This is a genomic window from Balneolaceae bacterium (assembly GCA_034521495.1).
Classification (GTDB): Bacteria; Bacteroidota; Rhodothermia; order Balneolales; family Balneolaceae; genus Rhodohalobacter.
Genome location: JAXHMK010000021.1, coordinates 57672 through 115342 on the forward strand (window position 1 = coordinate 57672; position 57671 = coordinate 115342).

Consider the following 57671-nt stretch of genomic DNA (forward strand, 5'->3'; position numbering starts at 1 on the left):
ATATGACTGACGAGGAGAAAAATCGAGTTGCAGCAGAAGCCCGTTTTTTAAGGGGTCATTTCTATTTTAACTTGAAAAGGATGTTTAATATGGTTCCATGGATAGATGAGACTACAACTAATGTAAAACAACCTAATGATAAAGATATTTGGCCTTTCATTGAGGATGATTTTCAATTTGCAATGAACAATTTACCTGAGATCCAACCGAACATAGCTAAAGTAAATAAATGGGCAGCTGCATCTTATTTGGCTAAATCTTATGCCTATCGAGAAAAATGGCAAGAAGCAAAAAATCTTTTTGACAATATTATTACTCAGGGTGTTACTTTCAACAGGAATTTCATATGAACTAATGGATAAGTTTTCTGACAATTGGAGACCAGCTAAGGAAGCTGAAAATAGTGAAGCTGTATTTTCTATCCAACAGGTAGCAAATGATGCATCAGGAGGTGGATCGCTAGTTGCAAATGGCAGTTCAATGGGGCACTTCCCATCGCCAGGACCATTTTCATGTTGCAGTTATAATAACCCTACTTCAAGATTTAGTAAACTCCTATAGAACCGATGATAATGGCTTACCCTTTGTTGAATCATATAATAATGATCACGTTATAAATGATTTAACAGTAGGTGCGAATGAGCAATTTAATCCGTATTCCGGCACTTTCAGACCCCAAGGTTAGATTGGACTGTAGGTCGACGAGGTGTACAGTATCACGATTGGGGTCCTCATATGGGAGCAGCTTGGGTCCGTGATAATAGCTCGATGGGAGTTTATCGTACTAAAAAACAAATATTTTTTAAATCTGAAGAAGATGAGTACGGGGATTATAGCTAGTGGGGGCCATTGTCAGCAATTAATATTCCTGTTATTCGATTTTCTGATGTGCTTCTAATGGCTGCGGAAGCTGAAGTGGAAGTAGGTAATAGTGAAAAAGCACGTGATTATGTAAATAGAGTTCGTCGACGAGCTGCAAATTCTGAGGGTTGGGTTGATAATGACCTTAACAGAGCGTATGCATTTGATATTGTAGAAACCGAATCAGATTTGACAAACCTCAGTAAATGCTTCAGCTGATAACTGGGTCGTTGTCGAGGAGGATAATACTATCATGTTTTTCTGGGCGGTGATGCAAGCAATTTAGATAACTGGAATCGGTACAGATGAACCCAACTATAATATAGAGGAGTATTCTTCTTCAGGAATGGAATTCAATAGGTCCTATTGAAGCTATTCGCTTCGAAAGAAAACTTGAATTAGCAAATGAAGGTCATCGGTTTTTTGATTTAGTAAGATGGGGTATAGCAGAGGAAGTTCTGAATGATTTTTTTGAATATGCAGAATTTGCTATAAGTACTACACCACCAATAACAGGAAATATTAGAGTTGGCGGCCAATTTACTTCAGGAAAAATGAATATTATCCAATTCCCAAAGACAGATTGATTTAAGTACAGTAGATGGGGAACCTGTGTTGAAACAAAATCCTGGTTACTAATTTATCTTTCACAATAAAAGCACAATGTTAATTGATAAGTATCATGAGTTTCAATAATTGGATCATTACTCGACGGGATTTTCTGAAAGCAACTGCAGGGTTTTCAGCCAATCTTTTTTTATCCGGATTCTCAGAAATGGGAAAACGAGAACCTCTAGTTCGAATTGGGATTGTAACCGATCCGCATTATGCCCAAATTGACAGTTGGGGCAACCGGTATTACATCAATCACTGGATAAAATGAAAGAATGTGTTGAGTTCATGAACCGGGAAGAGGTTGATTTTCTTGTGGAACTGGGAGATTTTGTGAATGGGGCTGAAGAAGAAACCCTTGGGCACCTGCATGAAATTGAAAATCTCTATTCCACCTTCAGAGGTCCACGCTACCACGTACTCGGCAATCACGATTTGGACAGCTTGTCAAAAATGCAGTTTCAATCGGTAATAAGCAATACTGGTCTCGAAGAGAGTGCCACGTGGTACTCGTTTGACAGAGAGGTCTCCATGTGGTGGTGCTGGATGCAAATTTTACGTCCGATGGTGACGACTATGATTCCGGAAACTTCCACTGGGCCGATGCGAATATACCAAAGGAACAGTTGGATTGGCTAGATTCATGACCTAAGCCACAACTGGATTTACCGGTTCTCGTTTTCGTACACCAGCTTTTGGATGAGGATGAAGGCAGCCATTACATTAACAATGCGGCGGAGGTTCGACGGCACTTTGGAAAAGTTTCCAAATGTACTTGCTGTATTTCACGGTCATCGGCATGAAGGCCAGTACAGTCGCATTAACGGAATTCATTATTATACCTTCATTGCAATGGTTGAAGGATCGGGAGCTTCGCCAACAGTTCCTATTCCATTGCAGAGCGTATACGATAATGGGGATATCATCATAACGGGCTATCAAGGAGCGGAGAGCCAGCAAGCTTGCGATAGTCCAGGGTTGAAGTGTCCAGAATATATGTAGTTGACAATTTAGTTGGTACTTTAACAAACATCCTGAAAAACTGCTAGTTTAAAACGCCATACAAACAATGGCCAATTTGCAGTCGGGCAAATGCAGAAAGAGTGCTAATTTTAAACAAACAACTTACTAAATAGAGTTCAGTTTACTCTCTCAGTTAAAGAAATAGTCTCCAGTAGCTCACTATCTTGTTCTTCATAGAAAAGGCGACCTATATATAGATCCTCCAATGCTGAATTAAGAATTTTAAACCAAAAAGTTGTCAGACCTTTTTGGCCTCCGGGCCGACATTGAAACACAACGATGTATAAAGTTGATGTAAAGTAAGAAACCCGGATGGTTTCAATGCCGGGGTTAACCCCGACAACACATTGGTTCAAAATGAGTTGTCGGCCCTTAGGGTAAAATTGTCATTGGACCAATTATAATTTTAGGTTTAATTCTCATTCAAAACGTTTTCTAAGCTCCTCTTTTGCATCTGGCCAGCTCTATCAACGCGTACCCTTCCTGAACGTACACGTTCTTCTGTTTCATCGGAGCACTCCTTCAATGCCACTCAGGGCGATTTGATCTGTTTCTCATCTTTTACCAGGTTTTCCCAGAGTCTGTGCATGAGCTGTAATTTTTCTTCTTTGGAGAGTTTTTCTATGTCGATAGATGTTTGCATAACTGTAAATTTACTACAGAGTTATTATTTAACCTTATACTTACTAAATAACCGACTTATATTTAAAAAGTTTTGAAAAATGCAGTAATGTTCGGCGAAGTCTCAATACAATAGATGTCTTGTATTGCAAATGATCTATCCAAACAACGCTCGCATCAGGTGGATTTTAAAATCTATTGAGAGGGTGATATAGGTGACAAAAAAACCGCTTTCATCACTTCAAAAAATCATTTATAGTTAGTGTCGTAATAATAACCTCTTTGTTTACAAAAGCAGAATTTGCCAAACTGGTTATTGAAGGGCTCAATATTCCGCTTAGCATTACTGGTGAACACTTTAACGATGTTCCTCGAAATCATCCTCATTTTAAGTACATAGAAACATTATATGATTATTCGACGCAATCAAACGATGCTTTCTTCAATTATAAAATATTGAACACTTTGAATTATTGGTTCGGCAGTACCTCTTATCATGGTCCACCTGCCTATGCATATCCTGATCATGCAACTACAATTGAAATGGCAAGTGAAATTGTGTCGGGTATTGTCAATGTGATCTCATTTCTGTACTCTGATCATCCTGCAGCTAATTTAGCAAGTAATAGTGGCCTTGAAGATATCATTAAAAGAGGGTCTTGTCAGCAGATGAATCAATTGCTTGACAGCATTCATCGTACCGCCTCGTTGCGCTCAGACTGACGACCTAAAGATCGCGCGACGAAGTCTACCATATGTGCGGTGTTCAAAGAACGCTAAAACTTTCGCCAGATGGAAAAGATGGCATTCTGAGTCGTGGGGAAGCTGTCCGAATGATTACCAATTGCGCAAAAAAGTGAATTCTAAAATCGTTTATTTTGGTCCACAATTTCATCAACCTTATTAATATGAGAATGTTTTTTCAGCTTCCTTTAAAAAAGAATGGTTTTGAAATCTCCAGTCTTTCTATACTTTTTCTGAGTTTTTGCACACTTTTTATCTCTTGCACAAATTCAGAAAAAATAAATCTACAGGCTCCAAAAGGTTTAATAATCGAGTTATTGCGGGTTCCGGAAGAAGCTGTTATTACAGATCCTCAACCTGAATTTGGATGGATTGTGAATGACTCCCGCCGCGGAGCCATGCAGTCTGCCTGGCAAATATTGGTCAGTTCTGATAAAGAACGTATTCAGAATGATCAGGGAGATATGTGGAATTCAGGAAAAACCGACTCAGATCAGTCAACGGATATTTCCTATGCCGGTAAACCACTGGAGCCTAATACTGTCTATTGGTGGAAGGTACGTACATGGGATCAACATGGGGAGGTGAGCGCCTACAGCACCCCGCAAAAATTTAATACCGGTGATTTTAATAATGAAGAGAGAAGCTGGCCTGGTGAAAGCCACTGGGTGCAGCTGGATGTAAATGGTGAAACAAAACATGTCTTTGAAAACAGACACCCGATACGGTACCATGAGGTAAAACCGGTTTCAGTAGTCAGGAATTCTGCCGGCAATCACTTTATCCGATTTGAAAAGGCAGCTTTCGGAGCGCTTAAACTAACACTTGATGCTCCTGAAAATGCTGACACGCTTATTGTCCATTTAGGCGAAGATGATACTTCGGAAAATATGGTTAATAAGAATCCGGGCGGTTCAATTACCTATAATCAGGTGAAAGTTGCTCTTAAACCTGGTAAATCCGAATATATTGTTGAGATTCCCAGGTTTGTTTCAAACTATCCCAACAGCCAGGTACTCGCTGATCACATGCCAGAAGTAACCGCCTTTCGTTATGCAGAGATAGAAGGCTGGGAAGGTGATTTGCAGCCTGACCAGATACGCCAGCTTGCTTTGCTTTACCATTTTGATGATGAGGCATCTTATTTTCAATCATCAGACGATAATCTGAATCAGATTTGGGAACTTAGCAAGCATACGCTTAAAGTAACGCCTTTTATGGGTGTATATATTGATGGCGGTGCCAGGGAACGGATGCCCTATGAAGCTGATGCTTATGTTCAGCAGATCAGTCATTATAGCGTAGACCGTGAATTTGCCATACAGCGTTATACTACAAACTTTTTGATCTTTAATCCAAGCTGGCCTACGGAATGGCATCTGCATATTGTTCTCATGGCCTGGGCTGATTATATGGCAACCGGTAACTCTGAATTTCTTGAGAAATATTATGATGAGCTTAAAAAGAAAACACTGCTCGCCCTTGCCAGGGAAGACGGGCTTATAAGCACCCGCACAGGCCTTGTTACGAACGAATTTCTGGAGAGTATTCACTACCAGGGCGATAGTATCAGGGACATTGTGGATTGGCCGCAGGGAACGCCCGCTAACGAGACTGAACTCCGAAGTGGTCATGGCAGTGTCTCGTTAGCCGGAGAAACAGATCGTTATATTTTTTCTGATATCAATACCGTGGTAAATGCTTTTCACTATCGCAACCTGGTATTAATGGCAAAAATTGCCGGAGTACTTGATAAAACTGAAGATGAACAATTTTTCAATGAAAGGTCTGAACTTGTTAAGAAATCCATGAACGAAAAACTGCTGGATGAAGAAACCGGTTTGTACAGAGATGGCGAGGGAGTAGATCATCATGCGTTTCATGCCAGTATGTTTCCCGTGGCTTTTGGTATTGCTCCGGAGGAGAATTATCCTCAAATACGTGATTTTTTAATCTCTAAAGGCATGGCAAGCAGTCCATACGGAGCTCCCTATTTGTTTGACGCTCTCTACGAACTGGGGGCTGAAGATTATGCGTTCGAACTTCTGACCTCAGAGACGGACCGAAGCTGGATGAATATGATCCGGTTTGGTACCACGATCACTTCTGAAGCCTGGGACCTCAAATACAAACAGAACATGACCTGGAATCATGCCTGGGGTGCCTCTCCGGCATACATAATCACACGCGGGATATTTGGGATTCAAGCCCTTGAACCTGCTTACAAGACCGTACTCATAAAACCTCAACCGGGAGAATTGCAGAGTGCCGAAATAAAAAGTCCCACAATCAGAGGCCCTATTCATGCCAAATTCAACAGTGAACCGGAGGGAGTATTTAGTATGGAACTTGTCATTCCTGCCAATACCAATGCCAGGGTAATGCTGCCCAAGCCCGATAAAGAAGATTTTACTTTACAATTAAATGGAGATGAAGTCTCTTATACTATTGAAGAAGAGTCAGTTTTAATTGATGATTTGGAAGCGGGTAAGTACCGGCTGGAACTTCAATAATGTTTTTCAAAAGTTGGAATGATACGTTTTTAATCTAATACCCTTCGAAAAAAAATCTGATGATGAAATATATACATGTGCTAATTATTCTATTGGTTTTTAATAGTTTAAGCCTGGGCCAGGCTCAATTTTTGGAAATAAGGGACGAAGCTGTCAGTATAAATGATCCTCTATCGGCAGATATCCAAATGAACAGTTTGGATACTATTAGTGATGAAGATGTTATCTCAAATGGAGTTCAGCAAAGCACTGATAACCAGAATACGCGACCGAACATACTTGTAGTATATGTTGATGACCTTGATCAGCGAACATTCGGTTTTATGGATAACCCGATCATTCAAACACCCAATATAGATCGTCTTGCCGGGGAAGGTGTTGTATTTAAGAATGCTTTTGTGACAACGGCTACTTGTATTACCAGCCGTGGAAATTTTATGACAGGCCGTTATGCAGCAAATACCGGTATTTATTTTGACGGATTTGACGGGTTAAGCCCCGAGCAGGTAGAGATGATCTATCCCAGGATTCTTCATGAAGCGGGATATCACACAGGATATGTTGGTAAGTGGCACCTCAAATCGATTCCAGAAGGAGTGTTTGACGATGATCAAAAGATACTTGGGACAAGGACGTTTTTGGGATGAAGAGGAATGGCCTGGGGAAGGAGAACATCTCACCGACCGTCTGGGTAATCAGGCAGTTGACATGATTCGAAGAGCTCCTGATGACAAACCGTTTGCAATTACAGTGGGCTTTAAGGCACCTCACGTTCAGGACGGTTTTCATCCTGTTGAGCCTTATCCTGCTTCTCCTTCAACAGCCGTACTCTATGAGCTCGATGAAATACCTGCACCATATCTTTCGGATCCCGAATTTTTTAACAGTCAACCCGAACTTATCCGGGAGTCGCTTGGACGGGTACGCTGGGACTATCGGCTCGGCCCACCGGAATCACTTAATTTTCAGAGATCAGTTCGCCGGTATTACCGGATGGTAACCGGAGTGGATCAACAGCTTGGCAAGATGATGGATGCCCTGCGAGAAGCGAACCGTTTAGACAACACAATTATTGTTTTTACATCAGATCATGGTATGTATTTGGGAGAACGCGGTCTGGCGGGTAAATGGCTTGGCCACGATACATCCATTCGGATTCCGTTAATTGTTTATGATCCAAGACTCCCTGATTCTGAAAAAGGCACGCAACGAGAGCCTATGGTTTTAACGATTGATTTTCATCCAACAATTCTCGAATGGGCCGGGTTTGTCTGCGGATGATGGTGTTCAGGGCAGATCATATGCACCAATTCTGAATGGAACGACCCCGAGCGATTGGCGAACTGAATTCTTCTACGAGCATCACAGCTTTGCTGATCGTATTCCGCGTAATGAAGGTATTCGTACAGAACGTTATAAATACCTGAATTTCCTGGACAGCGATCCGCTCTATGAAGAACTTTACGATCTGGAAACCGACCCACATGAAGAAATCAATCTGGCTGGTGATCCGAAGTATGCCGAATTGCTGCAGGAAATGCGTGCAAAGTGGGAGCAGTGGAGAGAAGATGTTCGTAGTGATTAATGAATTGTTATGCGATTACCGGTTGACCAAAAAGTGACCTTGAAGTGTCTGAAGCATAGCGGAAGTCCTTCAAGCGTCAGGACTTTCGTGAACAATTCACTACAAAAGACGCTTCAAGGACCTGCGGACGCTTGAAGGTCTTTTTAACCGGTAAACCCGTTAACTTAATAATGCTTGAAATCAGATATTTAACCAGGTAAACGGATTTTACATGAAACACACCTATTTCAAATTCATTGTTCTTATATCTCTTCTATACTTCTCTATAAGTTGTTCAGACACAAGCAGGCTGGAAAGTGATCTGAGCCGCACACTGAATAGTGATGTTACACGGTTTGCACCATCAGCAAATCTTGAAGAAGATTTTCAGAACCCTCCTGATTATGCAAGAACACGGGCCTATTGGTGGTGGCTGGAAGGCAATATTTCCAGGGAAGGTATTCTTCGTGATCTTACTGAAATGAATAAAGTTGGCATAAAGGGGGCGATGATTTTTGATGCGGGTTCTTCAAGCTATGAGAGCTGGAATGTAACCCGAAGTGAACCCGGGCCTGTTTTTATGAGTGAGGAGTGGCGCGAGTTATTTGTTTATGCCTGTGAGGTAGCTGACAGCCTGGATATGGAAATTAGTTTAAATATGGGCAGCGGCTGGAATTCCGGCGGCCCCTGGGTTACTCCTGAATTTGCATCTAAAAAAATTGTTTGGAGTGAAACGCGGGTTTCCGGCCCCGAAACGATTCAGAAACAGTTGCCTTTGCCTGAGGGACTGCTGCATACCTACTATTATTTTTACAGGGGTGAATATTACTGGGAGCCTGTCACCGTTCTGGCGCTCAAATTAACCTCTGATGCAGATGATGTAGAGCCACTTGAGAATTTTGACCTGAAAGCCGTTCATTCAATACGATTTCCGTACACAGAAAATGGTTTAGGGTATGATTGGGATGTCGTGCTCAATGATGGAAAATCAAATGAGAATGATCATCATACCACCTATAGCGATATTGTAGATATCAGCGACAAAGTGGATGCCGAGGGGAATATAGATTGGGAAGTTCCGGAAGGAGAGTGGTCGATTATTCGTTTTGTATCCACAGGTACCGGCACTCGTGTTTCAACGCATAGTCCGGGCGGAGGAGGTCTTGCAATTGACTATATGAGCAGTGAGGCGATGGAGTTACACTACGACAATATTGCAGCTCCGTTAATAAAGGAGCTTGATGAAAGGGGAATCAACAGCCTGAAATATTTGCACGATGATAGCTGGGAACTGGGCGCCGCTAACTGGACGGGTACTTTTCCCGAAGAATTTGAAAAGATGCACGGGTACTCAATCTATAAATATTTACCTGTTTTAACGGGAAAGATTATTGACAGCCGTGAGGTTTCGAACCGGTTTTTATATGACTTCCGTCGTACGATTGCCGATCTGATATGGAAAAATCATTATTCCAAGTTTGCAGATTTGAGCCGTGCGGATGGTTTGGCTATTCATTCCGAGGCAGGAGGGCCTCATCCTGCACCCATCGACGGCCTGAAGAACTTAGGACAAAACATTATTCCGATGGGGGAATTCTGGATACGGGCTGAAACCCATCGTGTGGAACCTCACCGGCGCATGTATGTGAAACAGGCGGCCTCAGCTGCACACATTTACGGAAAGCGGTTTGTATCTGCTGAAGGCCCTACAAGTATCGGGCCGCATTGGGAAGAGGACTTTTTTTACATGAAGCCCACGCTGGACCGCGTTTTTGCCGAAGGCCTGAACCGATTTGTCATTCATACGTTGACGCACTCGCCTGAAAATGAAGGAAAGCCCGGCAATGAATATTTTGCAGGTACTCATTTTAACCCAAATGTTACCTGGTGGGATCAAAGCAAATCTTTTCTGGACTGGACAAGCCGGATCTCCTTTATGCTTTCTCAGGGGCTTTTCACGGCCGATGTTGTTTTTTATTATGGTGATAACGTACCGAATCAGGTTCCGCTGAAACATATCCGGCCCGGCCTGGGTGAAGGGTATGATTATGACGTGACCAATACGGAAGTGATTATGAAACGAATGTCCGTTCAGGATGGGAAAATCATGTTACCGGATGGTATGAGTTATCACGTTCTTGTACTACCTGAGCGTGAAGCTATTCCCGTAGAGGTTTTGGAAAAGATCAGAGAATTGGTACATGATGGCGCTACAGTCATCGGCCCCAGGCCGGAAACTTCGGTAGGATTGAAAGACGTAGAATATACCAACCAAAGAGTGCAGGAAATTGCATCCGAGTTATGGGGAGCAATAGATGGTGAAACGATCACGGAAAATAACTACGGCAAAGGTAAAATTGTATGGGGTAAGAGTGTTCGCGACGTTCTTCTGGAAAAAGAGATTACTCCTGATTTTGAGTACAGAAGTAATCGTGAATATGCCAGGGAGAGTGGGAATCCGCCGCACCATATAAACATCGACTATATTCACCGCAGCACGGAGTCAGCCGAGATCTATTACATTGTAAACCGTAACGGCCAGCCTGATTTTCTCAATGCAACGTTTCGGGTCGCCGGAAAAACACCCGAATTGTGGTATCCTGAAACCGGCAAGATCGTCGATCAAAAAATATTTACTTCAAATGGCCAACATACCTCAATGCCGCTGTTTCTGAATCCTTACGGCTCGGTGATGGTCGTATTTCGAAAACCTGTGGATGAACGGCATATCACTTCTGTAGAAATGGATGGGCAAGAAATTTTTCCTGAATTGCCGGAAGATAGTTTTGATGAATCGCCGTTTATGATGAATGATGACGGCAATCTTTTATTTACAAAAAAGGCAACTTTTGAGACCACTTGGTCTGACGGGGAGAAGCGTGAATACAATATTACAAATTCAGTAAGTGAACAGAACATTGATGGAGAGTGGCAGGTGGAGTTCGACCCAGAATGGGGAGGCCCGGAGAAGATTCTGTTTGAAGATTTGATACTATGGAATGAGCATGATGACCCCGGAATTAAATATTATTCCGGATCTGCGGTTTATAAGAAAGATATCAACCTTACAAAAGATCAACTGGAGAATAATAGTGTATATCTTGATTTAGGTGAGATGTATAATATGGCTGAGGTGACGATAAATGGGGAATTCACAGGCGTATGGTGGATGAAGCCTTTCAAAAATGAAGTAACCCGTTTTTTGAAAGAAGGGAAAAATTCATTGGAGATTAAGGTAGTCAATCTATGGCCAAACAGGATTATTGGTGATCAGTTACTTCCTGAAGAAAAGCGTTTTACCAAGACGAACGTCATTAAGTTTACAGAAGATGATCCGCTGCTCCCTTCAGGATTGGCCGGGCCGGTCACTCTTTCTTTTTATCCTGAACTGAATTAGAAATCAGCGTGGGACTTATAGAATTTAAAAAAAGATGTAGTAGGTTTGTCACTTAATTTTTAGAATCTTACAGAAACAGATGAATGTTATTTTAGGAATTTTTCTTCACGCTGTGGGTGGTTTTGCAGCCGGTAGTTTTTATTTGCCCCTAAAGAAAATTAAAGAATGGGCCTGGGAGAGTTATTGGCTGATCAACGGCTTTATCTCCTGGATTATCATGCCGTGGCTTGTTGCATTTCTTACGGTTCCGGGGCTTCTGTCTTTGTATGCAGAGGTATCATTCCTGCAAATTTTTTGGCCCTATTTTTATGGTGTGTTATGGGGAATCGGAGGGCTGACATTTGGCCTTACGATGCGCTATTTGGGACTCTCATTGGGCTATGCTTTGGCATTGGGATTAACTGCCATGTTTGGCACCATCATTCCACCCATCTATTTTGGAGAGTTTTTTGAGCTTCTGGTACTCCGGTCGGGTCTGGTAACATTGGCTGGAATTATGATAACACTGATGGGAATTGCTCTGACAGGCTGGGCTGGTTTCAGGAAGGACAATGAAGTTTCTGAACAAGAGAAACGTATTGGGGTGAAAGAATTTGATTTAAAAAAGGGAATCTGGGTTGCGGTTATGGCAGGCATCATGAGCGCCTGTATGGCCTTTGGAATTCAGGCCGGAAAGCCAATTGCAGATATCGCTATGGCAAACGGAACCATCCCGCTCTTTCAAAATTCGCCTGTCTTTATTGTGATTTTTCTGGGAGGGTTTACGTCAAATTTTATTTGGTGCGTCTATCTGAATATTAAAAATGGGACTTCATCAAATTATTTCGACAGGAGTACCCCTATGTTAATCAATTATATTTTCGCATCTCTGGCAGGTATTACCTGGTATCTGCAGTTTATGTTCTACGGAATGGGAACGTCACAAATGGGGGATTATGAATTTGCAAGCTGGAGTATTCACTTCGCTTTTGTCATCTTTTTTAGCAACATGTGGGGCTTGGTAACGCGGGAATGGAAAGGAGTAAGCAAAAAAACCATGAGATTAATCTATCTGGGATTACTTGTTCTTGTTCTCTCAGCCTGTATTATAGGATATGGAAATTATCTGTCAAGTTTTGAATGATGATCAAGTCATAAAATTTTAACCCAAGTTTCGGATGAATGAGTGATGAAAAAAATGGCAGGCGTTTAAAGAGCAATTATCCCTGCAAAATAGGCCTTTTCGGTATTGGACTGGATACCTATTGGCCTCAGTTTGATGGTTTAAAGGAACGCTTACAGGGTTACCTGGCAACTACTGAAAAAAGGCTAAAAGAGGCTGGAACAGATGTTGTAAGTGCGGGATTGGTCGATAGCCCTGAGAAAGCGTTTGAAACCGGCCACTTTTTTCGGCAACAGGATGTGGATCTGATCTTCCTTCATGTAACAACGTACGCCCTTTCATCGACAGTTCTTCCGGTGGTTCAGAGAGCAGGGGTTCCCGTCATTATATTAAACCTCTCCCCAACCTCATCCATTGATTACGAATGGTTTAATCAACTTGACAGCCGTACCCGTATGACGGGTGAATGGCTTGCACATTGTGGAGCGTGTCCCGTACCGGAAATTGCAAATGTGTTCCGGCGTTCGGGAATCGAGTTTTATCAAATCACGGGCGTATTAGATGAGGAAGACTCCTGCTGGATGGAGGTTAAGGAGTGGGTAGAAGCCGCTGAGGTTGCAAATACGATGTTTCACAACCGATTGGGATGCATGGGGCATTACTACAGCGGGATGCTGGATATATACACCGATCTTACTCAGCAGTATGCAACGTTTGGCGGACATATTGAACTTCTTGAAGTTGACGAATTAACCAATATTCGATTACATGTTTCGAATACAGAGGCTGAAGAACGGGTGGAGCTGTTTCATAACGAGTTTGATGTCCAAGATGATTGTACCCATGAGGCATTGCTCGATTCTGCACGAACGTCAGTTGCATTGGATAAGCTTGTGGAGAAATATAACCTGGGATCTATGGCTTACTATTATAAAGGAACAGGTGTTCCGGAAAATGAAGCAACGATTGCTTCCATTATTTTGGGGAACTCGCTTCTGACAGCCAGAGGAATTCCGGTAGCCGGAGAGTATGAAATCAAGAATGCCCAGGCCATGAAGATTATGGACAGCTTCGGTGCAGGAGGGTCGTTTACCGAATATTATGCAATCGATCACGATGCAGATGTTGTTCTGATGGGCCACGATGGACCGGGACATATAAAAATTGCAGAGGGCAAAACAAAAGTAAAACCTCTTGATGTGTATCACGGGAAAGTTGGACAGGGATTGTCTGTTGAAATGTCGGTAAAACATGGCCCCGTTACCCTTCTGTCTGTGGTTGAATCGGAACATGGATTAAAATTTTTGGTTGCTGAAGGCCAATCCGTTAAGGGGCCGATTCTGGAGATTGGAAATACAAACAGCAGATATCAGTTTGCAATTGGAGCAAGAAAATTTGTAGAAGAGTGGAACAGTCATGGACCTGCCCATCATTGTGCAGTCGGTATTGGCCACATCTCTTCAAAGATTGAAAAATTAGGAAAGTTACTTAACATTGAAACGGTTCAGGTTTGTTAAGCGGTATTGAAATAGACTCCAAATATTGAATATATAAAACCTCAGTCAATTGACAAATTTGTGAACGTTATACTGGCGATGGATCTGCTTTTAGGTTTTTTTATGTTTCATTTTTGCTGGAAAAAGCCGTTTCCATGCCATTTTCGTCCATGTTCGTCCAACATAGCCCCTGGAAACCATATCCCAGATACACCTCTCCCATGAGGTCTCTGGTTTTTAGTTGTGCTGTTGATTGGACCTACTGGCCGGGCGGGCTCACAACTGCAACCGGCACATCTGCTGGTAGATGCTCTCCCATCTCGGGCGCTTGTAGTAGGATTCTTGCATGTTCAACGTCCAGCGGCGGGCGTGATAGACCAGCTTTCCGGCGCATCGAATGAACCATTCGCGAAACGTGTGCGGCTCTTGCCGCCAACTGGCCCGATCGGTTAGTCGACGCAGCCACACGGACAGATTGTAGGCCAGCACTCCCAGTTGCCACAACAGGTCATTGGCCCAGAACTGTCCGGTTAGCGGGGTACCGGCTCCCAGTTGGTTTTTGACCGCCTCAATCCAGTTTTCGCACTCCCCGCGGTCCCCGTAGAGCCGGTGAATCTGAATCGGAGCCTCTTCCAGGCTGGTGCAGTAGCAGAAGTATTGGTAATGGTATGTAGGAAAAAGCAGTCCATCTGTGATGACCTCTTTGACAATACGAATTCCCACAAACTGCCGCGGGCGGTTCCAATCGGCACACTGGTGGGTAAAGGTGCAGTACTCGATGTCCGGCTCTGCGGGCACGCTCTGCCAGTACTGGCTGGTCAGCACCCGCTTTAGGTTCTTCAGCTTGACCTTGACCAGATAATTATAACCGGCCTGCTCAACAGCCGATAGAAACGCCTCGCTGAAAAACCCGCTGTCGGCCCGAACCACATAATCGCTGTTCGGGTCAGACAGCCGCTGACAGGTTTCGGCAAAAAACTCTGCCGCTCCGTTCCCCGTGTAGGTGTTTCCAGGGCGCCACCAACTATGAAGAACTTCCTTGCTGGCCGCATCAAAACTCAGCAGCGGATGATAGCAGGGGTGTCCCTTCTTGCCGGGATTATAGCCGGGTTCGGCCCCTTCCTGCTGTCCATACACCCCCTTGACGGTCGAATCAAACTCCATCCATTTTTGTTCGGCCTCCGGCTGTCCATAGCCCCGATGGACCCTCCCGGCCAGCTGCTTGGTCACCCGCCCCAACTGCACAGATTGCTTGTAGCCCACGTTTTTGAGCCGGTAGGCCAGCGTGTTCTCGTCAATAGGTCCGTCCAGGCCCAGCAGTTTCTGCAGGGTCGTATCCCGGCTGAGCTGTTCGAAATGAACCAGCCGCCGATGCCCGCACAGATAGCCATAGATGATTAACCCGAAAATCTGCCAATCCTGATAATGGCAGTTGGCTCCCATGCCAAGATCCAGATGCCCGGCCAAGGCCTGCCCGAAGTCCAGTTTGTCCATCAGAAAATCTGAAAATGGTATCAGTCCCGCATAATTGGTCAGCCGGACATCGGTAAATTCAGGGGTTATTGGAGTGGTTTTTTTCGTGGATTTTTGACAAGTTTCCTTCACCATAAAGGTGCCTCTTAATAGTTGTTTTGTTATTGTTTTAACTTACTGTAATATAACAACTTAGGGGCACCTTTTCTTGTTTTTCTCGTCTTTGAGGCACTTTGATACAGATTAAGAATCGAACTCAGGTATAAAGTATAACCACCATGAGGTAGTTCATTAGTATAGCAACCGGTAAATTGATATCGTATTAGAATCAATAAATCACCTTTAAAAGTCGACTTGAATAGAGGCCACGAAAGCACAAAAACACTAAAATTTTGTGCTTTCATGTTGTGGCTATCTGATTGACTATACTCTTTCAAAGATTATGATATTAGATCAAATCTTGAACACTTTAGAATCAGGATTTTATAGACCCTAAATAAATTTCATATAGATGAATATGTTCGTTTTGATAAGCGCACAATCTTCATGTCAATAATAATTTTCTTTACTCTCTTTTCATGTTCAGAATCAGTAGAGGAAAGTAGTGAGATTGAAAAAACCGAACCTGTAGATCTCGTCTATCCGTATATAGACAGCGCTCACTCCCGGTGGTTTTTCTTTAGTTCAGCATCCCGCCCGTTTGGTATGGTAAATTTGAGTCCGGATATGGCAATCGACGGTGCCTGGGAATCTGGTTACAGGTACAACGAAGATACAATAAAAGCCTTCAGTCATATTCATGCCTGGCAATTATCCGGGATACCGGTCATGCCAACCACCGGGGAGTTCCGGGGGCATCTCGGTCCCGACGTATACGGCTCATCCTACACTCATGACAAGGAAGAGGTACAACCCGGCTATCACAAGGTTGTGCTGGAAGACTATGATGTGACTGCTGAACTCACCTCCACAACACGTGCAGGCTTTCACCGGTACACCTGGCCGGAATCTGATCAAAGCCACATTCTATTTGATTTCACGACTGTTCTGGGTCCCTCAGCTACATTGGATGGACGTGTTGAAAAAGTAAGTGACACCGAATTACAGGGATTTGGAGTCATGGATGGGACTATACGCAGGCTCAAGCCGGTTACGGTCTATTTTGTAGCTCAATTTGATAAACCATTTGAATCGTTTTCCGGATGGAAGGATGGGGAACTTGTGCCGGCCGATGATATTATTGAAGGTGAGAATACCGGTGCTTATGTGAGATTTTCCACCAGTGAAGGAGAAATCACGAAAATGAAGGTGGGTATATCCTACGTGAGCACTGAACAGGCGCGCCTGAATTTGCAGACGGAGCTGCCGCACTGGGATTTTGACCGCGTGGTGCAAGAGTCGCGTAATGAGTGGAATCAATGGCTGAGCAGGATAGAAGTGGAGGGAGGTGCCGAAAAACAGCAGCGGCGATTTTATACCGATCTGTGGAAAGCATTGCAGGGTCGGCGTATCGTTAGTGATGTGAATGGGAAATACCTGGACATGACCGGTAAAGAGCCCCGGATTGGCCAAATTCCGCTGGATGAAGATGGATTGCCGCTGTTCAATCACCACAACTCCGACTCGTTTTGGGGTGCCCAGTGGTCGCTGAATACACTCTGGCACCTGGTTTATCCCGAGGTCAGCGAGGATTTTGTCAACTCCATGCTGATGATGTACGATGATGGAGGATTGATCCCGCGCGGGCCCTCCGGAGGCAATTATACCTACGTGATGACCGGGGCTTCCACAACTCCTTTTATTGTCAGTGCCTGGTTAAAAGGCATTCGGGGATTTGACGTGGAAAAAGCCTATGAGGGGATGCGAAAAAACCATTTTCCCGGCGGGTTAATGAGCAAAGCTGGCTACGAGCACGAAACCACAAAAGGAGGTGGAATTGAAGACTATATGGAAAGGGGCTTTATCCCGTACCCACTATCGGAAGAGCAGTATGGCTACCATCAGGCCGGTGCCGGTCAGACATTGGAATATGCCTACCAGGACTGGGCCTTGTCTCAGCTTGCCAATGCTACTGGGCAAAGAGGAGGATCACGAACTGTTTTCACAAAGGGCGGGAAATTACCGAAATCTATGGAACCCGGAAAAGGGATGGATGTGGCCCAGGGATCGCCAGGGAAACTGGACTGATTCGGAAGAGTTTGATCATTTGACTTACGCCGGGCCCTGGGTGGAGAGCAATGCGGCACAATCCACCTGGTGGGTTCCGCATGACTTGAAAGGTTTAGCTGAATTGATGGGCGGTCGGGAACCATTTACAGAAAAGCTCAATGCGTCATTTGAAAACGCCCGGGAGCACTTATTCACATCTGGAGTGGCTCATGCCATGGAAACGTTAGAGGATTACCGGCGGGTGTACATCAACTATGGGAACCAGCAATCGATGCAAACGGCATGGCTGTTTAACTACTCGGGGGCACCCTGGCTTACGCAGTACTGGACGCGTCAGGTTGCAGAGGAGGTTTATGGCCATTTGACACACGACCGGGGCTACAGCGGCGATGAAGACCAGGGTTTAATGGGATCGCTGGCCGTACTCATTAAAATGGGACTATTTTCAACAGATGGCGGAGTAAACCGGGAGCCATTTTATGAAATTGGCAGTCCCATATTTGATAAGATTACCATTCACCTGAATCCGGATTACTACTCCGGCGGCAAATTTGTGATCAGAGCAGATAACAACGGTCCGGAAAACTACTACATCCAGTCGGCTGAGCTGAACTCAGAAGAATGGGGTCGTCCGTGGATTTTTCATGATGACGTTGTCGCGACGGAGGTGAATTACATCTGAAGACTGGGGTCCAGAACCAAATAAAGAGTGGGGAAGTAAACCCGATCATGCGCCGCCTTCAAGGTCTTGAGTAACCGGAGAAGATGAATTGAACTTATAAACTGAAAGGCATTGTGAATAAGTATTTAATAGTGTTACCGATTTTATGACTGTATCACAAGATCCGTTCGATGAGCACACGTCCATTGCTTTAGGACAGGTTTCAGGATGAGCGGAAACAAGTACAAAGAAAGCTTGAAGAACCAAATTTTAATTTATTGAATTACCTAAAATCCGCAAGCAATACATAAAAAGAGCCAAAAAAGCGGCTGAATGTTGTTGATTCAGGCTTTTTTGGCTCGAATAATTTCACTTATTTAGGTGAGACAAATCAAACTAAAGAAGTGAGATATGCATATTACAAAATCATCGGATAAGATAACACCATTTGGCGGATTAGATTTTTGTTTGGAAAGTTTTCATACGTGCGGGCTGGCGGGACTGATTGACCGGCACCTCGGCCCGAGAGGTCAAATGGCCGGGTTTTCCTACAGCGATATTGTTGCCAATCTCATGAGCGTATTGTTTACCGGCGGGGACTGCGCCGAGGATCTGGCCGATCACCTGCGCGAGCCTCTGCATCGCACGCGGGGCCTCTCGCCGTGCAGCCCCGACACGCTGCTTCGAGGGGTCAAGCAGCTGGCCTGCGATTCTCACCGGCTCACCCATCCGACCAGCGGTGTGAACCACACGTTCAACATCAATGAGCCGCTAAACGAATTGTTGGTGAAAGCCTTGCGGACCACCGGACAACTCAGCAACCGGCGCTGCTATACTCTGGACTATGACAACAAGGTTATTGAAACCGAGAAATGGGATGCGGTGCGAACCTACAAGAAGTGCACCGGCTATCAGCCGGGGGTTGCCAGCATTGAGGGCATGCCGGTAAGCATCGAAGGGCGCAACGGCAACAGCCAGGCGAGCTTTGCCCAGCACGAAACCCTCGACCGACTGTTCGAACGGCTGAATACCCATGATGTGAGCATTGGCCGCTTTCGGGCCGATTCAGCTTCCTATCAACAGGACGTCGTTGATCTGGTGCAAACCCATACCAACCAGTTCTACATCCGGGCCAAACGCTCGGCGGAGATGCTCCGACAGATTGGGGCGCTCGATCAGGACGACTGGAGGTCGGTGAAGCTGAACTGGCAGCCGATGGATGTGGCCGAACTGGCCGACTGGCGGCCCTTTGACGGGCAAACCTCCTATCGGCTGATCGTCAGCCGCATCAAACGAGACGACCAGCAGGGCGATCTGTTCAGCGAGTCTGCTTACACCTACCGGGCCATTCTAACCAACGATCGTGAGAGCTCCCCGGAGGAAATTGTTGCCTTCTACAACAAACGCGGAGCCAGTGAGCGGATCTTTGATATCATGGGCAACGATTTTAGCTGGTCGCGGCTGCCCTGCTCGTTCCTCTCGCAGAACACGGCCTTTATGATTCTCACGGCCATCATCGCCAACTTCTATCGTTACATCCTCAGCCTCTACTCAAAGCGCATCCCCTGGCTGAAGGTCACCTACCGGCTTAAAAAGTTTATCTTTCGATTCATCAGCGTTCCCGCCAAGTGGATTCGCTCAGGCAGGCAGAATATCCTTAAACTCTACACCGGTAAGGGCTACGAGCTGCTTCTGGAGTAGCCAACCACCCCGCCACCTCCACTGACGCTATTCGTTAATCCAAATTTGTGGCAGAGGTGTGTCCATGAGTAAAAAAATACAGCAAAACAGGCATCCGTTAGCGGTCAACAGTGGTAAAAATACAGCAAAGAATCACGGGAAATCTACAAATACGATAGTATTGTCAATCAAATTTTAGAAAATGAGTACTGTTATTGTACTATCTTATGCAAATGAAATCCTTGCGGATTTGAGGGAATTACATGAATCATAAAACTATTGGAAAGCCTATACTCAGCAAATGGTTGAAAATTATTTTATTGATAGTTTTGATTGGTTTTAGTCTGAGTAAATGGGTAGAAAAATCATATGCTCAAGGTAATCAACCCAATATTATATTGATCATGACGGATGATCAGGGGTTTGAAACGGTTGGAGCGTATGGTGGGGAGTCCTATGAAACACCCGGAATTGATCAATTGGCTGAAACAGGCATCCGCTTTGATCAGGCTCATTCGAATCCTGTCTGTACACCATCCAGGGTTAAAATAATGAGCGGCCAATATAACAGCCGCAACTATATTGGTTTTGGTAAGATGGATCCGGAGATCTATACGTTTGGAAATCTGTTTCAAGATGCGGGCTATGCAACGTTTATTGGGGGGAAATGGCAGCTTGGTGGGGATCTCAATTCACCTTATGAATTTGGATTCGATGAATATGCCCTCTGGCAGGTTATCCGACGTGGAAGAGGTGAGAACCCGATTGCAAACCGTTATCCAAATCCCGGTCTGGCGATCAACGGTGAAATAAAAGATTATTTTGACGGAGAATACGGTCCCGATATTATAAACGATCACGTTCTGGATTTTATAGATCGTCATCAGGATCAACCATTTTTAGTGTATTATCCGATGAATTTACCTCATTTTCCGTTTGAACCAACGCCCGACTCTCCGGACTGGGATCCGACGGCGAGACGCGGAGATACCGAAGAAGCGCCTGGCTTGGGTGATGAGATCTATTTTGGCGATATGGTGGAATATGTGGATAAACTTGTAACCAAGGTCGTCACTCACCTCGAAGAACTGAATTTACGAGAGAATACATTAGTTATTTTTACCTCCGATAATGGGACGGCCCGCGGAATTACCTCTATCGTGAATGGTGAAGAGTTTACGGGAGGGAAATTATCTTCAACCGTTGCCGGAACCCATGTGCCTTTAATCGCAAACTGGCCCGGGGTGGTGCCGGAAGGAGTTGTAAATGAGGATTTGATAGGATTTACCGATTTCTTTGCCACCATTGCCGATATTGCCGGAATTGACGTCCCCGATGAGTTAAATCTGGATGGGCAAAGTTTCGCTCCGGTGTTACGCGGGGAAGAATCAAACTTAAGAGACTGGCTCTACATATGGTGGAATCGCAATAACGATCCTGACGGTCCCGGAGATGAATTCGCACGAACACACCGGTATAAATACTATCAGGACGGCCGATTTTATGACTTGTCGCAAGACCTTTTAGAAGAGGACCCACCCATTGCGTTAGAACAGCTTTCTGAGGAGCAGAAAGAAGTGCTCAATAAACTGCAAGATATTATTGAAGAAAATACCAGGGAGGGATTCTATCAGTAAACGTTCAGATTCAAAACTCACTCATTTATTTATGAAATATATTACACTGTTTTTATTCTATGGGGCACTGTTTATCGGCAATCTTTTGGCTCAAACAGAGGAAAAACCAAATGTACTCTTCATTATTTCTGATGACCTGACGGCAACGGCGGTTTCTTCGTATGAAAATACGATCAGCCAAACCCCAAACATCGACCGGCTGGCATCGGAAGGTACACGCTTTACCCGGGCCTACTCTCAATACCCGGTTTGCGGGCCATCGCGCGCTTCGCTGATGTTCGGCTACTATCCCAATGCTACCACCACGTATGGCTATGTGAGCGGCCGGGAGAATGTAGGGCCGGACCGCAAGTCGTTTTCTCAGCTTTTTAAAGAAAATGGATATTACACCGCCAGAGTCAGCAAAATCTACCACATGGGTGTTCCCATTCATATTGAAGAGGGTTCGAACGGTCCCGATGATCCTGCCTCCTGGGATGAACGCTTTAACAGCCAGGGCCCTGAATGGAAGGCCAAAGGCGAGGCTGAACTGGTTCAGAACAATCCATACGGACTCAAGCCCCGGCAGGGCGGCAATGTGATGACCATTGTAAAAGCTGATGGGGGAGACGACGTCCACTCTGATGGCAAGACGGCAGAAAAAGCCTCCGAACTGATTCGGGAGCATAAAGACGAACCGTTCTTCCTGGCCGTGGGATTTGTCCGTCCCCATGTGCCGTTTGTAGCGCCCAGGGAATATTTTGAGCCCTATCCCCACCAGCAGATGGTACTCCCTCCACAGGTAGAAAACGACTGGGACGATATACCCGAACGTGGAATCAACTACGTAACCAGTGTGAACGCCCGGATGAGCGAAGAGCAGGAGAAAAAGGCGATTGCGGGTTATTACGCCTCGGTGACCTACATGGATGCCCAAGTGGGCAAGGTGCTGCAAACCCTGAAAGAGGAAGGTCTTGAAGAGAACACCATCGTGATTTTTGCCTCCGACCACGGCTTCCTGCTGGGAGAACACCGGTTTTGGATGAAGGTGAGCCTGTTAGAGGAGTCGGTACGGGTCCCTCTCATCATCAAAGTTCCCGGACAGGAGCCGGCAGTAAGCCACTCATTTGTGGAGCTGCTTGATCTGTATCCCACCATTGCGGAACTGGCAGGGCTGGACTATTCAGAGCATTTGCAAGGAAAGAGCCTGGTGCCGGTGTTGGAAGACCCGGAATTTGACGTTCGCGACGCCGCCTTTTCGATGAACCGATGGAGAGGAGAATTTGCCTATCTGCTTCGAACCGATAAATGGGCATACATTCAGTACGATGAGGATGCAGACAGCGGGATGGAGTTGTATGACATGGAATATGATGAAAAGCAGTACAACAACCTGGCTTATAATCCCAAATTCGAAAACATTGTACTTGAATTTCAGGAGCGGCTAAAGCAGAAACTAAACGATGTACGGGATAATGATTTAAGTATTGATTACTCAGATAACGAATAGACAGGTATGTCTGAAATTTTATAGAACAATGTTTTTTAGTAAAAAGACCTTTCTACCCAAAGAAGAAACAAGATCAATTTTTGCGAAGTATTGGATTGGTGTAGTTTGGAATGGTGAATTATATGGATAATGAATTTTTGTTTCTTTAAAGATTAAATAGGAGGAAAGTGTACAGGATAGGAATCATTTTAATAGTTCTCTTGGTTTCAGGGTGTAGTTCCCTTAACGCTCAGCAAAACCAGAATCAGCGGCCTAATATTATAATTATTTTAGCCGATGATATGGGATATGGTGATGTGTCATCCTATAATGAAGATTCAGCCTTCGAAACCCCCCACATTGATCAACTGGCAGAAAATGGAGTCAAATTCACTCAGGCATATACAATGTCTTCTGCTGTATGTACTCCAACTCGTTACGGCCTTTTGACAGGAAGGTACAATTGGCGCTCGATCGCTAAAAAGCAGAGTAGCTTGGGGATTTTCCGAACCTTTGATATTCAGACGATCGGCTTACCGTCGGTGATATACTACAGTGAAAGCAATTATCATACAGCTTTTATAGGGAAATGGCATCTGGGTTGGGATTGGGAATTTAAAGGAAATCCGCCTGAGAATCTTGATGATGCAAATATTCGGCCGGATGTGGATTATAGCCAGCCCATTAAAAATGGCCCGAAAGATCGCGGATTTAGTTATTCCTACGGTATTTCAGCTTCACTGGACATGCCTCCTTATGTCTATGTTGAAGATAATCTGCCAACGTCTATTCCTGTAAAAACAACTGTAAATTACGATTATAAAGGTTTTTGGAGGAAAGGGCTTACCGGGGCGGACTTTACCCATGTTGATGTTTTGCCCCATTTAACTGATCAATCTGTTCACTATATTGATCGGCAGGCGGATTCCGGCCAACCTTTCTTTTTGTATTATGCATTACCAGCTCCCCACACGCCTATTCTTCCGGTTACGGAATTTATGGGTAAAAGCAATTCCAATATGTATGGCGATTTTGTATTACAGGTTGATGATGTGGTGGGACAGATTACGGAGGCTCTGAAACAGAATGATATTCTTGAAAATACGATGATCATTTTTACAACTGATAACGGAGCCTCACCCAGATCTGATTTTCCCGAACTCGCCAGAGCAGGCCATAATCCAAGTTATATTTATCGGGGGCATAAAGCCGATATTTTTGAAGGGGGCCTCAGAGTGCCGTTTGTTGTAAGCTGGCCGGATGGGATATCCCGCTCATTTGAAACGGATGAATCCATCAGCACTGTGGATTTCATGGCAACGTTTGCTGATATGGTTGGGGTAACATTACCTGATGAATCGGGTGAAGACAGCTACAGTTTTTTACCGGTTTTGAAGCAAGAAGATTATGAGACTCCGTTACGTGAGGCTACCGTACTTCATTCTATTAATGGTCGATTTGCAATAATTAAAGAAGAATGGAAACTAATCCTGTGGCCCGGATCTGGTGGATGGAGCTCTCCAAGAACTGAGGAGGAATTGCAAGGATTGCCATTATTTCAACTGTATAATCTGGAAAAGGATCCTGCTGAACAGTCTAATCTTGTTAATCTATACCCCAAAAAGGTGAAAGAGCTTAAATCACTGCTTGAAAAATATATAAACGAAGGCCGAAGCACACCCGGAGTACCTCAAAAAAATGACGGTCCTGAAAAGTGGGAGCAATTAGAATGGATGGATTTTTAGTAACAAATAGAACCAAAAAATTAAAGCACTTGAATAAATTCATTGTACTTCAATTCATAAACGGCTTACTCCTTCTGTTTAAAAGAATCTCTACTTATATAACGGTACTCATCCTTGGAATAATTCTGACAGTTGATCTTGTTGATGCGCAGTATAATCAATCACCACCAAATGTGATCATTCTGTTTACGGACGATCATGGCACGCTGGATGTCAACTCTTACGGTTCGAATGATCTGCATACACCAAACATGGATGCCCTTGCCGATCGGGGTGTTAAATTTACTCAGTTTTATGCCGCGGCAGCCGTTTGTACACCATCCCGGGTTGGGTTGTTAACAGGCCGCTATCCACTGCGTGTGGGTCTGACGGGAAATGCTGAATCACATCCCACCATGTTTGGAGATGGAAACAGCCTGCCACAGGAAGAGGTGACCATTGCTGAGATGCTTCAGGAGGCCGGCTACAAAACAGCACAAATCGGAAAGTGGCACTTGGGGACATCACCCGGCCCAAACGGACAGGGGTTTGATTACAGTTTTGGATTTTTAGGGGGAGTCGTCGATCAATGGTCGCACTTCAACTATGGCCAGGCTCCATGGGGAAAGCCCCCGAGATGGCATGACCTGCACCGAAATGGAGAGGAAATATGGGAAGCAGGCACCCACATTGGTGATTTAATCGTACGGGAATCGATTGATATTATGGAGGCCGAACACGATCAGCCTTTCTTTTTATATCTGGCTTTTGGGTTGCCTCACTATCCATTGCATCCCTACGATCACTATATGGAACACTACAAAGATTTGGAAGAACCGAGACGATCCTATGCTGCCTCCGTATCTACAACCGATGAACAGATCGGCCGCATTGTCGAAAAAGTGGATGAGTTGGGTATCCGAGACAATACATTGATTATTTTCCAGTCAGACCATGGACATTCAACCGAAGCACGGGCAGGCTACGGCGGCGGCAATGCCGGGGATTACCGGGGCGCAAAATTCAGTTTTTTTGAAGGGGGTATTCGCGTTCCCGCTATTGCTTCGATGCCGGGAACACTACCTGAAGGTGTTGTGCGGGATCAAATAGCCCATGGTACAGACTGGCTGCCAACAATTGCAGAGATCACGGGAGCAGATCTCCCAAGGGTGAAACTGGATGGGGAAAACTTATTGCCGGTTCTGTTATCCGATGAATCTGAATCCCCGCATGATGTTCTGTACTGGTCTGAAGGAATGAGCGAAAATGATCAATGGGCTGTACGAAAAGGCCCCTGGAAATTAATTGGTAATCCGAGAGATACAAGTGATAAAGGAGAGTTGACAGAAAGCGACAAGTTGTTTCTGTCCAATCTGGAAAAAGATAAAACAGAGATGGTCAATTTTGCTGAACAATATCCGGATATCGTAAAAGAGCTGACAAATCTTAACCAACAATTAATTGAAGAGATCGTGAATGAATAGGGATTTAAAAATGAATAAATTTTTGAAATGTATTGGTTGGTTTAGTGTCAATTTCCTTCTCACTGCATCAATAATACTCTTGGTTTCGACTATCAGTCATGCTCAAAACTCAGGATTGTTGCCTCAGAATGAAGATGGGTTTGAAACCGGTGACTGGCGAAATTTTCGTCCTCATTATATCGGAGATTCTGACGAGTGGATCCGCCCTCAGTTTACTATAAACGACAGTAACCCCATATCAGGAAATTATTCACTTCGGTGGCAGGCCGACGGACAGGAACACGAGTGGGTGAAAGTCAGTAATGCGTTTTACCTGGCACTGCCGGCGAAGGTTAGCATCGATTTTCGGGTGGAGGCTGACGATACCGACTGGTCAGTGGGTTTACGGCTGCTGGAATCCTATGACCGCTATACGGGTGTTCGCTTAACGCCTCGTAACGACGATGGCCGGTTTGAGGCTTCTCTTGAAGATTTGAGCCATCAGGCATCTGTCATTGAGGCGGAGTCTGGAAATGTTTTACGGTTAACGATCAGCCGAAGCGGAAAAGAGGATATCAGTGCAACGATTGAAGATATTCAGAGCGGTGAAATCATGGCTGAACTTGACGGATACAGCAGTGTAGTACCAGAAGCGATTGGAATTGTTGTACGAACAGGTTCAGGTAGTAAAGCGATTTTAGATTTTGATAATGTATCTGTGGAGTCGGCACCATTTCGAATGGCGTCGGGACAGTGGACCCGTTCCCCGCAATTTGTAACGCTGCCGCGGCTTCCTGAAATCACTCAGGATCAGGGGAATTGGGTGGGAGGCCAGACCACCATGAAGAAAGGGGATCGTTACCTGATGTGGTATCGAATGCGGGATAATATTGAACGTGGCAGGGGATATGGATTTGCCGAAAGTGATGATGGACTCCATTGGAATAAATACGATAATCCTCCGGTATTTACATACGATCCTGATCAATATTCCAGCGCCGAGAAGATAAGTGTGTTGTATGTAGATGGATTATATCGGGCATGGTATGCAGTGAATGCCCCGGATTCGTGGTATACCGCTTATGCCACCAGTGAAGACGGAATAAACTGGGATAAACATGGGCTGGTGATTGACGAGACCTATACAAAGGATGCTGTCGTTCTCTACGTCAATGAAACCTATTATCTGTATGCAATCCGCGATAATGTGAATGTCGGTATTCATACATCATCGGATGGGGTTGAGTGGGAGCATCGCAATACCATACCGATGGGTGTTCATCGACATATTGCGGCTACCTATGTGGAACGGACAGAGGAATTTCATTTATACACGTCGGGTGGTTTTGCAGGAGTGAGCCAGGCGGTTTCAAGTGATGGTGTAAATTTTGGCCCATTTCGTCAGGTCATGGAGACATCGAAGGTGGGCCTGGATGACTGGCAGGATGCGGGAGTGACCTATCTTTCGTTCTTAACTGATGAGCATGGAAAAATTAAAGATGACCGGCAGATGCCTATCTACTACCAGGCTCGCAATACCTGGGATAACAATATTCCCGGTTGGTTGTATCATGGCGGCGAACGAGTAGTACTTGCCGGACATTATGATGGACTATTTCCGGGAGTGAAAACAACCGTACTGCCAGGCGGTGGATATAAGTATCACAGTTTTCCATTCGAAATTCCTCGAGCAGATGGGATCGAAATTCATGCTTCACAGCAAATCGACGTTATTTTGAAATCATGGAAACCGGATTCGGAAATACTTGTCCAAGGAAGTATAGTGGTTCCATCTACATATTTTGGTCATTCAGGGCAGGTAAAAACGCAGGTACAATGGGAATTAAAAGATCTTGCACCTGATACCAATTATGAATTAAAAATAGATGGGGACCAAGTAACGACAGAGCAAACAGACAGCGAAGGTAATCTTTTATTTACAACGATTCTTGATGAAGGAGAAGCTGAGGTTCAGTTTATGATTTCTCAGATCTTTCGATAATAAAAGTAATTGTCTCAAATTTATATTTTCCAAAAAATGTGAAATTCTCTAAAAAACCGCTTTCATCACTTCAAAAAATCATTTATAGTTAGAGTCGTAACAATAACATTTTTGTTCAACCTAAAAACTTTACGACCATGACCCAATTCACAAGACGTCAATTCATAAAAACATCCGGAAGTGCTCTTGCAGGGGCGAGTATTGCTCCGTTAGCAGGACTGAAAAATCTAACTGTAGCTCCATCTGATACGGTGAACGTGGCCCTGATCGGCTGCCGATCAATGGGTTTTGGTGACCTGACCAATGCTCTGAATGTTGAAGGTGTAAATTGCATCGGCTTGTGTGATGTGGATCAAAATGTTTTGGAGGATCGGGCTTCTGATGTCGAGGAGATGACCGGATCGGCTCCGCAACTATACGGTGACTACCGTGAACTTCTTGAGAATCCTGATCTGGATGCTGTCATTATCGGCACACCCGATCACTGGCATTGCCTGCAAACGGTTCATGCGCTGGAGGCCGGCAAGCATGTGTATGTTGAAAAACCACTGGCCAACTCCATCGCGGAAATTAATGTAATGAAGAAAGCTGCGAACTATTATGGACACGTTGTCCAGGTGGGACAGCAGCAGAGAAGCGGCGCCCACTGGCAGCACGTGGTTGATCTTGTTCAATCCGGGCATCTTGGAAAAATTCGGCAGGTAGATCTCTGGGGAAATTTTGGATATGGAGTCGGAGCGAATCCGGTTGAAGACAGCCCTGTTCCGGATGGTGTGGATTACGATATGTGGTTGGGTCCCGCACCGGATCGTCCCTTTCAACCAAAACCGATATCACGGTTCATGGAGATTTTTCTGGCCGTATGGAGGCGGCGTTCAGACAGACTGGGGTGTTCACCTCCTGGATATTGCACTTTGGGCGATGGAAGTTGACGGAATGCCAAACTCCGTTCACTCAATAGGTGGTATATTTTCCGGAATGGATCGTGCCATTGAAGTGGCCGATACACAGACCACGACCTACGCTTTCGATGATTTTAATATGGAGTGGAAACACACCGGCGGATTGGAAATGGGACCGTACAACCGCCACTATGGAATTGCTTTTGTGGGCAATAAAGGCACGCTTGTGGTGAATCGTGAAAGCTGGGAAATTATCCCGGTTGAAGGTGAAGATGATCAACCCCTTGTTGAAAGAGTTTCCGAGGAGGGAGATAGCTCTTATCACGATGTACATGCGAATAATTTCATTGAAAGTATTCGCGGAAATCAAACCGCAGCGGCACCTATTGAGGCGGGGCACATGGCTGCCATGTACGGTCACCTCGGGAATCTCTCTTATTTGACAGGAGATACACTTAAATTTTACAACACCGGCAAGCTGATTGACGAGCATGAATATTCGGATATCATCAAACCGGATTACCGAAATCCGTGGACATTTCCGAGTGTATAAGGAAACTTTGGATTTTCTGTCATTGCCATGTTTTTCAGAAAGCTTTCAAAGAATTTAGGAGACTGATTAAACATATGAGAACCCTGACAAACTGTAGATAAAACATTATAATTCGATCTTCAGAAATGTTTTTAACATGAATGGTGGAATGGGACTAAAGTCCAACAGATGGTATGGACTTTCTTTCAGTTGGCTAAAGCCAACTGCAATAGATAAGTATCTATTACCGTCAGCTTTAGCTGACGGGCTCACAAGGCCATCTTAACATAAGTGGCTTTAGCCACATCCATTCACTGAAGCAAACACTTAAAAACGAATCATCCTATGAATACCATACTAAATCCCACGCTTACCTCTCTTATCACTTTACTTCTTTTTTTTGGATTTTTAACTGTATCCTGCGCTCAAGATCAACAGGAGATGGAACCCGCAGACACGGAATTTTATGAACCCGAAGTAGAAAAAGTTGAAGCGGGAGATGACATTTTTATCGACGCACCTTCAGATGCAATCATTCTATTTGACGGCACTGATACCGATCATTGGCAATCAATGAATGGTGGTGGAGACGTAGGGTGGGAAATAGAAGATGATGGAGCTTTGACAGTTGTTCCCGGAACAGGTGGTATTGAAACCAAAGAGTCATTTGGCGATGTACAACTCTATATAGAATGGCGGTCTCCCATGAATATGGAGCATAAAGGACAGGATCGCGGAAACAGTGGAATTTTTCTGCAGAGCCGCTATGAGCTGCAGGTACTGGATGCCTGGAATAATCCCACCTACATTAACGGGATGGCCGGGAGTATCTACAAACAAACCTCTCCGCTGGTAAATCCAGCCAAAAAACCGGGTGAATGGGAATCGTATAACATCTCCTACAAAGCTCCCCGGTTTAATAATGACGGATCACTAAAAGAGCCGGCGCGAATTACGGTGATCTGGAATGGAGTGGTTGTGCAAAATAACACGGAAATTTACGGTCATACACCATATATAGGTTATCCGGAATATGAAGCTCACGGAAAAGCACCGATTCAGTTGCAAGATCACAATTCAAAAGTAAGCTATCGAAATATCTGGATTCGTCCGCTTGATAACGAGCAGTTCAGCATTAAGGATCATATGGAGTAAGGAGTTTGTGATTAAACAACCTTCAAGCGTACGAAGCGGAGCGGAGTTCCTTGAAGCGTTGGGGCGTTGTGGATAGATGTCGCGATTGCATTGTTCTTGCTTGTAAACCCGCCACGCTTCTCGCAAAGCGAATCCGTTGGGGAAGGACCTGCGGACGCTTGAAGGTGGCTTGGTCCAAATAAGCATCAAGCGTTTCAGTGTCTTTCCACTTTTTTTACAATTTCAAGAAGAAATAGAAACTTAAATCCTCTATTATTGTCTCACAGTTAAACATTAAATAAACTGATCCAGTATGAAACGTCTTTCATCTCTCGCATTTCTCCTCTCTTTTTTGATGATATGTAGTTCTCTTAGTTTTGCTCAACAAACACAAAAAAATATTGTTTTTATCCTGGCCGATGATCACCGGTATGATTACATGGGCTTTCATCCCGATGGACCCGATTTTCTTGAAACACCTGCAATGGATCGAATGGCTGAAGAGGGTGCACATCTTGCCAACGCTTTTGTGAGTACATCACTTTGTTCGCCGAGCCGGGCTTCTATTCTTACAGGTCAGTATCCGTTTCGTCACAGCGTAGTGGACAATCACAATATTATGCCGGAAGGGACTCCCATGATTGGTGAGGCACTTCAGCGGGCCGGTTATCAGACGGGATATTTTGGAAAATGGCATATTGGTGCTGATCATGACAATCCCAAACCAGGTTTTGACCGATGGGTGAGCTTTCGTGGACAGGGGGTCTATTATAATCCCACGTTGAATATCGATGGAGAACGAGATGATTATGAGGGATATATCACAGATATTTTGACTGACTATACGATCAACTGGTTGGATGAGGTTGACCGTGACAAACCGTTTTTTGCCTATCTGTCTCACAAAGCGGTCCATGCCGAATTTGAACCTTCTCAGCGACATGAAGGGGAGTACGCCGATGCATATATCCCGAAGCCTCAGTCGATGAAAAATATTGAAAGCAACTACGAAGGCAAGCCCGACTGGGTTCGCGAACAGCGTTATAGCTGGCACGGTGTGGATTATATGTATCACAACAGGGACGATCATCCCCAGGATCTGGACGAAATTATTACCCGTTACAGCGAATCTCTTCTGGCTGTAGATGAAAGTGTTGCGCGTGTTATGGAGTACCTGGAAGAGCAGGGGCTGGCTGAAGAGACTTTGGTCATCTACATGGGAGACAACGGATTTATGCTCGGTGAACATGGTCTGATTGATAAGCGTCAGGCGTATGAAGAATCAATGCGAGTTCCACTATTGGCATGGGCACCTGGATTTATTGAACCGGGAACTGTAATTGAGGAGAATATCATGAATATTGATATGACCCCAACGTTTCTCGACATAGCTGGAGGGTCGATGCCTGACGGTCATACAGTTGACGGTCAATCATTTCTGCCATTATTAGCCGGTGAGACTGTCAATGACTGGCGCTCAACATTTGTTTACCAATATTTTTGGGAGCACTCATTTCCGCACACACCTACAACGTATGCAATTCGTGGTGACCGCTACAAGTACATCTACTATCACGGAGTGTGGGATAAAAATGAATTCTATGATCTTGAGACCGATCCCAATGAAATGCATAACCTGATTAATGCCCCCGAACACCAGGAGAAAATTCAAGCGATGAGGGAACAGATGTTCAATATTTTTGAAGAAAACGGTGCAAATGACGTGAAATTCAGACGTCCATCTCCATTTCAAGCCGATGAGAAGCTCATTCACGAAGATTAAATATCAGATAATAAACAGACAGAATTTTCAACTGATACAGCAATATTTTTCGTTATGTTCAAAAAACTGAACTCACCCCGTTTGAATGAAATTATAAGTCCCGATGTAGCCATAATGCTTCTGAGGATCGGAGCTGCATGCTTGGTTATGACCCATGGAATTCCAAAACTGTTGAGAATTTTAGAGGGAAATTTTGGATTTGGTGATCCGCTTGGGATAGGACCTGCCGTTTCACTGTTTCTGGTAACATTTGCTGAAGCTATTTGTGCTTTCTTTGTACTTATCGGATTATGGACAAGAGTGGCACTTATTCCCCTGGTTATTAATTTTATCGTTGTGGTTTTCGTGGCTCATGCCGATGACCCCTTTGGAGATAAAGAGAAAGGGGCACTGTTTTTAACAATGTTTATTGTTCTGTTTTTAACAGGAGCAGGTAAATATTCATTTGACGGTAAATTCAATAGAAGACCAGGGCGTTACTAAGTAGAGGAAAGGAGTCGTTGGGCTGCCAACTTCAATACCGTCATGCTGGACCCTGCATTCCCGTGGCAGGCTCGATTCAGCATCTCCAAAGATACCAACCGTGATAGGTCAACGGTATGGAGGTTCCAGGTTGAAGCCCGAAACGACACACCTGACAGCGTGGCCCGGTGCTTTTCCGAGTCTCCTGTCAGCGTCAAGGGGAATTATCGTTGGTTTACAACGCTGACAGATCCGTTGGTGCTGTCAGGTTGATTGATTCGACCCGCTAAACACGTACGAAACCCGGAACGACAGCAAAAATAGTTCGGGGTTACTTCTTTTTTATGTAAAAAAAGGGGTTGGGAAACACCGCATATCATCATATTTTTATAAATCTGAATCAGAGTCAAAAATAGGAATTAAAAATAGCAGTTACTGTACTGCTATTTTTATTTTAAAAGAGAACCAATATCAACTATTATGAAAAAAAATTATCTATCTAAAGAAGGGTACGAGAAGTTAGATAAGGAATTAAGAGATTTAAAAACACGAGGAAGAAAAGAGATTGCCGAGGAAATTGCGGAAGCTCGGGCAAAAGGTGATCTGAGTGAAAATGCGGAATATGATGCTGCTAAAGAAGCTCAGGGACATCTGGAAACGAAGATTGCAAAGCTCGAAAATACTCTTGCAACATCAAAGATCATCGAAAAAGATGATATCGATACATCTAAGGCATATCTCTTGTCTACTATTACTATTCACAATAAAAAGACTGACAAGGAGATGAAGTATACCTTGGTTTCAAAAGATGAAGCTGATTTCAAACAGGGTAAAATTTCCGTGGACTCACCGATTGGCCAGGCCATACTGGGTACAGAAATCGGGGATGAAGTAACCGTAGATGTCCCCGCTGGAAAGTTAGAACTGGAAATAAAAAATATTGAGCGTTAAAAAATGAAAATTGGAGTGATTGGTACCGGTTATGTTGGCCTGGTAAGCGGCACATGTTTTGCAGATAGCGGCAACGATGTAATCTGTGTTGATATAGATGAAAAGAAAGTTGAGCAGATGCAAAACGGTGAGGTACCGATCTATGAACCGGGTCTTAACCGCGTATTCGATCGGGCTATTCGGGAAAAAAGGCTCCATTTTACAACCAACCTGGAAGACACTTTCAAAGAATCAGAAATTATTTTTCTATGCCTGCCTACTCCTCCGGGTGCAAACGGGCAGGCTGATTTAAGTTTTGTATTGGATGTAGCCGACGAACTGGGAGATCTTTTCAACAAATACCCAGACTACAGAGTGATTGTTAACAAGAGCACCGTACCGGTTGGAACGGCTGATAAAGTAAGCGAAAGAATTGCATCCAGGACAGAGGCCGAATTTGATGTTGTATCCAATCCCGAATTTCTCCGTGAAGGTGCCGCAGTGGAAGATTTTATGAAGCCCGAACGGGTTGTTGTGGGTACCCAAAGTGAGAAAGCTGCCAACATAATGACAGCTCTCTATGAGCCATTTGTTCGCAGCGGCAATCCCATTATCATTATGGATGAGCGCAGCTCTGAATTGACTAAATACGCTGCCAATGCCATGCTCGCCACAAAAATCACCTTCATGAACGAAATTGCCAATGTTTGTGAAAAAGTGGGTGCCAACGTTGATAATGTTCGGCGCGGCATCGGTACGGATACCCGAATTGGTAAACGGTTTCTCTTTGCCGGAATTGGCTATGGGGGCAGCTGTTTTCCTAAAGATGTTCAGGCAATCCATCACACAGCCGGCGAATATGGGTATGAGTTCAAGATTCTGGATTCGGTGATGAAGGTGAACGAATCCCAAAAAGTTTCCATCGTTGACAAAATGAAATTGTATTACAACGGAGATTTAGAAGGGAAAACAGTGGGAATTTGGGGGCTGTCATTCAAACCGGAAACCGATGATATTCGTGAGGCACCTTCCTTGTACATTACAGAACAATTGGCAAAGATGGGCGTTTCTATGAAAGCGTACGACCCTGAAGCGATTGAAACATTTAAAGAAGCTTCTTCAGAAGAAACACTCTCCAGGATGCAATTCATGGAAGATCGCGACAGCGTGATTGATGGAGTGGATGCGCTGATTATCTGTACGGAATGGAACGAGTTCAGACGACCGGAAATGGATCGTTTTGCCAAGGTAATGAACGAACCGATTATTTTTGACGGACGAAATCTCTATGATCTTGAGAGAGCAAAAGAAGCTGGATTAACCTATATAAGTGTGGGAAGACCCAGTGTAAATCTATAGCAGGATAAATCTTGATAAGTTCTGCTTCAACTCAACTATAAATATTGTGGATAAAAGAATACTAATAACCGGCGGAGCAGGATTTCTGGGATCTCATCTTTGTGATCGATATCACAGTGAGGGTTGGGATGTGATCTGTATGGATAATCTGATCACGGGCTCAGAAAAAAACATTGCGCATCTTATAGGACAGGAGAGGTTTCAGTTTATTAATTACGATGTTACAAACTATCTGTATGTGGATGGGCCGTTAGATCTGATTCTGCATTTTGCTTCTCCGGCATCTCCTATTGATTATCTCGAGATGCCCATTCAGACACTGAAGGTGGGCTCACTTGGAACACATAAGGCACTGGGGCTTGCACGTGCTAAAGATGCCAAACTTCTTCTTGCTTCAACGAGCGAGGTGTATGGAGATCCGCTTGAACATCCTCAAAAAGAAACGTACTGGGGGCACGTCAATCCCACGGGCTTACGGGGTGTTTATGACGAGGCAAAACGATTTGCCGAAGCGATGACAATGGCTTATCACCGTTACCATGATATTGACACACGAATTGTTCGGATTTTTAATACCTACGGTTCAAGAATGCGTCTGAAAGATGGACGTGCTCTGCCAACGTTTTTCCGGCAGGCATTGCGAGGGAAGCCACTCACGGTTTTTGGGGATGGAAGCCAAACCCGCTCCTTCACCTACGTGGATGATCTGATTGAAGGAATTGTTCGATTGGCAGAAAGCGACGAAGTGGAACCCGTAAATATTGGGAATCCTGAAGAGGTGTCAATCCTGGATTTTGCGAAGGAGATTATCGAAGTAACAGGAAGCAATAGTGAGATTGAATTCCGGGAACTTCCAAAGGATGATCCACAGGTACGGCAGCCGGATATTTCCAAAGCAAAGCAAGTGTTGGGATGGGAGCCAAAAATAGGTCGGCGTGAAGGCCTGGAAAAAACAATGGTATACTTTAAGGAACAGGTTTTGAAGAATGATTAAAAAAAAACTGATCGATCTCTATCCATATCGATTCAATAAAGAGAGCCTGGAGTTTCTGTTGTTAAAACGGGCCGAGGGAGAAAAATATGATGGTCAGTGGCGGATGATCGGGGGGAAAGTAGAAGAGGGCGAAGCTCACTGGGAAGCGGCACTCCGGGAACTCAACGAAGAAACCGGGTTGAAGCCCGCAACATTTTGGACAATTCCCAGCCTCAATCATTTTTATGAGTGGAATACGGACGAAATTTTATTGATTCCTGCGTTTGCTGCAGAAATAGATCCTTCTGATTCAATAACTCTTAACAAGGAACATAGCACAGCAAAGTGGTTTGATATCAGGGAAGCTACGGAACTGATCATTTGGCCGGAACAACAACGTTTGCTAAAACTGTTGAATAACATTGTAACCTCCAATCAAATTCTTGACGATTGGCTCGTATCACAAAACTGATTTTATCGCTGGTACTTACTCTGCCGTTCATTTTCTTCTTTAGAAATGTTGATGCACAAAGTGCAGGTTATGAATTTCTGCCCGCCCCAGATGCCTGGTATAATGATGTGGATGGAATTCGTGTTGGGCTCAGGCTGAAAGGACAAGTTCCCGGTACGTTTAACGATGGCCCCCACCGCCTTGATGCGGGTTTTTGGCTGGGAACATGGTTTCCTGACCTCCCCGTATCTTACTATGTTTCATTTACAGAGCCCATTCCGGCGTGGTCTGACTTTGGGAGTGAAGCCAGTGTTCAGCTTCGAAGTTCCATCCGTACCGGATATCATAATCACGGCGTTGCACTGAACAAGCGCTGGCAGCAAGGATTTGATGAACGCCGATATCGCGAGTTGAGATTTTATCAATCCTACCAGAAGAGATTTGATGATGAGTACACGCCATTCCCGTTTTTGTGGAGTGATCATGATAAATTTCTATCAACACTCACGCTTCGTTTGCAGGACGACAATCCGCTCGGATGGTTCCAGGTTGAAACCTCGGGCAGCTTTCAATACCTGAATGATACTTATTCTGTGTTATCATTAACGGCTCTTCAAAATATCCCGATCAACGAAAACTGGGGATTTCGTATACGGTCATTCACCGGCCTTGCTACCGATCATGCCGATCCCGAATATCGTTTCCCGGTAAGCAGTAAACCAGCAGTAAACTGGCTGGAAAATGGAATTACAAGGGCTAAAGGAACAATTCCACAGCCGTGGATGAATAGCGGTCACCTGCAAGTTTCCGGGGGTGCTAACCTCAGAGGATATACGAAACATGAGATCAGCGGTTTTGCCAGTCTCGACGGGGATGATATCGATGTTCCGCTCGCAAAATCGATAACGGCTGTAAATACCGAGTTTGACTACTGGAATCCCATTGGAGTCCTCTTTCAGAAAATTCCTTATGTATCGGATTTTTTAACCTTTAACTCGTACCTGTTTTTTGATGCAGGAACGGAACTTGGGAGTGAATCTACGGCCTCTGACGGTTGGCTGGCAGATGCAGGAACCGGTTTCTCATTATCATTAAATATCCCGGATAATCTCGGGAAACCACGAGGTTTTGTTATTCGGTTTGATATTCCGTTTTGGTTGTCGGATCCGGGAATGGAAGATGAATTTAAGTTCAGGCACATTTTTGGGATTGGTGGGGTTATCTCACTGTAAATCTGGTTTGCTATGAAACGCTCTTTTCTTTTTTTAATCTGCTTGTTTCTTACAAGTGCCTGTTCATCGAGCCGGTGGGTGGTTACAGATCAGCATTCCATCAATACAGAAACAGAGCCCGTAATTCTGAATGAAGAGCATATCCTGCTTCTCGAGGATGGGCCTACTGTGGAAGATCCGGTAATGAGTTTTGGTACCTATTCCGTTGTAGAAAAACAGTACGAAGAGAGAGTATTGGTGGAACGAACTGTTCAGAAATATAAGCCCAGGTGGCAATTTATGCTGCTGGGTATGACAGGTGCTGCATTTGCAATGACGGCAGGAAATACCAACCTGATCCTTTCTTCCGTATCCGTGGGACAGCAGGTGGCTTTTAATGTGGCAGCAGCGGTGTTGGGTGGTTTGTCTTTCACAAATATGGAGCCGACCGGAGATCCCATTTACACCGGAGAAACGCGATTGCAGCGCAGAAGCGGAACGGAAATATTGAGCGATACAACACAGACGAATACGTTTGCCGAAGGAATGAACATCAGCCTCGATATTTTGTACAAGGAGGAAGTTGTCTTTTCCGAATCGGATATTGTGATCGAAGAGGGTAGCTTTGATATCAACCTGGTATCTTTTCTTGAATATATTAACAGCGAAGTTGATGCCGAGTCCTCACTTGAAATAGAGCTTGCCTACAACGGCTTTGAATCTTCTTACAGCATTCCTGTTACGGATTTCCTTGCCCCTTTTGTGACGATCACTGAGCCTGTGGCCGTCATCCGAAATGCACCTTCTGTGAATGAGTTAAACGTTGTAACCGAAATTGGAAACGGTAGTTCGCTCGAACTGATTGGCGAATATTCCGATCAATGGTATCGTGTGAGATTTGGCGGCTCAGAAGTATTTGTGTCCAGAAGTGCCGGAGTGATTGAATGGATGTCGGAAACTGGTTCGGGATCGCCCAATGTATTTGAATTTGCAGAAGTACCTTTTGGTGAAGTGGATGTTGAAAATTCAGTTCCGGTTTTGAAGCAAAATAATCCAAATGATCGTGCCATTATCCTCACAAATGGATTTTCTGAAGAAACTGAACCACGCCAGTATTTGGGACGAGATCACGATCTGTTTCGGTTTTATATGAGGTATGCACTTCAAATGGACGAAGATCAAATTTCTGAAATAGATATAGATTCTACCGAAAACGGGATGGATCAGTTTTCAAATATATCAGAAATGGATTCTACAGGAACCTTATTTGTCTATCTCTCGGGCTCGGCTTTTATCGATGAATTAAATAACCTGTACCTTAACCCTGAAAAATTTGAGGATGGTGAATCTGAACCCGAATACGATATATTCAACTCTTTCGAGAGAATAAATCCGTCATCAGTTGTATTGTTTGCCGATCTTGAATTTATTACAAATGGATCAACGAATGGGCTGAATGGCTCCAGAGATTATCAGGCAGCACTTCAAAATTTTTCAGATAATCTGTTGAGGAGGATTCCGAATAGTGCAGTTATATTTAGCCACCGCCCGGGTCAAGAATCCTCTCTTTTTATCGGTGGGGATACGCAGAACAAGCGTCATCATATATTTAGTTACTATTTAGCTGAAGCACTCAAACAAAGAAATACGCAACTTTCTGAAATTGTACGCCATCTGGAAAATAATGTAGATTATACCTCAAGACGACTCCACGACCGTCCCCAGGAGATCCAGGTATTTGGCAACCTAACAATAGATATCGCCGAGTAATGGCTGGCTGGATCTATATTGTTCTCTGTTCGATATCGTCCGTGCTGATTGCTCACTTTTTCAAGGTGACGGAACAGAAAAAGCTGAATACTATTCGGGTTATTACTGTCAACTACCTGATAGCTTTTCCATCCGCTATTTTGCTGTATGGCGGCCAGGATCGTTCAGGTGTTTTACCGCAAGAGCTGATTACTCCTATTCTTTTGGCAATTGGGATTGGTATTATATTCATCTTCAATTTTTTTATATACAGCAAATCTGTAGATCTGAATGGTGTTGGCATTAGCATTGCGGCGATGCGAATCTCACTGATTGTTCCGGTTTTGCTCTCAACAATTTGGTACCTGGAGCTGTTAACACTCAACCAGTGGATTGGAGTAATACTGGTATTTCTCATCTTGTACCTTTTACTGCCTAACAAAAAGACCCTTTTCAGAGGATCATTTAATGCCGGTTGGCTGCTGCCCATTCTGTTTCTTTTTACAGGAATTGGAGATGGATCTCTTAAAATTTATGAGTCTGAATTCAATCAAATCCTTTCAAAAGGTGAATTTATGGGAATGATTTTTTTTACGGCTTTTTTGGTGGGAGCAGGTACCGTTCTCTATAAAAGAGAGTGGCAGTTTAAAAAAATGGATTTTTTGATCGGTGCCTGTATCGGGATTCCAAATATGCTGGCAGCCGTTTTTTTGATCGAAGCCCTGGAACGGATGAACGGGGCAGTTGTTTTTAGTTTGGTAAATGTACTTACCGTCATCGGCGGAACATTTGTTGGAGTGATTTTTTGGAAGGATCGGTTTACCAAGTTGCAATGGCTGGGAATTGTGCTAACTATTTTCTCAATTCTTTTACTGTTTTAGTCAGGAAAATAAATTGTATAATTCGCACCGTGAATCCAGTATTTTCGGGTTGAATTACGTTATTAATAAGGATACAGATTTTTAAAAAGCCCGCATGAAAATCAGAAATGAGCGTATGAAATTTTCAGATATGGTCATGAGTTCTTTTTTACAAATAAACAGCTCTGATAAGTTACCCCGAAAGTTGCATTCCATAGTCTATATATTAAATATTATCAATACTTTATATATTTTTAATGGAAACTGAAAAAATGGGTGTAGGTCGGCCTTGAATAGTTGGCGGAAAAAAGGACAACGATTGAACCGTGAGAAGAATCCTTTCATACCGGTGAGAAACGCAATGTAAGGGCTATAAGCGAGATGGACCATTGAAAGGATTCCACGGTGAACTCGTGTCCGCCGCCAAGGATTCACAGCCTTGATTTTTTCGTTCTTTTGTATCAAGACAAAAGGACATAAAATATGCGTAAGTTTACATCACAAAAATGGGATAAATCCACAACAGCTCTGGATAGTAAAGTAGCCTTGATTTTTAAACAGACAACCTACTCAATTGGCATTGGCATTTTCTTTGAGTACATGCCATCTTAACAATCAATTGCTAATTTATCGCCAAAAAATGAGCATAATTTCAACAATACGATCGAAAGCAAAAAGTCTTGGAAAGAGAGTACTTCTGCCCGAGGCTCAGCGTGATATTCGTGTTATACGCGCTGCAAATATTATCCTGGAGAACGGTTTAGCAACTCCTGTTTTGATTGGAAACGATCAATTTATCCATGAACTGGCAGAAAAACATGATGTAAAGGTCTCTGATGAAATTTCAATCCTGCCGGCCAACGATCACAATTCAGAACAAGAGAGAACCCGTTTTTTTGAAGAAAAACTGGCTCACAAAAATCCGACAAAAGAACAGATTCAGGCTCTTTGTAACGATCCGTTATTTACGGCGGGTTGGCTGCTTGAAACGGGTGAAGCTGATTCTGTAATAGCCGGTTCGGTAGCATCCACTCCGGATGTAATACGTGCTGCATTAAGAACCGTGGGTGTGGCAGCCAACTCGTCTATTGTATCCAGTACATTTTTGATGGAGATGCCCAATGGGAAGGTGTTTACTTATGCAGATTGTGGAGTTGTTCCATATCCGGATTCAGAACAGCTTGCTTCTATAGCTCTCGATTCCGGTACAACACATCAACTTTTAACCGGCGTTGAGCCGCGAATTGCTTTCTTGTCATTTTCAACGAAAGCAAGTGCAAAACATGAGCGGGTTGATCTTGTAAAAGAAGCTTTTGAATTAGCCAAAAAACGGAATACAACCTGGAAGATGGATGGGGAACTTCAGTTTGATGCCGCTTATGTGTCCGAAATTGCACACCGTAAAGCGCCCGACTCACCTCTTGCAGGGAAAGCCAATGTATTTATCTTTCCCAATCTTGATGCGGGAAATATTGCCTACAAGATTACAGAACGACTGGCAGGTGCTGTTGCTACGGGTCCAATTTTACAGGGACTTGCAAAACCCTATTTGGATCTTTCCAGAGGATGCTCCGTCGACGATATTGTAAATGCAGTTTCAGTTGGGGCACTATTAAGCACAAGCTGATGGTTACCTGTTAATTGTGCGATATTATGATGATTCTGTAATTCCAGACGAGCTTTTTCACATTGATCTCTATAGCGTTGATAAGCTCTTTCAATTGGCATTTCAGATAGGTAGGTCTTTTCTTAATTGTTGATCAATAAAGCTTTATTGCAGAAACGATTTTGCTTATATTGATTCATTCCAAATAAATATAATCAAGTTTAAAGTAACTGAAATAGTGCGAACTACTACTAATTTTCAGTTGTTGTATCTACTAATAAGAAGTTAAACACTCAGATCAATAATTTTATGAGCGAGACTAAAGCTTTAGAATCCATGATAGGCGAGGAGTACAAATATGGATTCACAACGGATGTAGAATATGAGGATTTTCCAAACGGCCTCAATGAAGATATTGTTCGTCTGATCTCGAAGAAAAAAGATGAGCCCGAATGGATGACGGAGTTTCGGGTAAAGGCATACCATGCCTGGACAGAGATGGAGGAACCAGATTGGTTTAACGCTACATACGAAAGTCCCAAGTTCGACGATCTTCAATATTATTCTGCTCCAAAAAAGAAACCTAATCTGAACAGTTTAGATGATGTAGATCCAAAGATCCGGGAAACATATGAGAAACTTGGAATACCGTTAGAGGAGCAGAAGATGCTTTCCGGTGTTGCTGTAGATGCGGTTTTCGACAGTGTTTCAATCTTTACATCGTTCAAAGAAAAACTGGCTGAAGCGGGGGTAATCTTTTGCTCGATATCTGAAGCAGTTCAGGATCATCCCGAGCTTGTGAAGAAATATATGGGATCGGTTGTTCCTGCTCGCGATAATTTTTATGCAGCTCTGAATTCTGCTGTGTTTTCAGACGGATCTTTTTGCTATGTACCAAAAGATACCATCTGTCCGATGGAGCTGTCCACGTATTTCCGTATCAATAATATGAATTCCGGTCAGTTTGAACGGACACTCATTATTGCTGAGGATAACAGTCATGTGAGTTATCTGGAAGGCTGTACTGCTCCAATGTATGATGAGCACCAGCTTCATGCAGCGGTTGTTGAGCTTGTTGCTCTTGAAAACGCAGAGATAAAATATTCTACGATTCAAAACTGGTACGCCGGTGATGAAGATGGGAAGGGCGGTATTTATAATTTTGTAACGAAACGAGGTGCATGCCGCGGAGATAATTCAAAAATCTCCTGGACTCAGCTTGAAACCGGTTCTGCAGTTACTCTGAAGTATCCAAGTGTTCTTCTGCAGGGTGATAATTCCGTGGGTGAATTTTTCTCTGTTGCTGTGACAAATAAAATGCAGCAGGCTGATACAGGTACAAAAATGATTCACATAGGCAAAAACACGAAAAGCACGATTATTTCGAAAGGGATATCAGCCGGTCGTTCTGACAACAGTTACCGCGGACAGGTTAAAATCAGCAAGAAAGCGGATAAAGCACGGAACTACTCACAATGCGATTCCATGTTGATTGGCCAGACTTGCGGTGCACATACATTCCCATACATTGAATCTTCGAACCCAACTGCTAAAGTTGAACATGAAGCGACAACTTCTCGTGTAGGTGAAGATCAGATTTTCTACCTGCAACAGAGAGGAATCAGCGAGGATGATGCTATTTCACTCATCGTAAACGGGTTCTGTAAAGAAGTGCTCAAAGAGCTGCCGATGGAGTTCGCAGTAGAAGCAAATAAGCTGCTCGGTATTAAATTGGAAGGCAGTGTTGGGTAAGGTGTTTCCTCCCCTCTCGAGAGGGGACAGATGGTGTAGCGTTTAGCGAAGCCATCAGGGGTGTGTACACTACGATGTTGAACTCGATTAGGCAGATCCCTCGCGATATCGAGCCCGGAATGACGATATATTTGCCCTATCAAGTCGGATATGCAAACGATTTAAAAAACAAAAATAAAACCAAATAAATTAAAGTGTTAGAAATTAAAAATATTCATGTAGTTGTTGAGGGTGAAGATGAAGAGATCCTCAAAGGCGTAAATCTGTCAATTAATAAAGGTGAAATTCACGCCATTATGGGCCCGAATGGAAGCGGTAAAAGCACGCTTGCCAAAGTTGTTTCGGGACATCCGGAATATGAAGTAACAGAAGGTGATATTCTGTTTAACGGTGAAAGCATCCTGGAGATGGATCCTGATGAAAGAGCTCATGCAGGTGTATTTCTCGCTTTCCAATATCCTGTAGAAGTTCCCGGTGTTACGAACACAACATTGCTTCGGGAATCCTATAATACAATTGCCGCCTCACGCGGACGCGAAGAACTCGATCCACTTCAGTTTGATGATTACATTCGTGAAAAACTGGATCTGGTTGAAATGAATCCTGATTTTCTTGAGCGAAGTGTGAATACTGGATTCTCGGGCGGTGAGAAAAAAAGGAATGAAATCTTCCAAATGGCAGTACTGGAACCGGCTTTGGCTCTACTCGATGAGACCGATTCCGGTCTTGATATCGACGCGCTGAAAGTAGTAGCAAATGGAATCAATAAACTACACGGAGACGATGATGCCGTTGTATTGATTACTCATTATCAGCGATTATTAAATTACATCATCCCTGATTTTGTACATGTTATGATTGACGGAAAAATCGTGAAATCTGGCGATAAGGATCTTGCATTAACTCTTGAAGAGCAAGGTTATGAATGGTTAGAAGCACATGCAACTGTAAATGGCGAGGCAAAGTAATGGCTGTAACTACTGAAGTAAAATCATCGATTTTACATCAACTTGCGCAAGGAGTCTCTGTAAATGAAGAGACGAAGTGGAAAAGTCTGCGTGAAAAGAGCCTGGAACAGTTGAATTCAACTGCGTTTCCTCATAAAAAAATTGAGGAGTGGAGATTTACGAATCTCAAGCCAATTACACGCACAGATTTTGTAGATCTTGAGGAGGCCGGAACACTCCCCGCAACGGATATCGAACAATACTTTATTCCCGAATCCGACCGAAGTCGTTTGGTTTTTATCAATGGGAGATACCATGAAAAATATTCTTCAATCGGTGGATTGGGTAAAGGCGTAACCGTAGGAAATCTTTCTGATCATGCTGAAGAGAAATCAGTTCAGGAGTACCTGGATAAGCTGGTTAATTATGAGGATGATCTGTTTGTGCCGTTCAATGGACTGATGTTTGAGGATGGAGCTTATATTCATCTTGAAAAAGGTGCAAAGGCGGAAGCACCTATACAGGTATTGAATATTTATACGGATGCGAAGGAACCGTATATCACCACACCGCGAATGTTGGTTGTGGCTGAAGAGGAATCAGATGTAACGATTGTTGAAGATCATATCGGTCTTTCTGAAAACCGATACATGACAATTCCCGTCTCCGAAGTGAAGGTGAAGCAAGGTGCTCATATTCATCATGTGCGAATTCAGCGCGATAGCAGAGATGCTATTCACGTTGCCCGGCCAATTGCATACGTGGAGAAAAATTCTGAGTATCATGCCTATACGATCACACTTGGCGGAAAACTGACACGAAATGAGCCGCGAGTTGTTCAGGAAGATGAAGAAGTAGATTTTACACTCGACGGACTTGTATTGATCGATGGAGACCAAATTGCAGATACGCATTCTGTGATGGATCACCGGTTTTCACATGCTGAAAGTCACCAGTTACATAAAGTTGTGGTTAACGGCAATGCACACAGCATTTTCAATGGAAAGATTTTTGTACGGCGTGATGCTCAAAAAATCGATTCATTCCAGGAAAACAGGAATCTTCTGCTTTCGTTAGATGGATTGGTAAATACAAAACCTCAGTTGGAAATTTTTGCAGATGATGTTCTCTGTTCACACGGAGCGACGATTGGTCAGTTTGATGCCGATGAGGTTTTTTATCTCCAGAGCCGCGGTATGACCGAAGAGAAAGCAAAAGAGGTTCTGACATATGCGTTTGCACTTGAAACCATCGAAAATGTAAAAGTAGATTCGGTTCACAAACTTCTTATTGATGAAGTGTATCGATATACGAAAGCGAATAATGTAGAGAAGGTTTCTGCATAGGATAGGAAGAATCTCCCCTTGAGGGGAGTGCCGAAGCGTAGCGAAGGCGAGGGGTGTACATCCCCCGAGCTCCCCCGACATCCGTCGGGCTCACTTTCCCCCTTCGAAGGGGGAATTAATAAAAGCTCTAAATAAAATGCCACAGGCAGTAAAAGACATACCGGCTGTAGATTTCGACAAGATCAGGGATGATTTTCCTGTACTCCATCAGGAGGTGAATGGTCATCCATTGGTCTATCTTGATAATTCTGCATCCAGCCAGATGCCGAAACAGGTAGCTGACCGAATTGATCATTACCACCGGCATGAACACTCCAATGTGCACCGTGGCATTCATACGCTGAGCCAAAAGGCAACCGATGCTTATGAAGAAGCACGATGGAAGGTACGGGATCTCATCAATGCAGATAATGAATTTGAGATCATTTACACTACTGGTACAACGGATTCCTTAAATCTGGTTGCAAACAGTTATGGGTATCAAAACCTATCGGAAGGAGATGAAATAATCCTGACTCAGATGGAACACCATGCCAATATTGTGCCCTGGCAAATGATGGCCAATGAAACCGGTGCGGTGATTAAAGTGATTCCGGTAACCGATTCCGGTGATTTGGATCTTGAAGCGTATAAAGAACTTTTAAACGATCGCACGAAAATTGTATCGGTCGTTCACGTTTCCAATGCGCTTGGAACCACAAATCCAGTGAAACAGATTGCAGCACTTGCTCATGAACACGACGCAGTTTGTGTAGTTGATGGTGCTCAGGCCGTTCCGCATAAGAGTATTGATGTACAGGATTTAGATGTTGATTTCTATGCGTTTTCAGCTCATAAAATGTGCGGACCCACAGGATTCGGAATTTTGTATGGGAAAAAGCATCTGCTTGATGAGATGCCACCATACCGGGGAGGTGGTGATATGATTGATAAAGTGAGTTTTGAAGAAACTACCTACAATGTTGTTCCATTTCGGTTCGAAGCCGGCACACCCCCTATCTCAGCATCGATCGGATTTAGTTCTGCAATCGATTATCTTGCAAATATCGGGATGGGGGAGATCGAACAGCGAGAACAGGAGTTGGTTAATTATGCGCTCGAAAAGGTTTCAAAAATTGATGGTTTGAAGCTTGTTGGTAAATCTGATACTCGTGCGTCTGTCATCTCATTTGTTTTTGATGATATCCATGCCTCTGATCTCGGGATGATTCTCGACAAAAGAGGAATTGCCGTAAGAACCGGTCACCACTGTGCACAGCCTATACTCCGGCGGTTTAACGTGCCGGCAACAACACGGGCATCCATCTCGTTCTATAATACGAAAGAGGATATTGACCGCCTTGTGGATGGAATTGAATACGCTAAATCATTTTTTGAATAAACAATAGATACTATGCCAAAAATTAAAGAAATAGAACGCACCCCGAACCCGGATGCGATGCGATTTGTACTCGCAGAACCGCTGACGAATGGTGTGACCCTCTCATTCGAAAACAGTGGAGAAGCTGAAGGTGATGAACTGGCAAGCGCCCTGTTCAAAATCGATCATGTGATTAACGTTTATTATGTGGATCGATATGTAACGGTAACGCAGGATGGAGATGCGGTTTGGTCTGAATTGCTGCGCAAACTCGCACCTCCAATCCGACAGGCAAAAGCCCAGGAAAATATTGAGGAAGATGCTGAAGTTCATGCAACCAAAGAGGTTCAGGAATCAGATGATCCTCGGCTTGTTCAGATCAACCAATTGCTCGATGAGCAGGTTCGTCCATACTTACTGGCGGACGGTGGTGGTTTGAAGATCCTTGGACTGGATGGAAACCGCCTGAAAGTTCACTACCAGGGTGCATGCGGAACCTGCCCGACAGCGACTTCAGGTACGCTTTACGCTATTGAAAGTATGGTGAAGCGAATTGATCCTGAGATCCAGGTTATTTCTGTTTAATTGGAATGTAAGTTGGTTTTAGACTTGAAGGAAATTCTGTTATGTCGATAACAATTAGTGAGAGTGCGGCTGAACGCATTCATCGAATTCGTAAGGAACAACAGATCACTTCGGATACTCCATTGCGCGTTTCCGTTGTGAGTGGTGGTTGCTCCGGACTTACATACGATCTCGATTTTGATTCTCAAAAAAAATCTGCTGAAGGTGACAAAACCTTTGAAGAACATGGGATAAAAATTGTGGTTGATATGCGAAGTTTCTTATATCTCGCGGGTACCAAACTGGATTATTCAGAGGGACTTTCCGGCCAGGGATTCCATTTTCATAACCCCAATGCTTCGAGAAGCTGTTCCTGCGGGGAGTCGTTTTCACTATAAATCTCCCCTTGAGGGGAGTCCGCCTTTAGGCGGGAGGGGTGTTTAAGAATCATTATTTAAACTAAAGAATAAACATCCCTCTCAATCCCCTTTGAAGGGATAAAGTGAGCACGACGAATGTCGAGTGAACTCGGGGGATGTACACCCCTCGCCTTCGCTACGCTTCGGCACTCCCCTCGAGGGGAGATCATTAATCCAATCAATTTTAGTATCAACAATCTTTGATAATGGCAGAAATTGTAAACAAGATACAGCAATCTAAACTTGAGACAGTAGATCTTGAAAAGTTTGCAACAGACGTAAAGGTCTATGAATTAGATCTGAAAGAGTTCCTTTTCAAAGAGATGATTTTGAAGGAAAAAGAGTATCGTGAGAAAATGGAAGCCCATGATTGGACTCAGTATGGAGATGGGTTTCTGACCGTCTATTGCTCAACGGATGCCATCATTCCCAAATGGGCATATATGCTCGTTGTTCAGCACGCACAGGAGTATGCCGGGGATGTATTCTTTGGAACAAAGCAGGAAGCGCTGAGCCAGATTTTCAAACAAAAACTGGATCAAACCAATTGGGAGAAATATGAGGACCGGTTTGTACTGCTGAAAGGTTGCAGTAAAATGGACGTGCCCGCTGATGTCTATATGTATGCTACCAAAAAATTGCTGCCTCACGTAAAGAAACTGATGTACGGCGAAGCATGCTCAAACGTGCCTATCTATCGTAAAAAAAGATCTTAGTCTTTCCAATCAATGAAAAACAACTCTTCTCAAAAGCATGCTCTCGTAACCGGTTCATCAAGAGGAATAGGATTAGAGATTGCCAAAAAACTGCTTAAAGAGGGATTTAAAGTTACGGGAACGGCAAAAAAATCTGAGTTTCCCAGCGAATTGTCATCGTCTGAAAAATTTGAGGGAATTCATGTTGATCTGGGAAGTGAGGATCAACTTAAAGTCTATCTGAAACCGATTTTAACTGATTCAAATGGAGTAGATGTCCTGATCAATAATGCAGGAATATCAGTAGATGCTGAATTTTCTGAAACTGATGACAGATGGCTTGAAGTTTGGGATCGGACTCTGAATGTCAATCTCCGGTCTTCAGCATTGCTGAGTAAGTGGTTTATAAACTCGCATATGGAAGATGAGTCAAAAGGCGTACTGATCAATATTGCCTCTCGTGCGGCTTACCGGGGAGATACCCAGGAATTTGCTGCGTATGCGGCATCGAAGTCGGGTATGGTGGCATTCACCAAAAGTATCGCAAGAAATTTTAGTAACAAAGGAATTAGCGCATACTCGATTGCTCCCGGATTTATTGATACAGATATGGCCTCAGAAGCGAAAGAGATTCATGGAGAAGAGTATCTCACGCAGGGCTCTGCGTTTGATGAAATTACCAGTCCTGCAGAAGTGGCCAATCTTGTAGCTTTTCTTGCCAAAGGAGATCTGCCACATATGAGCGGTCAGACGTTTCACATCAATGCCGGCTCATACATGATTTGATTTGATAGAATTGGGGATTAGGGATATACTGAAGTTACTCTCAATAGTAATTCTGCAAAGTCATCGGATGATTGTTTGATTTTTGAGTAGATTCACAGCTTAACCACTCATCCGATGACTACAGATGATTCCAAGACCCGATATCATGAAAAAAATTACTCTGTCTCTTGCTCTTTTGCTCATCCTGCTGATTGGAATCACTTTGCAATGCATTGCTCAAAAGAAGTACGAAATCCACGTCTCCGCAGGGCTGTTTGACAGATCGGATACCGTTGTTTCTTTCTATTTTCCCGATTCTGTTGAACCTGGTGTTTATCAATTAGAAAGTAGTTCGGGAAATAATCCTGTTCTGCAGGTGGACGATTCTAACAAAGGATGGTTTATACTTGATGAACTAAGTATGGGGGAATCGAGAGTGTATGAGTTTTCGGCGGATCCAATCGAATCCAATAATCATATGTCAAATCAAATGGATTCAACTCAGATAACATTTTTATCTGAAGGGCAAATGGTTCTGTCCTATTATCATGGAGATAATAACCCAACTGAGTTGGATGAGAGATACAAACGCGGAGGCTATATCCATCCGGTTTATTCTCCAAATGGTGTGGTTCTAACGGCTCATCTGAATCCAATGCATCCACATCAATCGGGAATATGGTCGGCCTGGACCAAAACTGAATTCGAGGGAAGAAATCCCGACTTTTGGAATATTCATAACAATACGGGTAGAGTAGATCAGGCAGATAGATTAGAGAAATCATGGGAAGGACCTGTTCATACGGGATTTCATGCCAGGCACTTTTTTAAGGATTTGTCCGCCCCTGAACCTTTAATTGCAGTAAATGAGGAGTGGAAGGTGTACGTGTATAAATCTGCAAAAGATCACTCCTATCAAATATTTGATCTTGTTGTAACTCAAAGTGTAAATAGCGGCAAACCACTAATTTTGCCGGAATATCATTATGGTGGTGTTGGGTTCAGGGGAAACAGAGAATGGGATAATCCTGAGAATATGACATTTCTGACTTCAGATGGTTTGGGAAGAGAGGGGAACGAAACCCGCCCAAAATGGACACATATTGGCGGATTAGTTGGCAGAGAGTTAGCTGGAATGACTGTGATGGATCATCCCAAAAATTTTCGGTATCCACAACCCGTTCGAATTCACCCGGAAGAGCCATATTTTGTCTATGCCCCAACACAGCTCGGCGAAATGCGCATTGAACCGGGTTCACCCTACACGGCCCGTTATCGATATGTTACGTACGATGGTGAACCTAATCCTGAAGAGCTGGACAGACTTTGGAATGATTATGCCTATCCGCCGGGAGTTACGGTGAAGGAGAAGTGATGTATAACTCCCCTCTTGAGAGGGGACAGATGACAAAGCGTTTAGCGGAGTCATCAGGGGTGTGTTCACGTGTTTTAATGTAGCACGTTCAAGCTTTTGATTACGCCAACCCACCCCTCGTCAAATCTCTGAACGAGATTTAACTTTCCCCTCCCGAGAGGGGAGTACCACTTCATTACTCATCAACTCGTTCAATGACCATCTCCTCATCGCCGGTTTTAATTTTTCTCCGGGCATATCGACTGGCGAAGAATGATAGTATGAGTGTTGTAATCAACCCAATAAGTGTTACTGCTATGTTAACACGAACAACTTGTTTTTGCAGGTCGTAAACAGCCATCATAACAATCGGCTTTGGAGAATCTTTTTTGTATCGAATGGGTATTACTTCTGAATTCATAATCACTTGAGCAAATTGAACAGGAAGTGATAGTTGCTGTTCAATAGTTTCGCCATCGGCCGGAGTGAATTGCAGGACTACATATCCATTGGTTTGAGCTGCGATCTGTTTCACATCGAAATCGGTGACTTTGGCTACATAGCTTTCTCCGTTGTTATAAGTAGACTGGATTCCGAAATAAGTATACACCTGGTAACCGGATTGAAAAAGGAAATAAACCGGCAGTAACCAGATCAAAAAAATGAAATAATATTTATTCATTTAAGGATATAGATTAATTTTTAATTTCGTTCATAGTTCCTCTCTTCAGGGAGGTGTCGAGGGTTGTAACTGCTTTGACATCAGCCCCCTGAACACCCCTCGACCGGCTTTGCTTATCGCTACAGCGGTCACTCCCCTCAAGGGGAGATTACATTATTTTGATTCTCAACAACTTTATACATCTGATCGATCATGGCAGGATCGTAAATCATACGCTGCATAAAATCCTGGTGCATCTGGCTTCCCGATGCATGAAACCAAAAACCTATGGGCAGTTGATCGAGATAAAAAGCCTGAACTGATGTATCACCTGTGTAGGCTGAAGTTCCGAAATCAATTCCATTCATCAGACCCATTCGGTTATCATAGATCGCTCCATACCGGCTAAAATCACTCTTTATACCGGGCTGAATATCCATCGGCCAGTCGAGAAAACTTTTAACCGTTTGACTAACTTGTTGATTAATCAGTGAATCGCGAGCTAATTTTTCCATGATTTCAGTCATTTCCCGGGCGGTGGTTTTTGGGAAAAGAACCATCGCATCCCGTTCTTGCATAAATGTGTTTCCAAGTCGATTTTTTGTGAGATAGCTTTGAACGGAGCTTCGGAAATCTTCATCATTTACGAACGATGAAGAGAGATTTACCACATGTTTTCTCCACTCTTCTGAATTTCGACTTCTCCATTTATCTATAATTTCCTGATTTTCCATCTTAGTTAAACCGGGGGAAATCGCTTGATAGAGACCGGAATAGGGAAGAGGCATCTCTGTGGATGAGATGCCAAGCTCATTTTTTAATTCATTCCAAACAGTTTGATCCAGTTGCCACCAGAGATAATCTGCCAATGCCAGGTCTCCAAATTCTGCTAAAAGTGCCAGTGAATGTTCAAGTGATATCGCTCCATCCTCAATCCACCCTCGTTCCATGGCTTCGTTAAAAGCTTGCTCATGGATCGATTCTTCAACTTCCGGTAACTGGTATCTGGAAGTTTCATCCCACTCAATCAACTTATTGGAATTGAGAGTATCGGAATTAAAATGTTTGGCGTATGCAATCAGGATGAATATGTTGGCTGTGGTTCCCATAATTCGCGGAGTATCTGCCTGGTAATAAAGTGATGAATCGGGATGACCGATAACAACAGTTGCTATTGATGAGTACTCGGGTGTTTCACCCATAAACTCAGATAACCCCTTAAGTGATCCGGTTTTATTTACCCACTCTGCTCCCTCCATCATACCTTTCCGGTTCTCGAAAAAAGTGGTAAAAGCGTTCCAGTTCCACCCAATGACGAACCCAAATAGAACGAGGGCTGTTAGAAGAAAAGCACCAAAAAATTTAAGTATTCTCATTCTGAATTCGGATTATTCACCAAGAGATTTGAATGTGTACGTAGTCCATAGATTAATTTTTCTGTATCAAACCATCTCCTAAATTTGAGTGAATCACCTGTACTATTTAGTGTTTGTAAGAAAACTCATAGTGTCCTAAGAAAACGTCAAGATCAAGGCGCACGAAGTCCCAAAAAGCGCAGTGTACTACGTGTACATGAGCATTTTTGGGGCGAGTGGAACGCAGAGATTGACGTTTTCTTAGAGACACTATTTAAGGGTGAGATCATCAATGCCATAAGATCTATTTTTTACATATTTCCATAAGTATTTCTGGGTCAATCAGATAAAAAAGATTGAACTTGCAATAGCCGGTAATAGAATTCATTCGGATCTTTTAAATATACAAATGCGTGATATTGCTGCCTGTTATTTGTGAACTGCTCATCAAAATAGAGATCTTTTATTTCGCTCCCCTCTATTAACACATATTTGTATTTATATTCTCCCTGTTTGATGATTTGATTTGTCTCCCATCGGCCGGTCTTTTCATCAAATTGAAGTTCGTTATTTCTGCTTACCGACCAATTATTAAAATCACCCAAAAGATGTATTGAATCTGTTGAGTCAGGGAATTGATCGGTGTCGAACCGGAAAACAATATCAGCATATCTCGATTGGAGATCCATATCGGGGTTTCCAAAAGGTCCCAAGCGATCGAGATTCATCAAGCCTGAAGTGCCAAATCCCTCCGCATCATCTTTGAGAATCAGCCGGGGAGGAATTTCTGTTGGAAAAGCTTCAATCACATACTTATCACTTTGCGAAAGCTGATCGATAGACAGAGTTCGAAATTCATAGTCACCAATAAAAGAGTTCTCTGGATTCAGCTCAAACTGAACATGATCGGGAGCTGAGAAATCTAACTCACCGGCTTCTTTTGTGCGCCCCCAAAATTGGTTTTGCGCAAAATAGAATTCAAGGTCGAATTGGGGTTGTTGTACAAAATCGGGTAGTATGAATTGACTAACAGGCCGGTGCAAACGTCTTAAATTTTGTCGCGGAACAGAGAGTTTTTCAACAGAAGATCTTAAAGAACCTTTATTCTCTGAAACAAAAAATGGTAGTGTCAGAACGAGATATCCAGTATCCGAATCTTCGATTTTAAGCAGATAGTTTCCGCTTTTTGTGATTTGAAATTGTTCAGTCGGGAATGTGAATGAGTATTGCCGATAATAGGGACGGTTACTGTTGCTCAGTTCACCACTGTTCAAAATGGTGTTATAAAAGCCACTCATAAAACGTTCTTGAGGCAGGCCTGAGCGGCTCCAGTCGGGATTATGATGAGTCAATGAAACCCGAAATTGCCTTGATTCCAACGATAAATGTTCAAACCGAAGTTGTAATTGGTCATTTCCGTCCAGATTCAAAATTGGGGCAGAGGCTGGATCTCCTTCTCGATGAAACTGAATGGATCGGATGGAATGATCCGCTATAATCTGGGCCGGGATGTTAAATAGATCGTTGAGCTCCGACGGCTCATTTGAACTGTTTTGGTATGATTCTAATGACCCGCAACCGTGCAGGCTCATGAACAGCATCAAACAGAGTAGAGAAAATCCACTTCTTATTCTTTTTGAGAGTTTTAAAAAAACGGACACATTTTGGCTTTGCTTCACTGTGTTTAATGTGTCGTCAGTTTGAATACTGTGAGGAGGTACAACGAATGAAGTCGAAGACAAATCTATGATTTTGCAAAGCCCGTTTCTGATAATAGTGATAGGATTACAAATAGTATTGCCCCTCAAAAACAAAAACAGCGGGTCCTTCAAGTTTAATATTCGAGTATGTTTCTCTTTTTTTGTCATACAAAAAATGGACCAGAAGAGTGCCGCCTTTTACATACACATTGTATTTGAAATTTCCCTCTTCGGCTTGTTGCAGATGATGCCATGCAAGTGCAGATGCAATGGCTCCCGTTCCGCAAGCCAGGGTGAGATTTTCAACTCCTCTTTCATAGGTTTGCAGGCTGAGAGAATCATTATCAGTACCTGATATAAAATTTACATTCGTGCCGATTGGCTGGAAATCTGGATGGTTTCGAAAAAATCTTCCCTGGTTGGTTAAAGATTGTTCGTTTTCGAGCTCCTGCTGTTGTATGGGGCAAACCACATGTTCTGTATTAGTATATACATTCAGCAATGCTTCACTGGCAACCGTCATCTCCTGTACGGAAGTTTCCAGGGGAAAATCGATGATCACGCTGTCTTTCTTTACGTTTGCTTTGTACACTTTGTCATGAACACGAAATGTAAACTGTTTGGGTGATCCGAGAGTCTCAGCGAATGCTGAAAAACATCGCGCACCGTTTCCACACATTCCTGCATCACTCCCGTCGGGATTTTTGTAAAGCATAACAAGATCAGCTTTTTTGGTCTCATCAAACTGCAAAGCGATAATTCCATCAGAACCAACCCCAAATTTTCGATTGCAGATGGCCGGTGCCAACTGTGCAAGCTCTTTCTCACTCATCTTGAGGCTTCGGTTGTCGAACAGCACAAAATCATTGCCTGCGCCCTGCATTTTAGTAAAATTTATGGTTGAACCATTCATAGCTAATCAATTATGGCCGGCAGGTGTTTCCAGTTGCTGTCGTTATCAATGGCGGGATCAAGTCCCCGCATCAGTCGGAAAAAACGAAGAGATAAGGCCGTTCCTATATATTTAAACTGTACGTTTTGATAAAGTAACCCTTTTAACTGCTGAATGTGATCTATCATCTCTTCTAATCGGGCATCTTTCATCGATTCACAAAATTTTTCGATTACATTCAGCTGATCAATATTTGTAATCAAAGATTCGTTGTTTGTTTCGCGATATACCACAATATCCCGAAGCAACTGTTCCAGTGTATTGCAGAGAGCAATCTGATTTTCCTTGTTCAGATTCTTATTCCACTTGTTAACCAGGTTTAGAAGTTTGGTCACACTCTGTGTGTATGAAAATCTCAGGAATTCAACGGATTCATTTCTAATCTGTTGAAGTGTATCAATATCCAAAAACCGGCAGGTAGAATAGTTGCCTCCGGAAAGTCTTGCAAGCAGTTCTGCGTCGTTCTCATTCAATCCGTCAAATTTAACAAGACCCTCGGCTACATCCTGTTTTGATAACTGTTGGAGACGAATTTGCTGGCACCTGGAGATAATAGTTGGTAAGAGCTGATCGGGCTGCGAAGCTGTTAAAATAAAAAGAATATTTCCGGATGGTTCTTCCAGCAATTTCAGAAATGCATTGGCAGTTTCTTTTCGCATCGTATCCACATTGGTCAAAATGATGACAGTTCTGCGCCCTTCATTGGGTTTGTAGACAGATTTTGGCCGAATCTCCTCATGGTAGTAGTCAATCGGATAAAACGCCCGCCTGTTTTTGGATGATTCTGCATCGTTCAGGGCCGGTCTCAGTGTAAAATCAACAATTTCGTAGGGATCCTCAGCAAGGAGTTCCAGCCGGGAATTCAGTTCATCATTTCCCACAGATGACGGAAGTGGAATAAATACGTGTATATCGGGGTGGGTAAACCAACTCGATTTTTTTGAGATGGCCATATCTTTCAGATCCGTCAGATGGTTAACCCCGTTTACAACTTCGGCAAGAGCCAGGGCAAAAGCTGTTTTTCCCGATCCGTCAGGCCCGGTAATTAAGTAGGAGTGCGCAAGGCGATCGGAGAGTAGTACTCGTTCGATCTGATGTTTCGCTTTTTCCTGCCCAACCAGCCGCTGGTCTCCAAAAGAAATATGTTCGTTAATGATACTCATCTAATCATTCCAGATGTAATCAAAAAGTAAAATACCCGCTGTAATGGTAACTCCGCAATATCCAATCAGTGCTGTTAAATCATTCAATGCACCTGCGGTAGCGCCTTCAATAAGTGCAAATCTTGTTACACGAGTTAAGATAAGAAGAAGCGGGACAACAAGCGGAATACAAAGTACAGAAAAGAGGGCTCCTTTCCGGTCGGCCTGGGCAATCATTGCCGATGTAAGTGTAGTGATGGCTGCCAGTCCGCCGGCTCCAAAAAGGATTGCACTTATAAAATAGAGGTGGCTCTGAATGGACAGGTCCATCATAAACAGGTAGAAAAAGAATGTAAACAGGTGTAGAATCAGCAGGAATAAAAAATTGTAGCTCAGCTTTCCAAGGTACACTTCTGTAGCGTTGGCATGAAGCTGCAGGAAAGCCCAGGTTTTCTTTTCCGCTTCCTGTACGAAAGAGCGTGTCATTCCAGTCATGG

51 protein-coding genes (2 of these 51 cut by a window edge) are annotated in these 57671 nt (G+C 43.7%); 43 read left to right on the forward strand and 8 right to left on the reverse strand.

All coding sequences use genetic code 11. The features are described from left to right. The 4 genes from U5K72_18410 to U5K72_18425 all read left to right on the forward strand — a co-directional run. Positions 1 to 350, forward strand: partial view of a RagB/SusD family nutrient uptake outer membrane protein gene (locus U5K72_18410; protein ID MDZ7720798.1) — the 3' portion only. Its footprint begins 133 nt before the window's first position; only the last 350 of its 483 coding nucleotides appear in the window; the start codon falls outside the window, past its left edge; it ends in the stop codon at positions 348 to 350. 499 nt (positions 351 to 849) lie between these two features. Beyond that, positions 850 to 1080 carry a RagB/SusD family nutrient uptake outer membrane protein gene (locus tag U5K72_18415; protein ID MDZ7720799.1) on the forward strand — a complete coding sequence of 77 codons (231 nt, stop codon included), beginning with the start codon at positions 850 to 852 and terminating at the stop codon, positions 1078 to 1080. Positions 1081 to 1704: 624 nt separating this feature from the next. Next, the gene (locus U5K72_18420) at positions 1705 to 2112 is read left to right on the forward strand and encodes a metallophosphoesterase (protein MDZ7720800.1); all 408 of its coding nucleotides are present in this window, start codon (positions 1705 to 1707) and stop codon (positions 2110 to 2112) included. Positions 2113 to 2172: 60 nt separating this feature from the next. Further along, complete coding sequence (locus U5K72_18425; protein ID MDZ7720801.1) at positions 2173 to 2475, forward strand: hypothetical protein; 303 nt, start codon at positions 2173 to 2175, stop codon at positions 2473 to 2475. A 553-nt stretch (positions 2476 to 3028) separates the two neighbouring features. Here U5K72_18425 and U5K72_18430 read toward each other — a convergent pair. Then, complete coding sequence (locus tag U5K72_18430; protein ID MDZ7720802.1) at positions 3029 to 3139, reverse strand: addiction module protein; 111 nt, start codon at positions 3137 to 3139, stop codon at positions 3029 to 3031. Positions 3140 to 3399: 260 nt separating this feature from the next. Between U5K72_18430 and U5K72_18435 the strand changes: the two genes are divergently transcribed. The 8 genes from U5K72_18435 to U5K72_18470 all read left to right on the forward strand — a co-directional run bounded on the left by U5K72_18435 (position 3400) and on the right by U5K72_18470 (position 13954). Continuing rightward, positions 3400 to 3840 (forward strand): hypothetical protein, encoded by a 441-nt coding sequence (locus tag U5K72_18435; protein MDZ7720803.1) that lies wholly within the window; start codon positions 3400 to 3402, stop codon positions 3838 to 3840. Between the two features lie 185 nt (positions 3841 to 4025). Then, positions 4026 to 6374 (forward strand): alpha-L-rhamnosidase C-terminal domain-containing protein, encoded by a 2349-nt coding sequence (locus tag U5K72_18440; protein ID MDZ7720804.1) that lies wholly within the window; start codon positions 4026 to 4028, stop codon positions 6372 to 6374. A 59-nt stretch (positions 6375 to 6433) separates the two neighbouring features. After that, complete coding sequence (locus U5K72_18445) at positions 6434 to 7021, forward strand: sulfatase-like hydrolase/transferase (GenBank protein MDZ7720805.1); 588 nt, start codon at positions 6434 to 6436, stop codon at positions 7019 to 7021. Next, positions 6981 to 7655, forward strand: coding sequence for a sulfatase-like hydrolase/transferase (locus tag U5K72_18450; GenBank protein ID MDZ7720806.1), 675 nt, complete (start codon positions 6981 to 6983; stop codon positions 7653 to 7655). The genes U5K72_18445 and U5K72_18450 overlap by 41 nt, the downstream gene beginning before the upstream one ends. Continuing rightward, on the forward strand, positions 7642 to 7959 hold the full coding sequence (locus tag U5K72_18455; protein MDZ7720807.1) for a DUF4976 domain-containing protein: 318 nt from the start codon (positions 7642 to 7644) through the stop codon (positions 7957 to 7959). Before U5K72_18450 ends, U5K72_18455 begins: the two co-directional genes overlap by 14 nt. A gap of 211 nt (positions 7960 to 8170) precedes the next feature. Next, positions 8171 to 11335: a glycosyl hydrolase gene (locus U5K72_18460; protein MDZ7720808.1), complete on the forward strand. Its 3165-nt coding sequence runs from the start codon at positions 8171 to 8173 to the stop codon at positions 11333 to 11335. Positions 11336 to 11414: 79 nt separating this feature from the next. Beyond that, positions 11415 to 12458 carry an L-rhamnose/proton symporter RhaT gene (gene rhaT / locus U5K72_18465; GenBank protein ID MDZ7720809.1) on the forward strand — a complete coding sequence of 348 codons (1044 nt, stop codon included), beginning with the start codon at positions 11415 to 11417 and terminating at the stop codon, positions 12456 to 12458. Positions 12459 to 12496: 38 nt separating this feature from the next. Next, positions 12497 to 13954 carry a hypothetical protein gene (locus tag U5K72_18470; GenBank protein ID MDZ7720810.1) on the forward strand — a complete coding sequence of 486 codons (1458 nt, stop codon included), beginning with the start codon at positions 12497 to 12499 and terminating at the stop codon, positions 13952 to 13954. Positions 13955 to 14209: 255 nt separating this feature from the next. Here the strand turns inward: U5K72_18470 and U5K72_18475 are convergent, their stop codons facing one another. Next, positions 14210 to 15541: an IS1380 family transposase gene (locus U5K72_18475; protein MDZ7720811.1), complete on the reverse strand. Its 1332-nt coding sequence runs from the start codon at positions 15539 to 15541 to the stop codon at positions 14210 to 14212. 405 nt (positions 15542 to 15946) lie between these two features. Between U5K72_18475 and U5K72_18480 the strand changes: the two genes are divergently transcribed. From U5K72_18480 to U5K72_18630, 31 genes are all read left to right on the forward strand, one after another. After that, positions 15947 to 17593 carry a GH92 family glycosyl hydrolase gene (locus U5K72_18480; GenBank protein ID MDZ7720812.1) on the forward strand — a complete coding sequence of 549 codons (1647 nt, stop codon included), beginning with the start codon at positions 15947 to 15949 and terminating at the stop codon, positions 17591 to 17593. Then, positions 17502 to 18257 carry a glycoside hydrolase family 92 protein gene (locus U5K72_18485; GenBank protein ID MDZ7720813.1) on the forward strand — a complete coding sequence of 252 codons (756 nt, stop codon included), beginning with the start codon at positions 17502 to 17504 and terminating at the stop codon, positions 18255 to 18257. Before U5K72_18480 ends, U5K72_18485 begins: the two co-directional genes overlap by 92 nt. A 390-nt stretch (positions 18258 to 18647) precedes the next feature. Next, a complete protein-coding gene (locus U5K72_18490) occupies positions 18648 to 19937 on the forward strand; it encodes an IS1380 family transposase (GenBank protein ID MDZ7720814.1) in 1290 nt (429 codons plus the stop codon). A gap of 242 nt (positions 19938 to 20179) precedes the next feature. Further along, positions 20180 to 21553: a sulfatase-like hydrolase/transferase gene (locus U5K72_18495; GenBank protein ID MDZ7720815.1), complete on the forward strand. Its 1374-nt coding sequence runs from the start codon at positions 20180 to 20182 to the stop codon at positions 21551 to 21553. A 31-nt stretch (positions 21554 to 21584) separates the two neighbouring features. Further along, complete coding sequence (locus U5K72_18500) at positions 21585 to 23042, forward strand: sulfatase (protein ID MDZ7720816.1); 1458 nt, start codon at positions 21585 to 21587, stop codon at positions 23040 to 23042. A 167-nt stretch (positions 23043 to 23209) separates the two neighbouring features. Beyond that, complete coding sequence (locus U5K72_18505) at positions 23210 to 24766, forward strand: arylsulfatase (GenBank protein ID MDZ7720817.1); 1557 nt, start codon at positions 23210 to 23212, stop codon at positions 24764 to 24766. Positions 24767 to 24795: 29 nt separating this feature from the next. After that, a complete protein-coding gene (locus U5K72_18510) occupies positions 24796 to 26229 on the forward strand; it encodes a sulfatase-like hydrolase/transferase (protein MDZ7720818.1) in 1434 nt (477 codons plus the stop codon). Between the two features lie 10 nt (positions 26230 to 26239). Next, positions 26240 to 28210 (forward strand): hypothetical protein, encoded by a 1971-nt coding sequence (locus U5K72_18515; protein ID MDZ7720819.1) that lies wholly within the window; start codon positions 26240 to 26242, stop codon positions 28208 to 28210. A 137-nt stretch (positions 28211 to 28347) separates the two neighbouring features. Further along, positions 28348 to 29142 carry a Gfo/Idh/MocA family oxidoreductase gene (locus U5K72_18520; GenBank protein ID MDZ7720820.1) on the forward strand — a complete coding sequence of 265 codons (795 nt, stop codon included), beginning with the start codon at positions 28348 to 28350 and terminating at the stop codon, positions 29140 to 29142. Next, positions 29132 to 29665 (forward strand): hypothetical protein, encoded by a 534-nt coding sequence (locus U5K72_18525; protein ID MDZ7720821.1) that lies wholly within the window; start codon positions 29132 to 29134, stop codon positions 29663 to 29665. The genes U5K72_18520 and U5K72_18525 overlap by 11 nt, the downstream gene beginning before the upstream one ends. A gap of 324 nt (positions 29666 to 29989) precedes the next feature. Beyond that, positions 29990 to 30799: a DUF1080 domain-containing protein gene (locus tag U5K72_18530; GenBank protein ID MDZ7720822.1), complete on the forward strand. Its 810-nt coding sequence runs from the start codon at positions 29990 to 29992 to the stop codon at positions 30797 to 30799. Positions 30800 to 31091: 292 nt separating this feature from the next. Further along, positions 31092 to 32561 (forward strand): sulfatase, encoded by a 1470-nt coding sequence (locus tag U5K72_18535; protein MDZ7720823.1) that lies wholly within the window; start codon positions 31092 to 31094, stop codon positions 32559 to 32561. Between the two features lie 54 nt (positions 32562 to 32615). Next, positions 32616 to 33044: a DoxX family protein gene (locus U5K72_18540; protein ID MDZ7720824.1), complete on the forward strand. Its 429-nt coding sequence runs from the start codon at positions 32616 to 32618 to the stop codon at positions 33042 to 33044. 459 nt (positions 33045 to 33503) lie between these two features. Beyond that, positions 33504 to 33974 (forward strand): transcription elongation factor GreA, encoded by a 471-nt coding sequence (greA, locus tag U5K72_18545; GenBank protein MDZ7720825.1) that lies wholly within the window; start codon positions 33504 to 33506, stop codon positions 33972 to 33974. A 3-nt stretch (positions 33975 to 33977) separates the two neighbouring features. Continuing rightward, a complete protein-coding gene (locus U5K72_18550; GenBank protein MDZ7720826.1) occupies positions 33978 to 35312 on the forward strand; it encodes a UDP-glucose/GDP-mannose dehydrogenase family protein in 1335 nt (444 codons plus the stop codon). A gap of 46 nt (positions 35313 to 35358) precedes the next feature. Next, positions 35359 to 36306, forward strand: coding sequence for a UDP-glucuronic acid decarboxylase family protein (locus tag U5K72_18555; protein ID MDZ7720827.1), 948 nt, complete (start codon positions 35359 to 35361; stop codon positions 36304 to 36306). Further along, a complete protein-coding gene (locus U5K72_18560; GenBank protein ID MDZ7720828.1) occupies positions 36299 to 36757 on the forward strand; it encodes an NUDIX pyrophosphatase in 459 nt (152 codons plus the stop codon). The genes U5K72_18555 and U5K72_18560 overlap by 8 nt, the downstream gene beginning before the upstream one ends. Then, positions 36736 to 37968, forward strand: coding sequence for a hypothetical protein (locus U5K72_18565; protein MDZ7720829.1), 1233 nt, complete (start codon positions 36736 to 36738; stop codon positions 37966 to 37968). The genes U5K72_18560 and U5K72_18565 overlap by 22 nt, the downstream gene beginning before the upstream one ends. A gap of 12 nt (positions 37969 to 37980) precedes the next feature. After that, positions 37981 to 39717 carry an SH3 domain-containing protein gene (locus U5K72_18570; GenBank protein ID MDZ7720830.1) on the forward strand — a complete coding sequence of 579 codons (1737 nt, stop codon included), beginning with the start codon at positions 37981 to 37983 and terminating at the stop codon, positions 39715 to 39717. Continuing rightward, positions 39717 to 40577 (forward strand): EamA family transporter, encoded by an 861-nt coding sequence (locus U5K72_18575; protein MDZ7720831.1) that lies wholly within the window; start codon positions 39717 to 39719, stop codon positions 40575 to 40577. The genes U5K72_18570 and U5K72_18575 overlap by 1 nt, the downstream gene beginning before the upstream one ends. Positions 40578 to 41039: 462 nt before the next feature. Continuing rightward, complete coding sequence (locus U5K72_18580; protein ID MDZ7720832.1) at positions 41040 to 41168, forward strand: hypothetical protein; 129 nt, start codon at positions 41040 to 41042, stop codon at positions 41166 to 41168. 28 nt (positions 41169 to 41196) lie between these two features. Next, positions 41197 to 42183 (forward strand): phosphotransacetylase, encoded by a 987-nt coding sequence (locus U5K72_18585; GenBank protein ID MDZ7720833.1) that lies wholly within the window; start codon positions 41197 to 41199, stop codon positions 42181 to 42183. A 288-nt stretch (positions 42184 to 42471) separates the two neighbouring features. Next, a complete protein-coding gene (gene sufB, locus U5K72_18590; GenBank protein MDZ7720834.1) occupies positions 42472 to 43914 on the forward strand; it encodes a Fe-S cluster assembly protein SufB in 1443 nt (480 codons plus the stop codon). Positions 43915 to 44108: 194 nt separating this feature from the next. Then, the gene (gene sufC / locus U5K72_18595) at positions 44109 to 44882 is read left to right on the forward strand and encodes a Fe-S cluster assembly ATPase SufC (GenBank protein MDZ7720835.1); all 774 of its coding nucleotides are present in this window, start codon (positions 44109 to 44111) and stop codon (positions 44880 to 44882) included. Beyond that, the gene (gene sufD, locus U5K72_18600; protein MDZ7720836.1) at positions 44882 to 46207 is read left to right on the forward strand and encodes a Fe-S cluster assembly protein SufD; all 1326 of its coding nucleotides are present in this window, start codon (positions 44882 to 44884) and stop codon (positions 46205 to 46207) included. The genes sufC and sufD overlap by 1 nt, the downstream gene beginning before the upstream one ends. A 136-nt stretch (positions 46208 to 46343) precedes the next feature. Beyond that, positions 46344 to 47588 (forward strand): cysteine desulfurase, encoded by a 1245-nt coding sequence (locus tag U5K72_18605; GenBank protein ID MDZ7720837.1) that lies wholly within the window; start codon positions 46344 to 46346, stop codon positions 47586 to 47588. 12 nt (positions 47589 to 47600) lie between these two features. Continuing rightward, the gene (locus U5K72_18610) at positions 47601 to 48152 is read left to right on the forward strand and encodes a NifU family protein (GenBank protein ID MDZ7720838.1); all 552 of its coding nucleotides are present in this window, start codon (positions 47601 to 47603) and stop codon (positions 48150 to 48152) included. 41 nt (positions 48153 to 48193) lie between these two features. Next, a complete protein-coding gene (locus tag U5K72_18615; GenBank protein MDZ7720839.1) occupies positions 48194 to 48529 on the forward strand; it encodes an iron-sulfur cluster assembly accessory protein in 336 nt (111 codons plus the stop codon). A gap of 227 nt (positions 48530 to 48756) precedes the next feature. Further along, positions 48757 to 49266: a DUF2480 family protein gene (locus tag U5K72_18620; protein ID MDZ7720840.1), complete on the forward strand. Its 510-nt coding sequence runs from the start codon at positions 48757 to 48759 to the stop codon at positions 49264 to 49266. Positions 49267 to 49278: 12 nt separating this feature from the next. After that, positions 49279 to 50031 carry an SDR family oxidoreductase gene (locus tag U5K72_18625; protein MDZ7720841.1) on the forward strand — a complete coding sequence of 251 codons (753 nt, stop codon included), beginning with the start codon at positions 49279 to 49281 and terminating at the stop codon, positions 50029 to 50031. 145 nt (positions 50032 to 50176) lie between these two features. Further along, positions 50177 to 51385, forward strand: coding sequence for a PmoA family protein (locus U5K72_18630; protein ID MDZ7720842.1), 1209 nt, complete (start codon positions 50177 to 50179; stop codon positions 51383 to 51385). A 175-nt stretch (positions 51386 to 51560) separates the two neighbouring features. Here the strand turns inward: U5K72_18630 and U5K72_18635 are convergent, their stop codons facing one another. The 6 genes from U5K72_18635 to U5K72_18660 all read right to left on the reverse strand — a co-directional run. Then, positions 51561 to 52046, reverse strand: a complete 486-nt coding sequence (locus U5K72_18635; GenBank protein ID MDZ7720843.1) for a hypothetical protein — start codon at positions 52044 to 52046, stop codon at positions 51561 to 51563. A 137-nt stretch (positions 52047 to 52183) separates the two neighbouring features. Next, positions 52184 to 53401, reverse strand: a complete 1218-nt coding sequence (locus U5K72_18640; GenBank protein ID MDZ7720844.1) for a hypothetical protein — start codon at positions 53399 to 53401, stop codon at positions 52184 to 52186. A gap of 317 nt (positions 53402 to 53718) precedes the next feature. After that, entirely contained in the window at positions 53719 to 55059 is a 1341-nt protein-coding gene (locus U5K72_18645) for a DUF5103 domain-containing protein (GenBank protein ID MDZ7720845.1), read from the reverse strand. Positions 55060 to 55165: 106 nt separating this feature from the next. Beyond that, a complete protein-coding gene (gene dapF / locus U5K72_18650) occupies positions 55166 to 55993 on the reverse strand; it encodes a diaminopimelate epimerase (GenBank protein MDZ7720846.1) in 828 nt (275 codons plus the stop codon). 2 nt (positions 55994 to 55995) lie between these two features. Further along, entirely contained in the window at positions 55996 to 57195 is a 1200-nt protein-coding gene (locus tag U5K72_18655; GenBank protein ID MDZ7720847.1) for a DNA polymerase III subunit delta' C-terminal domain-containing protein, read from the reverse strand. After that, on the reverse strand, positions 57196 to 57671 hold the 3' portion of the coding sequence (locus U5K72_18660) for a heme exporter protein CcmB (GenBank protein ID MDZ7720848.1). Its footprint extends 187 nt past the window's final position; the window shows 476 of its 663 coding nt (coding positions 188-663); its start codon lies beyond the right edge, outside the window; the stop codon is at positions 57196 to 57198.

Coding starts and splice junctions, on each gene's coding strand:
- U5K72_18470 (MDZ7720810.1), top strand. CDS start 12,497: ATGAGTGATGAAAAAAATGGCAGGCGTTTAAAGAGCAATTATCCCTGC.
- U5K72_18450 (MDZ7720806.1), top strand. CDS start 6,981: ATGATCAAAAGATACTTGGGACAAGGACGTTTTTGGGATGAAGAGGAA.
- U5K72_18540 (MDZ7720824.1), top strand. CDS start 32,616: ATGTTCAAAAAACTGAACTCACCCCGTTTGAATGAAATTATAAGTCCC.
- U5K72_18500 (MDZ7720816.1), top strand. CDS start 21,585: ATGAAATATATTACACTGTTTTTATTCTATGGGGCACTGTTTATCGGC.
- U5K72_18515 (MDZ7720819.1), top strand. CDS start 26,240: ATGAATAAATTTTTGAAATGTATTGGTTGGTTTAGTGTCAATTTCCTT.
- U5K72_18620 (MDZ7720840.1), top strand. CDS start 48,757: ATGGCAGAAATTGTAAACAAGATACAGCAATCTAAACTTGAGACAGTA.
- U5K72_18430 (MDZ7720802.1), bottom strand. CDS start 3,139: ATGCAAACATCTATCGACATAGAAAAACTCTCCAAAGAAGAAAAATTA.
- U5K72_18525 (MDZ7720821.1), top strand. CDS start 29,132: ATGGAAGTTGACGGAATGCCAAACTCCGTTCACTCAATAGGTGGTATA.
- dapF (MDZ7720846.1), bottom strand. CDS start 55,993: ATGAATGGTTCAACCATAAATTTTACTAAAATGCAGGGCGCAGGCAAT.
- U5K72_18550 (MDZ7720826.1), top strand. CDS start 33,978: ATGAAAATTGGAGTGATTGGTACCGGTTATGTTGGCCTGGTAAGCGGC.
- U5K72_18445 (MDZ7720805.1), top strand. CDS start 6,434: ATGATGAAATATATACATGTGCTAATTATTCTATTGGTTTTTAATAGT.
- U5K72_18560 (MDZ7720828.1), top strand. CDS start 36,299: ATGATTAAAAAAAAACTGATCGATCTCTATCCATATCGATTCAATAAA.
- U5K72_18635 (MDZ7720843.1), bottom strand. CDS start 52,046: ATGAATAAATATTATTTCATTTTTTTGATCTGGTTACTGCCGGTTTAT.
- U5K72_18615 (MDZ7720839.1), top strand. CDS start 48,194: ATGTCGATAACAATTAGTGAGAGTGCGGCTGAACGCATTCATCGAATT.
- U5K72_18535 (MDZ7720823.1), top strand. CDS start 31,092: ATGAAACGTCTTTCATCTCTCGCATTTCTCCTCTCTTTTTTGATGATA.
- U5K72_18425 (MDZ7720801.1), top strand. CDS start 2,173: ATGAGGATGAAGGCAGCCATTACATTAACAATGCGGCGGAGGTTCGAC.
- U5K72_18630 (MDZ7720842.1), top strand. CDS start 50,177: ATGAAAAAAATTACTCTGTCTCTTGCTCTTTTGCTCATCCTGCTGATT.
- U5K72_18495 (MDZ7720815.1), top strand. CDS start 20,180: ATGAATCATAAAACTATTGGAAAGCCTATACTCAGCAAATGGTTGAAA.
- sufB (MDZ7720834.1), top strand. CDS start 42,472: ATGAGCGAGACTAAAGCTTTAGAATCCATGATAGGCGAGGAGTACAAA.
- U5K72_18640 (MDZ7720844.1), bottom strand. CDS start 53,401: ATGAGAATACTTAAATTTTTTGGTGCTTTTCTTCTAACAGCCCTCGTT.
- U5K72_18655 (MDZ7720847.1), bottom strand. CDS start 57,195: ATGAGTATCATTAACGAACATATTTCTTTTGGAGACCAGCGGCTGGTT.
- U5K72_18490 (MDZ7720814.1), top strand. CDS start 18,648: ATGCATATTACAAAATCATCGGATAAGATAACACCATTTGGCGGATTA.
- rhaT (MDZ7720809.1), top strand. CDS start 11,415: ATGAATGTTATTTTAGGAATTTTTCTTCACGCTGTGGGTGGTTTTGCA.
- U5K72_18605 (MDZ7720837.1), top strand. CDS start 46,344: ATGCCACAGGCAGTAAAAGACATACCGGCTGTAGATTTCGACAAGATC.
- U5K72_18575 (MDZ7720831.1), top strand. CDS start 39,717: ATGGCTGGCTGGATCTATATTGTTCTCTGTTCGATATCGTCCGTGCTG.
- U5K72_18570 (MDZ7720830.1), top strand. CDS start 37,981: ATGAAACGCTCTTTTCTTTTTTTAATCTGCTTGTTTCTTACAAGTGCC.
- U5K72_18585 (MDZ7720833.1), top strand. CDS start 41,197: ATGAGCATAATTTCAACAATACGATCGAAAGCAAAAAGTCTTGGAAAG.
- U5K72_18625 (MDZ7720841.1), top strand. CDS start 49,279: ATGAAAAACAACTCTTCTCAAAAGCATGCTCTCGTAACCGGTTCATCA.
- U5K72_18610 (MDZ7720838.1), top strand. CDS start 47,601: ATGCCAAAAATTAAAGAAATAGAACGCACCCCGAACCCGGATGCGATG.
- sufD (MDZ7720836.1), top strand. CDS start 44,882: ATGGCTGTAACTACTGAAGTAAAATCATCGATTTTACATCAACTTGCG.
- U5K72_18530 (MDZ7720822.1), top strand. CDS start 29,990: ATGAATACCATACTAAATCCCACGCTTACCTCTCTTATCACTTTACTT.
- U5K72_18580 (MDZ7720832.1), top strand. CDS start 41,040: ATGCGTAAGTTTACATCACAAAAATGGGATAAATCCACAACAGCTCTG.
- U5K72_18475 (MDZ7720811.1), bottom strand. CDS start 15,541: ATGGTGAAGGAAACTTGTCAAAAATCCACGAAAAAAACCACTCCAATA.
- greA (MDZ7720825.1), top strand. CDS start 33,504: ATGAAAAAAAATTATCTATCTAAAGAAGGGTACGAGAAGTTAGATAAG.
- U5K72_18460 (MDZ7720808.1), top strand. CDS start 8,171: ATGAAACACACCTATTTCAAATTCATTGTTCTTATATCTCTTCTATAC.
- U5K72_18520 (MDZ7720820.1), top strand. CDS start 28,348: ATGACCCAATTCACAAGACGTCAATTCATAAAAACATCCGGAAGTGCT.
- U5K72_18440 (MDZ7720804.1), top strand. CDS start 4,026: ATGAGAATGTTTTTTCAGCTTCCTTTAAAAAAGAATGGTTTTGAAATC.